Below are 55,134 nucleotides of genomic sequence, written 5' to 3'. Positions count from 1 at the left end.
TTCTCAATATCGCCGACGAGGTAACGGCCGGAGTGCTCGCGGAGCAGCGGCTCTCCTTCCAGGTCGCTGTGGCCGATCGGCTGCGCGGTCTCACGGAACCAACCGAAGTGAAAGCGGCCGCGACGGAGATGCTCGGCCGGTATCTCAAAGCGGACAGGGTGGGCTACGCCGAAGTCGATGAGGGCGCTGATCTTGTTCTGATCCGTCGTGACTGGGTCCGGCACCCGGATGTCGGTTCGCTGCAGGGTCGAACCGCAAAGCTTTCGGAGCTTCCATCCGAGGCGATCGAGTATTTGCGGACCGGTGAGGTCCTTGCGCTTCCCGACGTCCTCGATTTCGCGTCCGGCAGCAGCGCGGCGGACGCGAACCTCGGAGAGAAGCTCGCCGTGCGGGCCGTGATCACGGTGCCTTTGATTCGTCATGCGCAGATTAGAGCCATGCTGTTCGTGCACGGACGACAGCCTCGCGCCTGGACGCGCGCCGAAGCGGCGATGGCGCGCGACGTCGCGGAGCGCAGTTGGGCCGCGCTCGAGCGGTCGCAGGCCGAACGATCGCTGCGGGCAAGCGAAGAACATTATCGTCAGACGGTGGAACTCAACCCCCAGGTGACCTGGACATCGCTTCCCGACGGGCAGCTCAATCAGGTTTCGCAGCGTTGGCATGACTGGACTGGGACCAGCGGACTTGGCGACAGCTGGGCGAGTGGACTGCACCCGGACGATCGCGAGCCTACTTTCGAGGCCTGGGGCCGATCTGTTGGCACCGGCGAGCCCTACGACATCGAGCATCGAGTCAAGATGCTGTCCGGGGAATTCCGCTGGGCGCGCTCCCGTGCGTTTCCGCGCCGCGATGCAAGCGGGGCGATCACGCTTTGGTACGGCACCACCGAAGACATTCACGAGCGCAAGCTGGGCGAAGAGCGGCAGCGGCTGCTGGTTAACGAGCTCAATCACCGGGTCAAGAACACGCTGGCGACCGTGCAGGCCATCGCCTTCCAGACGTTGAAGGGCGATATGCCGCTGGCGGAGGCGCGGGCGCGGTTCGAGGCGCGGCTGCTCGCGCTCTCCCGTGCCCATAACCTGCTCACGGACTGTAACTGGGAGGGCGCGACCCTCGCCAAGGTCGTGGCCGATAGCCTGGCGCACCTTGCCGATCCGCAGCGTATCCGGGCCGAAGGTTCGCGCGTCTGGCTCGCCCCCAGAGCTGCGCTGGCGCTCGCACTTGCGCTTCACGAACTCAGCACCAATGCCGCAAAATATGGCGCACTCTCGGGTGAACGGGGCGGCGTGCTGATCCGCTGGGAGGAGCAGGGCGACCTCTTGCGCCTGATCTGGAAGGAGTCGGACGGCCCGTCAGTACCCGAACCGTCGGCCCGCGGCTTCGGCTCCCGCCTGATCGAGCGTGGGCTCGCAGCCGATCTCGGCGGAACGGCGCGGTTGTTGTTCGAACCGGACGGCGTTCGCTGCATCATCGAGGCCTCTCTGGACGCCGCCCGGCAGGCCGAACCCAGCCATGACTGACCGTCCCCTGCGCGTCCTGATTGTAGAGGACGAGATGCTGGTGGCGATGAACATCGAAGACATGCTGCTGGACCTGGGTCACGAAGTGGCCGGGCTGGCCGGGCGTCTCGCGCCCGCTTTGTCCCTGGCGAGTGAGGCGGAACTCGACCTTGCCATGCTCGACGTGAACCTCGCCGGCGAGCAAAGCTTCCCGGTCGCCGACATCCTGATCGGCCGCGGCATCCCGTTCCTGTTCGCCACCGGTTACGGGATCAAGGGCATTCCCGAGGCCTATCGCGACCGTCCGGTGTTGCAGAAGCCGTTCCGAGCGCAGGATCTCGGAGAAGCCCTGGCCCGGATCGCAGTCAGCCCATCCCCCTGAAACGTGCGAAGCCGGAGAGCGGCTCGCGCTCGGTCCTGAACCGGTTGATCGGGTGCTCCCGATCCGGGTAGCCAAGGGCGAGGCCGCAATAAAGGATGCGATCGGGCGGGAGTTCGAGAAACTCCGAAACGGTAGCGTGCGCCGCGGCCCAGCTTTCCTGAGCGCAGGTGCCAAGGCCGCGTTCCTCGGCAAGCAGCATGATGGTCTGGATGAACATCCCGAGATGAGCCCATTGTGGCCGGTCGAAGCCGCGGTCGATCGAGAAGAACAGGCCGACCGGAGCTCCGAACAGCTCGTAATTCCTCAGGAATTGCGACCAGCGCGCCGGCTTGTCCTCGCGTCCGACCCCGATCGCGGCATAGAGCGCCTCGCCTCCGGCGCGCCGGCGCGCAGCATGGGTTTCGTCGAGCTCGGGCGGATAGACGTGGAACTCCGTCTGATCGAGCCCCTGGCTGAGCCGATCGCGGACGCGTCGGCGAAGCTCCTCCAGCGCGTTGCCGGCCAGCACGTCCACATGCCAGGGCTGGAGGTTGCCGCCGGAAGGGGCGCGGGAAGCGATCTCCAGGATCGCTTCGATATCAGCGCGGCCGACCGGACGAGGTAAAAAGGCGCGGACGGAATGGCGCTGTCGCACCGCTTGGCTGACCGAGAGCATGGCCACATCCTAATCGGCCGCGCCAGCGGACGCACGGGCTTATCAGGCGCTGGCTGTCCGCACCGGCTGCCGTACCTGCGCGGGCGCGAGCAGGGCAGCGAGCATGTAGGCGATCATCAGGGGCGCGAGCGGGATGCCCTTCTGGTTGAGCGCGACCGTTGCGACCGGCACGACGAAAGCGAGCACCGCTCCGATCGGGCTCAGCGCCCAGCCTGCATCCGGCCGTGCCCGCTGCAGCAGGACCAGCGAGGCGATGCTGACCGCCGTCATGTCATAAGTAAAGGCGTAGGGCAGGACCAGGAAGGTGGCGCAGGCCGCGGCCAGTCCTGCTCGGCGCGGGTCGGCGGGCATGAAGAACAGGAGCGCGGCCGCGGCGGCGATCGCCGCGATGATCTGCACCGGCCAGACGATCGCCGCCGGCAGGCCGGCCAGGAACAGGGGAGGGGCCACGGTCGGCATCATGGACACGAAGAACTGGTTGACGTCGTCCACCATTGCAGCCTGCAGCCCGATTGTCTTGGTCAGGTAATTGACCCAGGGCTGCACCCCGAACAGGAGCAGCGACAGTGCAACCAGTCCTGCGACGGTGAGCGCTGCCGTCGCGAATGCCGTCCAGGCGCGGCGGCGGATCAGCAGCAGCGGCATCAGGATCGCGAGGTGCGGCTTCACTATCATAAGCCCAATCAGCAGCCCGGCTGTGCGCGGCCGGCTGTCAAGCAAGTGCCACGCGCCAAGCCACAGCGCGCCGATCAGGAATCCGTAATGGCCGGCCCAGACATTCATCAGCGCCGCTGGCGCCAGCAAGGCGAGCCACGCGGGAAGACCCGCTTCGCGCAGATAAGGACGCGCCGCGACCAGGAACGCGGCGCCGGTCAGGCCCGTCCAGAGCAGATAAGCGAGGAAATAGGGCAGCAGCCCGAACAGCCACACGTAGAGGAACGAGACGGGACCGTAGGAATAATTGTGCCCGCTCACCGCACCGTCGAACAAACTCACTTGATAGGCTTGGTAGGCCTGGAGATCGTAGATTGCCGACAGCCGACCGTCGAGGATGAGATGCCCGCCCGTGAACACGTTGGCGAAGTCGCGGCCGAGCACTGTCGATGGCGCAACGCTGAGATCGGAGTTCCGAAGCGCAGTCGACCAGTCGATCCCTAGGAAAATCATGGCCAAGTAGAGCGCGGCAATCCAGCCCAGCGCCACCAGCCGGTTGGCACGTGCATAAGCGAGCAACGCTGTAACCTGGGCGTCGAGAGCTTGAAGGCGCATCATGCCGGACTAGGGCAGATTGGTTAACGCCTGCTTTCTCGCTTTGCGCTCCGCCCTTGATTGTTCGCGCCGGGGGCGGGAGAGGCAGCGCATCCAACAAAGGCCGAACCGCTGCCGAAGACCGAGCCCGAACAGACCGAAGCGTCGCGCCCGTTCTGGGCGCATCCGGCGCTTCTGGCCGCCCTGGTCTTCGCGGCCGCGATCCCGTTGCTGTGGCCGGAGACGCCGCCGCTGATCGACTTGCCCGGGCATATCGGCCGCTACCGGATCCAGCTCGCGATCAGCGAATCCGAGTCGCTGGCCCGCTTCTACGGCTTCGATTGGGCGCTGATCGGCAATCTCGGCGTGGACATCCTGATCGAGCCGCTCGCGCGCATCTTCGGGCTCGAGCCGGCGGTGAAGCTGATCGTGACCGCGATCCCGATGCTGACAGTGGCGGGGCTGCTGCTGGTCGCCCGCGAAATCCATGGCCAGGTTCCGCCGACCGCGTTCTTCGCGCTGCCGCTCGCGTACAGCTATCCTTTTCAGTTCGGCTTCGTGAACTTCGCCCTGTCGATGGCGCTTGCCCTGCTCGCCTTCTATTGGTGGCTGCGGCTCGGGCGATCCGGCCGGATCGGCTTGCGCGCGGCGCTGTTCGTACCGCTCTCCTGCATGGTGTGGCTGTGCCATGTCTTCGGCTGGGGCCTGCTCGGGCTGCTGGCTTTTGCCGGCGAGGCGGCGGACGAGCGCGATCGGCGCGGTGCGGGCCGGCTGCTCGCTTTCTTCCGCGGCGCCCTGCATTGTTGGCCGCTCGCGCCGCCGTTCCTGCTGATGCTGCTCTGGCGCAGCGGCGACGTCGCGGGCGTTACGGCCGATTGGTTCAACTGGAACGTCAAAGGACAGTGGCTGATCGGCATCCTGCGCGAGCGCTGGATCAACTGGGACATGTTCGGCGCGGTCGTGCTGCTCGTGTTGCCCCTGCTCGCCATCCTGCAGGCCGGCTTCCGCATGCGCCGCCTGGCCGTGCTCGCGACCTTGTTCATGCTCGCCATCTTCGTGCTCATGCCTCGCATCCTGATCGGATCGGCCTATGCGGACATGCGCCTTGCCCCGTTCATGGTGGCGGTCGCGGTGATCGGGCTTCGTCCGAAGGGCTGGGTGGAGCGGCACCTGTCGCGCGCGCTGGCAGTCGCCGGCTTGCTCTTCTTCGCCGTGCGCCTCGGCGTGACGACGCACACCTTCGCCGCAATCGACCAAGTCTGGCGCGGCCAACTCGCCGCGCTCGAATACGTCGCGCCGGGCTCTCGCGTGCTCGTGCAGGCTGTCGTTCCTTGCTCTTTGAGCTGGCGCAGCGATCGAGTCGAACATCTTGGCGGCTTCGCGACCGCACGGCGGGACGCGTTCGCCAACGATCAGTGGGCCATGGCGGGCGCGCAGCTGGTTAGCGTCCGCTACCGCGCCGGCGCGCCGTTCGTGGCCGATCCGTCGCAGATGCTGCGGCCGTCGAAATGCCGCGATTTCGGCGAGACAACGCTGCCGCGGACGCTCGCCCGCCTGCCGGCCGGTGCCTTCGATTATCTCTGGTTCATCGAGCTGGAGCGCGCCCGCTGGCCCCGGGACCCGCGTCTTGTGCCGGTCTGGAACGGCGGCGAGCGCGGCATCCTCTACCGGTTGGCGGGCTCCGCCACGAGCGCGAGCGAGACGCCGAACGGGAGCGACGCGCGCCCGAGGAGATGACGTTCGGCGCCGAACAAGCCCCGCAACAGACGGTTCACGGGGCGAGGCGGAATGGCGTCGTCCCCACCTTCCCGCCGCAGCAGCCGCCCGGCGATCCGCGCCGCCGCGATCAGCGGGAACAGCACGGTGTTGAAATGGCTGCGGTAGCGTACCCGGAAGCCCGCCGCCTGGAATACGTCGGTCAGCGTCTTGGCGGTGTAGCGGCGCTGATGATGGTGGGCGAGATCGTGGGCGCTCCACATCCAAGGTGCGGCCGGCACCGTGACGATCAGCCGTCCGTCCGGCGCAAGCTTCGAGCGCAGCGCCGCCAGCGTCGCCTCGTCGTCCGGAATATGCTCGAGCACGTCGAGCAGCACGATCAGATCGTAGGCGCTGTCCTCCAGCTTGACGCCGTCGGGAAGCAGCCCGCCCTTGACGGGCACACCGCTCCGGGAGGTGGCGAGCGCGCGGGCGGGATCGTCCGGCTCGATCGCGTCGACATCGCCGTAGCGCTGCAGCAGAGCGAGGTTCGAGCCGGTCCCGCAGCCCACCTCCAGGATGCGCAGCCGCCGGCCGAGCTTGGCCTGGCGTTCGATCAGGCTGGCGATGATGTCGCGGCGGGCGGCGAACCACCAATGCTCGTTGTCGATCTCCGCCATGCGGTCGAATACGGCGCGGTCCATCAATCCTCCTCGGGCATGCCGATGCGGCAGCGGACAACATAGATGGGGCGCTGCTTGGCCTCGATCAGGATGCGGCCGATATATTCGCCGAGCACACCCAGCGAGATGAGCTGGACGCCGCCCAGGAACAGCACCGCGACCATCAGAGAGGGGTAGCCCGCGACATCGACGCCGAACAGCACGGTGTTGACCACCACGAATATGGCATAAACGAGCGAGACCAACGCGATCACCACGCCGACATAGCTCCAGATGCGCAAAGGGGCGGTGGAAGTGGAGGTGATCCCGTCCAGCGCCAGCGTCCACAGCTTCCAGTAATTGAACTTGGTCGTCCCGACTTCGCGTGGCACCCGATCATATTCCACCGCCGTCTGGCGAAAGCCGCCCCAGGCGAACATGCCCTTCATGAAGCGGTTGCGCTCAGGCATGCGGCGGATGGTGTCGACCACCTTGCGATCCAGCAGGCGGAAGTCGCCGGCATGTTCGGGAATTTTGTCTGAGGCGAGCCAATTGTGCGCGCGGTAGTAAAGATCGGCGGTAAGCCGCTTGGGCAGGCTGTCCGACTTGCGGTTGCGCCTGACCCCGTAGACCACCTCATGGCCGTCCCGCCACCGCTCCAGCATCTCGCCGATCACCTCGGGCGGGTCCTGAAGATCGACGTCGAGCGGCACCACCGCGGCCCCGCGCGCATGGTCGAGACCGGCCGAGAGCGCGGCTTCCTTGCCGAAATTGCGCGACAGCGACACGGCTTTCACGCGGGCGTCCCGGGCATGGGCGAACTGCACCGCAGCCAGGGTCGAATCGGTGCTGCCGTCGTCGACGAACAGGATTTCCCAGGTCGACTCCCGCCCGGGCGCGGGAAGCAGCCGGTCCAGCAAGGGCGCGAGCCGCTCCACCAAGGGCGCGATCCCGTCCTCCTCGTCCTTGACGGGCACGATCACGGACAGCACGGGCCGGGCGGCGTTCACGTCCGCATTCTCGCCACGACTTTGCAGGGGAAAGGCAGCCAATTCGTTCACTTGAACACCCATCGGCGATTGAGAGCGAAGACCACGAGCGGCGTCACGCCAAGCACGAGCGGGTAGGGCGCCCAGAGCGGCAGTTCCAGCTGGCGGACAAGCAACCATACCCAAAGCTGGTTGAGGCCGAAGCTGACCAGCGACACCACAACGAAGCGCCCCCCGGTCCGTGCGAAATTGTCGCGCCGGCCATGGCCGCGAAAGCTCCAGCGGCTGTGGACCACATATCCGACCAGCACGGCGGCGATGAAGCCAGCCGTCCAGGCGAGGTTCGGGTCCATGCCGCGCGCCGCTAGCACCCAGTAAACGCCGATGTTGACGATGCTGGCGAGCCCGCCGGTCAACGCATAGCGGACCAGCTGGCCCAGCAGCTCGGAATGACGATCGGCAAGAAGAGGCGGATTGAGAGGCAATGCTTAGCTTGTCCTTTAGGCCCAACCGACTAATGCCACAGAAAGGGGTTGAGAAGGGTTAACGCGTTGCGGGAAGAGGGGGCCGTCGCCAATCGGTTCGGGCAGCACTGGCGGCTGTTCGCGATCCTGTTCTGGGTCGCGGCGGCGATCCTGCTGCTGCGGGACAGGTGGAACCTGATCCAATGGTTCGGGCTCGGCGACACCGACGACAATCTGCGGATGTCGCAGGTCCGCGCATTACTTGCGGGCCAGGACTGGTTCGACCTTCGTCAGTACAAGCTGAACCCTCCTCAAGGCGCCAACGTCCACTGGTCGCGGATCGTCGATCTGCCGATCGCGGCGATCATGCTGGCGCTGAAGCCATTCATGAGCGGCGCGACGGCTGAGAAGGTGGCGGTGGCGTTGGCGCCGATGCTGCCGATGATGGTCGCCTTCTTCGCGGTCGGCGCGGTGATGCGCCGCTTGATCTCGCCCAATGCCTTTGCGCTCGCTATCGGCCTGCTGCTCTGCGCCCATTCGACGCGCGGCATGTGGTTTCCGCTCCGGATCGATCATCACGGCTGGCAACTCGCGGCGCTCAGTCTCGCCATGCTGTCCTTTGCGCTCCGATCACCCCGGCGCGGAGGCGTCCTGCTCGGAGCGGCCACCGCCCTGTCACTTTCGATCGGCCTCGAAATGCTGGTCTACCTTGCGGCAGCCGGCGCCGCCGTGGTGCTGATGTGGGTGCGCAATCGTGATGAAGCGCCCCGCCTGTTCAGCTACGGTGTCAGCCTCGCCGGCGGCTGCGCGCTGGGCTATCTGCTGTTCGCGTCCAATGACAATCGCATGCCCGTCTGCGACGCGCTGTCGCCGGTCTGGTTGTCGACTCTGGCCGGAGCCGGGGCCGTGGCGGTTGTGCTTTCGATGCTCAAGACGGAGCGTTGGACGGTGCGCCTCGGCGCCGCCGCGCTTGGGGGCGTGCTGATCGCAGGCTTCTACGCGCTCGCCTGGCCGCTTTGTACCAGTCGGCTGGAAGGCGTTTCGCCCGAACTCGACTATCTCTGGCTGAGCCGGGTCCGCGAAGCACTGCCGATCTACAAGCATGATCGCGGGGTGCTCGCGGCCGTACTCGCGCTGCCGGTGTCCGGCTTGATCGGCTACGGCGTCGCGCTGTGGCGGACGCGGCGCGATCCGGCGCAGCTCGTGCCCTGGGCGGCGCTCGGGGCGCTCAGCCTGCTCGCGACCGCCCTTTTGGCCTGGCAGACCCGCGCGGGCCCGGCCGCCCAGCTCCTCGCGATTCCCGGCGCCACCGCGCTCGCCTGGATCGCGATCGCGCGCGCCCAGCAGGAGCAAGCGATGCTCGTCCGCGTCGCCGCCACGGTGGTCGCGTTCTTCGTGATCTCCGGGCTTGCGGTGCAGAACATCGTCAATCTGCTCCCGAAAGAGGAGGAGAAGAAGAGCGACAAGAAGGTCGACCAGGCCAATAACCGATGCCCGACGCTCGCCGGGCTGAAGCCGATCGCGCTGCAGAAGCCCGGCTATGTCTTCACTCATGTCGATCTTGGGCCGCGGCTGATCACCGTCACCAACCACAAGGCCGTCGCCGGGCCCTATCACCGCAACCAGCAGGACATTGTCGATGTTATGAAGGGCTTCCGCGGCACGCCTGAATACGCGCACGACATTATCCAGCGCCGCGGCATCGACTATGTCCTGATCTGCCCGGGAATGTCGGAGACGACCATCTACTCGGCGGAGGCGCCGAAAGGCTTCTACGCACAGATCAATGCCGGAAAGGTGCCGGCCTGGCTGCAGCCGATCACGCTACCGAAGGACTCGCCCTACAAGATGTGGCGCGTGGTCAAGCGTTGATCTGGAAGCTGACGCTGATCCCGTCGATTACGAATTGTGCGGCGAGCGCCGCCAGGATCACGCCCAGAATGCGGGTAATCATCGCTTCCACCCGGTGGCCTAAAAAGCGCATCAGCGGCCCGGCCGCGAGCAGGGCGAGCAAGGTCAGCACCAGGATCGCCGCGAGTGCGCCGAGCACGACCAGCGACTGATCGAGCCCGTTGCTGCGCGCCATCAGCAGCATGATCGACGCGATCGATCCGGGTCCCGCGATCATCGGGATCGCCATCGGGAAAACCGAGATATCCTCATGCTCCGGCGTGGCAGCAACTTCGTCCGCGCGCTTCTCCCGCCGCTGCTGCCGCCGCTCGAACACCATCTCAAGCGCAATCAGGAACAGCATGATCCCACCCGCGATCCGGAAAGCGGCGAGGCTTACCCCAAGTGCGTCGAGCAGATCTTCCCCGAACAAGGCGAAGAAGAGCAGGATCCCCGACGCGATCGCGACCGACCGCAGCGCCATCGCCCGCCGATGCTTTGCGTCGGCACCGGCGGTGAGGCTGGCGAAAATGGGTGCGCAGCCGGGCGGGTCGATAACGACGAAGAAGGTGACGAAAGCAGAGGTGAACAGTTCGATCAAAGCCCCTCCGGCGCGGGTAGCCCCGCCCGCGCATGGGCGGCGACCAGCGTATTCCTCAGCAGCACGGCGATGGTCATCGGGCCGACGCCGCCCGGCACCGGCGTGATCGCGCCGGCGACCTCGGTGGCGCTGTCGAAATCGACGTCTCCGACCAGCCGGGTCCCGCCCTGGTTGTCGACGACAATGCGGTTGATGCCGACGTCGATTACGGTCGCGCCGGGCTTCAGCCATTCGCCGCGGATCATCTGCGGCCGGCCGATCGCGGCAACCACGATATCGCCGCGCCGGATCACCTCGGGCAGGTCGCGTGTGCGGCTGTGGGCGATGGTGACTGTGCAATTCTGCTGAAGCAACAATTGCGCCATCGGCTTGCCGACGATGTTGGAGCGGCCGACCACCACCGCTTCCAGGCCGCTCAGGTCTCCGAGCCGATGCTTGAGCAAAGCAAGGGCTCCGAACGGCGTGCAGGGGACTAGCGACTTCTCGCCGACCGCGAGCGCGCCGGCATTGGCAACGTGGAAACCATCCACGTCCTTGGCCGGGTCGATCACCGCGATCACGGCTTTCTCGTTGATCGGAGCGGGGAGGGGGAGCTGTACGAGGATACCGTCGACGCGCCCGTCCTCGTTCAGCCGCTCGACAAGGGCCACCAGGTCGCGCTGTGCCGTGGTTTCGGGAAGCTGGTGCTCGAAGCTCTCCAAGCCGGCTTCCAGCGTCGCCTTGACCTTCGCGCGGACATAGACCTTGCTCGCCGGATCGCCCCCGATCAGCACCACGGCGAGCCCCGGCTTGCGGCCTTTCGCCTCCACAAAAGCCGGCACGGCCTGGGCGACTTGCCCCCGCAGCGCGGCGGCGAACGCCTTGCCGTCGATGATCTCCGCGCTCATCCCGCCTCAGACAACAAGGTCGCGGGCAACGCCGGCGAGCAGAATTCGAGCGATGTAAATGAGCAGCAGCACGACGATCGGCGAGAAGTCGATCCCGCCGAAATCGGGAAGGATGCGGCGGATTGGCCGGTAGAGCGGCTCCGTAATCCGGTCGAGCGCCGCCAGGAAGGAGCGAACGAAGTCGTTGGTGGTGTTGATCACATTGAACGCGACGAGCCAGGATATGATCGCCTGCGCGATGATGATGTAGCTGAAGACGCGCAGCAGCAGATCGAGAACCTGGAAGATCGAAAACAGCATGCTCAGCTCCCGGCGGCAACGCCGGTCATGTAGGCGAGGGCAGGCGAGCGGGCAATGCGGATCGGCTCCAGGTAACCCGCAGCCTGTGAGGCCGTTTCCGCAAGTTTGCATAAGCGCCCGAAAAGCGTCATCCAACCGGCATGAGCGACGGTTCCTCACCCCCGGATGGCGACCTGGTCGCCCCCACGCCCAAAATCCCGGTGCCGGAAGAGGTCCGGCAGGCGGTTCGCACGCTGATCCGCTGGGCCGGCGATGATCCCGAGCGCGAAGGGCTGCTCGATACGCCTGACCGTGTGGCGCGCGCCTGGCGCGAATATGCGCTGGGTTATGAGCAGGATCCCTCGCACCATCTCAGCCGCACCTTCGACGAGGTGGGCGGCTACGACGAGATCGTGCTGCTGAAGGACATCCCGTTCCAGTCGCATTGCGAGCACCACATGGCGCCGATCATCGGCAAGGCGTCGATCGCCTACCTGCCGCAGGACCGGGTGGTCGGCATCTCCAAGCTTGCGCGGGTACTGCACGGCTTCGCCCGCCGCCTCCAGGTCCAGGAACGGCTGACCGCGCAGGTGGCCGATTGCATCTGGACGCATTTGGAGCCTCAGGGCGTCGCCGTCGTGATCGAGGCTAGTCACGCCTGCATGTCCGCGCGGGGCGTCAACACGCCCGGCGTGATGATGACCACCAGCCGCATGATGGGAGTATTCAAGCGCGACGAGCGCAGCCGCCGCGAGGTGCTCGCACTGATGGGCTATTGAGCGGAGGATTGCGGCTTAGGTGAGGTCCCGGCCGTAGATTCTGTCCAGCGCTTGCGCGACGGCAATCAGCTTTTCCACCTTCGGATCGAAGGGCTCCCCCGCAGCGAGGCGGCTCGCCCAGTCCGCGGCGGCGCGGCCGCCCCATTCGTCGGGAGGGGAGGCGAGCGGCTCGGACGCTGTCCCGCGGTAACGTTCGGCGGTGAAGTCGTAAAAGGAACCGCCGAGGTTACGGAGCGCCGCGCCTCCCTCCGTCCCGTAGAAAGCGGCGGAGATGATCGCATCGACGCCCGCCTGCAGTCGCCAGGAGCAGGCGAGCTGGACCGTGGTACCGCCCTCAAGCCCAAGCGTTGCGACGGCATAATCCTCGACCTTGCCGGGCTGATCGGAAAGCGGCGCGCCGCCGGCTAGAAGCTTGCCGGTCACGCTCTCAAGCTCCGGAAAGTCGAGCGCCCACAGCGCCAGGTCCACGAGATGGACGCCAAGGTCCACGACGCAGCCGCCGCCGGAGAGGGCGGGATCGTAGAACCAGGCCTTGTCGGGCCCGTAAGCATTGTGAAAGACGAGATCGACCGCGAACACCCGGCCGAGTTCGCCCGCGCCGATCAATTCGCGGATACGGCGCATGCCCTCGGTGAAACGATAGGACAAGTCGACCGCGAGCAGCCGGTTGGCACGGCGGGCAGCATCCACCACCGCCCGAACTTCGTCGGCGGTGCGGCCGAGCGGCTTCTGGCAGAACACCGCGACTCCGCGGTCCAACGCTTCGATCGATTGCTCCGCGTGCAGGGCGCTCGGCGTTGCGATCACGACCCCGTCGACGCCTTCGTCCAGCAACTCGGCGAGGTTCCGCACCTGACTAGCTCCGGGCGCCAGTTTGAGCGCCTCGATCGCCATCTCCGTCGAAGGATCGGCGATCGCGGCGACTTCGATCGCCCCCGTGCCGACCATCGCCTGCATTCGATGCCGGCCGATCCAGCCGACGCCGAGAAAGCCGAGGCGAGGCTTTGGTTTCACAGTGTGATCAGCGCCTTCAGAAAGCCGTCCGGCCGGTCGCGGGTGGCGTCCAGTGCTTCGTCCAGTTGATCCAGCCTGTAGCGGTGCGTGTAGAGTTCGCTCGGATCGAGCCTTCCGGACGCGACCGCCTCCACCGCCTGGCGAATGCCCTCGATATATGCTTTCGGGTCGCGTTCATGGGCGTTGATGACGTCGATCCCGCGCCAGTTCCACAGCCACATATTGACCTGGCGCGGTCCATCTTGATGGTAGCCCGCGACGATCAGCTTGCCGCGCTCGCCGGTCAGCTCGGCGGCGAGGTCGAGCGGCCATTGCTTGCCCACGGCCTCGATCACCCGCTCGCACAGTTTGTCGTCGGTGAGCGCCTTCACCCGCTCGATGATGCCGTTGTGATCTTCCATCGGAATCGTGTCCGCGGCGCCGAAGCGGCGGGCCACATCGAGCGAGAAGGGGCGGCGGGAGATCGCGATCACGCGCGCGCCGGCATCCGCGGCGAGGCGGGTCAGGATCGCGCCGAGAAAGCCGATGCCGACGATGGCGACGGTCTGTCCGGCGCGGATGTCGCTGCGGCGGAAGATGTTCATCGCGCAGCCGAGCGGCTCGCCTGGGAACGGCTTGCCTTCAAGCGAGGTGGGGAGGGGGACGACCGCGTCGGCTTCAGCGATGTCGTGCTCGGCATAGCTTTTGTAAGATAGCGCCGCGACACGGGTGCCGACCTTGAGGCCTCCCACCCCCTCGCCAAGCGCGTCGATCACGCCCCAGCCTTCATGGCCGAGCGAGCCAGGGTCGGTCGGGAACTGCATCCAGTCCGGACCTTCCCAAGGCGTCAGGTTGGAAGCGCAAACGCCGCAGCCCTCCAGCCGAACCCGGACTTGCCCCGGCCCCGGCTCGGGCAGGGCGACATCGTCCACCCGAATCCGGCCGGGCTCGGCCACCACCGCGGCGCGCATCATGTTCGTCTGCTGCAAAGGGAAGCTCCGCTGAAACTGCGGGGCGCTAAACAGCCGGGGCCGGCGTGCGTCAATGCCGAAGCGGGCCGTGAGCGGCTCCGAATCCACTTTCCCCTACATCTCAGATGCTTGCGTCGGCCCCGCATCGCGTACCTGACAGGGCGTTCAACTGCAGCATTCGTCGCCCGCCGTGTCGCTTTCGTCACGACCGGCTTCCGTTCACGCTCGCGAGCTGACCTTGTTTCAACATGGGCTACGAGACGGCCATCAGTGCGGGTGACAGCCTCGCCGTGTTGCGGCAGGATAGGGGCTGGGTATCCCGGGGATTCAATCTCATCATGCCGTCGGTTCGCAAGCAGGCGCGCTGGCTCGAGGCGATCATCATCACGGTCGCCTTGTGGCTGTTCGTCACGCTGATCTTCCTTCCGCTGATCGTGAAGCGGCACGAAGGCGAGGGTTGGAGCAGCGTGGCGCTCGATGTCGCCACCATTCCGATTTCGATCCTGTTCGCCTTTCCGATGTTCGCTGTCTTCCGCAAGACGCTCGACTGGGCGCAGGAGAAGCGAGCGGTGGTCCTGGTCGGCACCGTCATCCTGACGGCGATCGGCAACATCATGTTCGACCTGGTTTTCCAGGCCTGGGTCGCCAACCACCTCGACACCGCCTGGGCGACGTTGGGTACCGATCTCGCCCGCGTCTATCCCTCCTTCTTCAATTACATCCTGGTGTTCGGGATCAACATGGCGCTGTTCCAGGTGAGCTTCTCCCGGCGTGCCGCGCTGCGGCAGGAGCTGCAGCTCTCCCACGCCCGGTCGGCCGCCCAGCAGGCGCAACTCGCAGCGCTTCGCTACCAGCTGAATCCCCACTTCCTGTTCAACGCGTTGAACAGCATCTCCGCCTTGATCGTGACCAACCGCAATCAGGACGCCGAGCGGATGACGGACAAATTATCCAATTTCCTCCGCTCCTCGCTCAACGCCGATCCGTCCGAACTCGTCATGCTGGACGAGGAGTTGGCGATCACCGAGGAATATCTCGACATCGAGAGCGTCCGCTTCGGCGACCGGCTCAACGTCACCGTCGATTGCGCGCCGGAGGCTTGCGAAGCGCTGGTGCCCAGCTTCCTCGTCCAACCCCTGGTCGAAAATGCGATCAAGCACGGCGTCAGCCCATCGCGTCAGGCGGTGGATATCGACATCCAGGCGGAAGTCTCGAACGGCGACCTGTGCATCACGGTAGCCAATTGCATCAGCGAGGATGCCGCTGACGAACAGGCCAGGAGCGGCCAGTCATTCGGTCGCAAAGGCGTCGGCCTCGTCAACGTCAAGCGCCGCCTGGAGGCGGTCTACGGGCCTTCCGCGACGCTCTCGGCCGAGACCAAGGAAGGGCGCTACGTCGCTACCATCTGTATCCCCAAAATTCAGCAGGGTCGTTGACACGCCGCCCACGCTCGTCCGAAAGCAAGCCGACTGCGGGTTTGCGAAGGGAATGGACGGGAGATGCGCGTGCTGCTGGTCGACGATGAGGCCCTGGCACTTGATCGCCTGCGCACTTTCTTCGCCGACATCGATGGGGTCGAGGTGGTCGGCCAGGCGCAGGATGGCGATCAGGCACTGGAGCGGATCGCCGAGCTGAAGCCCGACCTGGTCATCATGGACGTGCAGATGCCAGGCCGAAACGGGCTTCGGGCCGCCGCCGATATCGCCGTCGACCCCAAGCCCGAAATCGTGTTCGTGACTGCTCACGAGCATTATGCCCCCGATGCGTTCGACGTGGACGCTGCCGATTACCTGCTGAAGCCGGTCCGCTTCGATCGCCTGCGCCAGGCGGTCGATCGCGCCCGCCGGCGCCGGGCGGTCCGCGAGCAGGCCGAGCGGGCCGGTGAGCTGCAGCAGGAAGTCGAGGCGTTGCGCTCGGCCAAGCCGCCGGTGCGCGACGATGCCGGCTTCTGGATCCCGGAGCGAGACGGTCATCGCCGCGTGCCGATCGAGGCGATCGACTGGGTCGAGGCTGCTCGCGATTATGTGCTGCTGCACACCAGCATGCGAAGTCACCTGCTGCGCACCACCATGTCCGCGCTGGAAGAGAAGCTTGCCGGCTCACCGCTGCTTCGTGTCCATCGCTCGGCATTCGTCCGCCCGGATAAGGTCGTGGAAGTCAAGCGGGTCAACCGCTCCTTGTGCCTGGTGCTGGCCGACGGCGCGACCGTGCAGGTCGGGCCCAATTATGCCGCTGCCGTGAAGGCGGCGCTGTCGCTCGAATAGTCCGTCAGGGCATCATCGGCGTTGTGAGGAGCGCGGTGACGAGCAGAGTACCGACGAACAGCGCCGCGACACAGGTCGATACGAGTCGGAACATCTCTGAGGTCATGGCGTCAGTCCTTTGCCCGGTTGGCAGGGTCCGCTTAGGTCCCATGCGAAGGCTGAGTCCCAGGGCGAGCGACGGTTAACACGCCGACTGCGACAAGCGCTCCCGCACACGACGAAAACGTCCTGAGCGACGACAAACGCGCTGTCGCGCTGCGGTTTCGTCGCGACCGCACGTCCGACGCAGGCTGACCGCCGCCCGTCTTTCAACGCTCCCCATTCTCCCCGCTTGGCGACAGGGGAGCGGGGCTGAACCGTGGCAGGAATAACACGGCCCTGATCTTCAACCTCGCTGGTTCGGGAGCAAACCGCGCGTTCGGCGCGTTCTGCCGGGCAAGTGTTTTGGTAAGGACGAGTAAATCATGTCCCTGTTACGGTTTTCGCGTGCCGCCGGTCTGATGCTGGCGCCGCTTCTGGTCACGGCCTGGACCCCCGCTGCGGCCATTTCTCCCGGCCAGATCGAGACCGCGTTGCGCGCCGAATCGAACTCAGAGCTGGAGGCTTTCTATCGCATCGGTCAGCACCGTCCGCTCTGGACGGCTGGCGATGCACTCCGTCCGGAAGCGCTTCAGCTTGTCGACATTTTGCGCAAATCCGGCCTTGACGGCTTCACCGAAGGGGCGGAGCGCGCCGAGCGGCTTCAACGCGGGATCGAGCGGGCGCAGGCCGGCCGTCCACATGACCTTGCTCAAGCCGAAGTCCTCCTGTCGTTAGCCTGGATCGACTATGTCCAGGCGCTTCGCCGCCCTGCTGACGTCGGCATCACCTACATCGATCCGAGCCTGTCGCCGATCGCACCAACCGGCCGGGCGATCCTGAACGCCGCCGCGGCGGCGCCCTCATTGTCGCGGCATCTGGACGAGGTGTCGGCGCTGAACCCGGTCTATGCCCGGCTGAGGCAGGGCTATGACGAGTGGAAGGCGCGCTGGGGCGATTTGCCCCGGGTACACATCCCAGAGGGACCCGCGCTCGCTTCGGGCAGTGCCGGGGAGCGAGTGCAGCTGCTGCGCGAGCGCCTCGGGTTGAGCTCTGAGGGGAGTTTCGACGCGGAACTGGCATCGAAGCTCAAGGCCTTCAAGGCCGCTCATGGCCTTGAAGCGACCCCGGTTGCGGACGAGGCCGCGATCGAAGCCTTGAACCAGGATATGGCGGTGGTCGAACGCCGTCTCCGGCTCAACCTCGATCGAGCGCGGGCCTTGCCGGCAGGCGATCGCGGGCGTTTCGTCCTCGTCGATGCGGCGAGCGCTCGACTCTACCTCTACGAAAACGGCGAGGTGCGGGACAGCATGAAGGTCATCGTCGGAAAGCCCGGCGAGCAGACTCCGATGATCGCCGGGCTGATCCGCACAACCGTGCTGAACCCTTATTGGAACGTCCCGCCCGATCTCGTACAACGGCGGATCGCGCCGAGCGTCCTGAAGGAAGGTGCCGGCTACCTCAAGGCCAAGCGCTACGAGATCCTGTCGGACTGGTCGGAAGAGGCCAAGCCTGTCGATCCTGCAACAGTCGATTGGGCGGCGGTAGCCGCCGGCGAAACCGAGCTTCGGGTGCGCCAGCTTCCCGGGGCGGAGAACAGCATGGGCGCCATGAAGTTCATGTTCCCCAATCAGTTCGGAGTCTATCTGCACGATACGCCGGAAAAGGCGTTGTTCGCGGACGCGAATCGGACTTTGAGTTCGGGCTGCGTGCGGGTCGAGAACGCGGCGCGCCTGGCGACTTGGCTGTTTGGGAAAGCGCCGCGCCCAAGCACGACGGCCCCAGAACAGGCGGTCGCGCTTCCCGAGCCGGTGCCGGTCTTCATCAACTATTTCACCGCGGGCTGGAGTGGGGATCGTTTCGCGTTGCGCCAGGACCCGTACGGGCGTGACAACCGCATTCAGACCGCCTCGAGCGCGCAACTGGCGGCGCGCTGATGCTTCTTCCACTTATTAACCACTTGCTTGTTGCGGGCGAGTTCACAAACGGTTTAAACAGTGCGGAACCTGGCACGGTAGCAGCCGTTCAGGCACGCGGCATGACAGGGAGAATGCTGAAGTGACAAGTTTCAAGAAAACCGCGGTAGCCTGCGCCGCCGCTCTGGTGTGCGCGATGGCTCCGCTGAGCGCGGCTGCGGCCCAAGGGGGGCCGAATGGCTCTGAAATCATTGGACATTCGATCCAGGTCGAAGCCAATGGTACCATGAACACCGTTTATTTCGATCCAGGCGGGAGCGCACGCATCCTGTCAGCTGGCGGGACCGAAGTTCCGGGCCGCTGGTCGGTTGCGAATCAGCAGCTCTGCCTCAGCGTTTCGAACCTGCGCGAATGCTGGCCGTACCAGACGGCCTTTCAGGCCGGTCAGCCGGTCACGCTGACCAGCGATTGCGCTGTGACGTCCCGCTGGACTCCGGTCTCGACCGCACCTTCGGCTCCGCCGACCCGTCGCGGTGAACGCGGCTAAACCAAGCTTGCCGAATATTCGGCTCCGATCGGACCTGATGAAGGGGATTTCCAATGTTTCTCGCTAAAGTCGGCTCAACGGTGACGAAGGGGATGGCCGTAGCGGCCGTGCTCCTCGGCTCGACCGCCGCCACGGCCAACACGGCCTGCCAACCGGGCACCGGCTGCGTGCTGCCGATCACGGACCAGCAGACGCCTCCGCCGCCCGCTCCTATCGGTGAAGTTCCGCCGCCCGCTCCTGTCGAGGCTGCTCCGGTGGTGGCCGCTGGCGGTGGCGGTTTGGGCCTGTTCGCGATCCTCGCCGGTCTTGCGGCGCTTGGCCTGCTCGCCTTCCTCGTGTTCGACGACGATGGCGATGGGGCCAGCCCCGGCTAATCGCCAAGCTGCTGCCAGCTTAGTTCTTTTGATGGGCGAGAGCGGCCGAGGGCCTCTCTCGCCTTTCGACATTGGAGCCTTTGCTGGTCCGAGCTTGAGGTGCGAAAGACTCGCCCGCCCTATCTCGCATCGGGGAGCGCGACGGAGCAGTGACGCTCGCGTGGGGGAGAAGGTCTCACCAGCTCCGAAGACTCTTGGTTCAAGACCTACGCCAGAGGGCCGACATCCCGGTCCCCGCGTGAGGCGAATGGATTATCGGAGCGCGAGGGGCGCTCCCGTAATCTCTCCAACAGCCCATCATCTGGAGGCCTCGTGCATTCGCTCTTAGACGGCGGTGTGCTCGATCCCAACGCTATCCGGCTGCTCCAGCGTCGGGTCTAGGCTGAGGGGCAGTAAGCCTACCCGCAGGTACCTCACTGCGCAAGCACCCTCAGGGGCTGCCCGCAAAACGGAAACCCGCCAGCCTGATGGCTGATCAGATTTCTGTCTGGTTTCAAAGGGAAGGTGGTGGACGCACTAGGGCTCGAACCTAGGACCCGCTGATTAAGAGCGCGAACAAAGCAAGTCCGAGGACGTCCCAGCATCTTTTCTTCTCAATAGCTTGCGAGCTATTCTTTCCAACAGTTTCCCAAGGCGTTCCGGGCAGTCGCTACCTAGGTAGCAGCCCGCAGGACCCGCTGATTGGAGGCCGAAAAGATGGTTTCCCAGGTAGCACCTACCCCTGCGATTGTGTTGACGGACGCGAAGATACGAGGGCTTCAAGCGCCGTCATCCGGGCAGATCGAAGTCAAGGACAAGCTGGTGCCGGGGCTCAGAATCCGCCTGGGCTCGGCCGGCACCCGAACCTTCCTGCTCCGAAAGCGCATCGCTGGAAAATACAGGAACGTCACGCTCGGTAGATATTCCGACCGCTTCGGCCTCGCAGAGGCTCGCAAGAAAGCTCGGCAGATACTTTCGGACATCGAGTTCAAAGCCGATCCAGTGAGCGTGCTGCCGAACCCTGCGAGGCGATCCCCGACGGGCCTAACCGTCCGGGCCCTCTGGCCTGAGTACCGAAAAGCCAAGTCTCATCTGCGCTCGGTTACTGAGATAGAACGCGTGTTTAACAGGCACATCCTCCGCGAGTTCGGCGACCGGGCGGCGGATACGATCACGCGAAGCGAGATCACGCGCTTTATCGACGGCATCGCGCGAACGGCGCCAGTGATGGCGCGCAACACACTTGGATATCTGTCGGCGTTCTACACCTGGGCACTTCCCCGGCTCGATCAGATGCCTGCCAATCCGTGCCGCGACGCCGGCCGGCCGCCGGCGCCGAAGGCGAGAGATCGCGTGCTCAGCGAAGAGGAGATCGGCGCGCTTTGGCACGTGCTCGACGGGGAGGGGAAGCCGTTCGGACCGGCCATCAAGCTGCTCCTCCTGACCGGGCAGCGGCGGAACGAGGTGTTCGATGCCGACCGGAGGGAGTTCGATCTGGCGGCGAAGCTCTGGACCATCGCAGGGGACAGGGCGAAGAACGGTGCCACTCACCTCGTTCCGCTGACTCCCGCAGCGCTCGCGATCGTCCAGGACCTGCTCAAGGACAAGCGAAGCGAGAAGCTGCTTCCGGCCCGCGGCAACTGGGACATGAGCCCGAGCGGGTTCAGCAAGGCGATGCGGCGGATCAGGGAAGCGCTGGAAGAGAAGCTGGGACACCCTGTGCCGCACTGGACGCTGCATGATCTTCGGCGGACGCTCGCAACCGGATTGCAGCGGCTCGGAGTGCGGCTCGAGGTGACTGAGGCCGTCCTAAATCACCTTTCGGGCTCCCGGTCGGGCATCGTCGGGGTCTACCAGCGCCACAATTATTTCCATGAGAAGAGAGCGGCTCTGATCGCGTGGGAACGGGAGCTGAAGCGCCTCGCCCGGCTCCATAGGACGAAAGCCGGAACAATGCCTCGCGCGCTGGCGGCCTGAGCGACCGAAGGTGGCTGTGAGCGGACGGGCATTTTACGCCAGCAAGGAGCGGAAAGCCGCCACAAAGGCCACGTCCACCGCCTGCCCATTGCTTTCCCCTGGATCAGCGCGTGAGCACGACGATCTTCCCGCCAGCCTGATTGGCTTCCATCAACCGATGCGCCTCGACGACCCGATCAATGTAGAAGACGCTGCCGATTTTGACCGGGAGCGTGCCAGCGGCGACGTCGTCCACCAGTTGCTGCAGCGGCATGGCGAGAAAGTCTCCGACTCCGCCCGAATAGGTCGTGAGCGACACCGCTGTGGGAATTGAGTCCATCGGCGCGAAGTCGGCTAACGACCATCGGTTGCCGACCATCCCGGCCATGCACACTATGCCCGGCTCACGGACCGACTGAAGCGAGTCCTGGAGCGTCGTGGTCCCTACCAGCTCGAGCACCTTGTCGGCGCCGCCGTCCCATTCCTGCCGCACCCTCTCGGCAATTGCACCGTCGTCCAGGATAAAGCGATCCGCCCCGGCCGATCGGATCAGCGCCTCGCTGCCTTCGTGCCGCGATGTCGCCGCGACCTTTGCGCCATGGGCCTTTGCGATCGCCGCTGCGGCGAGCCCGACTGAAGTGGTGCCGCCCCGAATCAGAAGTCGTTCCCCCCGCTGCAGGCGCAAACCCCGAAAGAGCGCGCCCCACGCCGTCTGCAGCATCTCCGGAACGGCCCCGAGTTTCTCCCACGGCAGGTTGGTGTCGATTGTTCGGACCTGGGCTCCCGGCACCAAGACGTATTCTGCATAGCCGCCGTCAAAAGCCCGCCCCATCCCGCCCATGACGGTTGCAACCGTTGCCCCTTGCGCGAACTCCCCGCCCGGCGCCGCGGCGACCGTGCCGACCGCCTCGATGCCCAGGATGCGCGGGAACGCCACTCCCGGCGAATGTCCCTGCCGGGTGAATAGCTCGGACCTGTTGAGCCCGAAAGCTTCGACGCGAATGAGCACTTCACCGGACTGCGCCCGTGGAACCGGCCGCTGCTCGATCTTGAGCGCATCTGGCCCCCCCGGTGCGTAGAGGACCACCGCCTTCATCGTGTCGGGCATCGACTCAGAGCACCTGGCCGGGCTGCCCGTCCCGCTTGATCGGCTTGCACATGCGGTCGCCTTTCGCTGCCGCCCGGTCAGCGGGTGAAGCCGTCGAACGGGCTCAGGTAGATCGCGCCGAAGGTGTCCAGCTTCTTGCGAATCTCAGGCGTCGGATCGCCATAGACATAGAGCTTCTCGATCATCGCCAGAGAGAGGAATTCCTCGGCGTGCGGCGAAAAGGTCTGCTCGACGTGCGGCAGCAAGCCAACCATCCGGTAGCGCTCCAGGATGTGGGCGGTGGTGCGGTCCTCATTGACGAGCCACTGATAGGTGAGCGTGTCGGGCTCGCCACGCGAGCTCTCGACGATCTTCGCCGCGAGCGCCCTGAAGGCCTCGAAGTTGGCCGGATCGATGGTCAGGTGGTAGATGGTGTAGAGTTCGCCTTGCATTGCGATTTCCTTTCTAGTGAGCTTGTGCCGAAGTGGGAGGCGCCTTGGTCGTGTATTTCTTCGGCCTGGCGCGCGGCTCGTTGAGGTGCTGTTTCCGAGCGTTCAGCCCAGCAGGCGGGCAAATGGCAGATCAGGCCCAACCGGCACGATGCCGTTCGGATTGAGGCTCCTCATCGAATAATAGCCACGCTTGATGTGATCGATGTTCACCGTCCCGCCGACGCCGGGGAGCGCCAGCATCCGCTCCAGATGAGCGCTCAGGTTGGAATAATCGGCAAGACGCCGCAGGTTGCACTTGAAGAGGCCGTGGTAGGCCGCGTCGAAGCGGGCCGTCGTGACGAATAGCCGAACATCGGTCTCGGTGACGCGTTTCCCCAAGAGGAAGGTACGGCCTTCCAGCATCTGCTCGAGCTCGCCCAGCGTGGCGAAGACCTCCCGGAACGCCTCCTCATACGCCTCCTGCGTCGTCGCGAAGCCGGTGCGGTAGACGCCGTTGTTGAGGCGTGGATAAATCCGGTCGTTCAGCGCGTCGACATCGGGTCGTAGCGCCTCCGGGTAGAGGTCGTAGGTGTCGTCCGCCAAGCGTCCGAAGCCCGAGTTCAGCATCCGGACAATATCGGAAGACTCGTTACTGACGATGGTTTGACGCTGCTTGTCCCACAGCACTGGCACCGTCGCGCGCCCCGTGATCGTCGGATCGGCCTTGGAGTAGATTTCATGGAGGTAATTGGCGCCGTTAAGCTCGTCCCGATCTGAGCCGGGATAATCGCCGAATTGCCAGCCTTGGTCTCCAAGATACGGCTCGACGACGGAGACCGAGATCGCATCCTCCAGTCGCTTGAGCTTACGGGCGATCAGCGTGCGCGACGCCCAGGGGCAGATCAGCGCGACGTAAAGATGATAGCGGCCCGGCTCGGCATGGAAGCCTCCTTCGCCGGTCGGTCCCGGGCTCCCATCGGGAGTGACCCAGTTGCGAAAGGTCGAAAGCTGACGGACGAAGCCGCCTTTCTCGTCCTTCGCCTGCACGGGCTGCCAGTCGGCAGACCATTTTCCGTTCACCAGCATGCTTCTCTCCCGGCTCCTGATTGCATTAGGCCACCGGCTCGGCGGCGAGGCTCGCCCGGAGGAACTCACCGGCCAGCATTGCGGCTTCTGGAATGATGGTGTGGCCGACGTCCGGAAACACTCGGCTCTCCACGGCGACGCCCGACGCTTCTAGGACGGTTCGCGCCTGTTCGAGTTCCTCGACAGGGACGACCGTGTCCGCTGCTCCGTGAAGCAGCAGCAGCCTGGTCCCTCGAGCCGGATCGTGTGGAGGAGGGGTGCCGAGACGACCAGCAAAGGCCACGCCTACAGCGACCGGAAGCCGTCCCGTCGCTACCACGTCGAGGAGCATCATCGAGCCTTGGGAAAAGCCGACCAGGGCGACCCGGTCCACACGGTCGGCGAAGCCATGCTTCTCGATCTCGCCCCGGACCACCCGGTCAAAAGCGGGCCGAGCCGCGGCAATACGTTCAGCGCGGTTCTGCTCCGTCACTCCGGAAATGCTGAACCACTGTCGCCCCGCGCCCTGGTCGAATGCGAAAGGCGCATCAGGCGCGACGAAGGCGCTGTCCGGCAGCGTCTCGCGCCAGGCGTGGGCGAGGGCCATCATGTTCTGGCCGTTGCTGCCGACGCCGTGCAGCAGGATGATGAGGCTGTCGGCCTCGTTTTCACGGTTCATCTGGATTGCTACTTTCTCAACTGCCGCGTTCCCCCTGCCGATCGACACGGCAGCAGCGGAATCACGGCTATTTCACCATGCCGAACGGGTCGGGCACTTTGTGCTGGTTCGCGTTGTTCCAGAAATTCTGGAGGACGAACCCGTACTCCGGGAGGTTCTGGATGAAGGGCTCGAGCATCGCGTTGGCGGAGGGGAGTTTCCAGTCGGCCTGCAGCTCGCAGGCGAGCGCGAAGGTCGTGACGAGCTCCGCGCCCGCTCCGGCCATCCGCGACATCGCCGCGTCCGCTTCGTAGCGATTCCAGGCGCCGCATGCGTCGACGGCCGGAAAAACCTTGTAGCCGTCGTTGAGCATCGAGAGCGTCGGCATGGCGCAGCAGGTGCCGATCGTGACCCCGGCGATGATGACGTGCGTGCGACCGGTCTTCGCGACCAGTTCCTCGAAAGCCGCTCGAAAGGTCGGATCCTCATAGGCGTTGATGATGCCGGTGCGGCGATAGATGGGCTCGTCCGGGAAGAGGTCCTTGAGCTCCGGGAGCGTGTCCCCGTTCTGCCATTGCGCGTTCGATGAGCTGATGAGGACCGGGATGCCGAGCGCCTTCGCCGTCCGTCCCAGGCCGATCACGTTGCTTTTGAGCTCCGCGAGCGACGAGACGTCGCGAGCGCCTGCCATCAGGCCGATCTGGTGATCGATTAGGAGTACAATGCTGTTCCCCGGCGTCGGTTTGTCATGTCCGAACCGGCCGGCGGAGATTGCCTCGGCGGCAGGCGTCTTGTTGGGAAGGACGGAGTCGGTGATCGGGCTGACGATGTCCGCCGGCCGGGCGCCTGAGCTGTCATTGGTCATCGGATTTCTCCTGGTTCGCGAGCTTAGGGGGCACGCAAGGTGATCGACGTTCCCCACGGGTCGCGCAGCGACATGCTCGCGGAGTTTCGAGCGGCTGGCGAAAGGGCCGGGAGCCGTGAGCGCACCGCCTCGAGGACGCTCGGCTCAGCAAGGATCTCGACATCTGCAAGACCCGTCGCGCCGTCTGAACGCACGGGGGCCCCTTGGCTGTTCCACACGTTGGTCGCCAGTTGATGGTGGTAGCCGCCCGAGCCGTAGAAGCTGCCGCCAGGGTAGCGGCAGGTGATGTCGAGCCCGAGCAGATCCGCGTAGAAAGATTCTGCGGCCTTGATCTCGCCCACCTGGAGGTGGACATGACCGACGACCCCGCCGCTCGGGAAGCCGAACCAGGTACGGCCAGCACCGGCGTCGACGACATCCCGCAGGTCAAGCCGCTCGCTCGGCATGTCGATCATCCCATCTGAACGCGGCCAGTCGGCGCTCGGCCGATCGGTGTAGATTTCGATGCCGTTCCCCTCCGGGTCCGTCAGGTAGACCGCCTCGCTGACAAGATGGTCGGAGGCGCCGAGCAGCCGGAGCCGCTGCTGCGCCGCATAGGCCACCCATGCGCCAAGATCCGCCCGCTCGGGGAGGAGAAAGGCGGTGTGAAACAGGCCGGCCTCGCGCGGGGAGCGAGCGCGTGCGTCCGGATCATGCCTGAGCTCCAGGAGCGCTGCCGCCTCGGTGCCGAAGAGGGCGCTACGGCGATCCTGCTCGATTAGCTTCAGCCCCAGCGCCTGCTGGTAGAAGCGCGACATGGAGGCGAGGTCTCGCACCGTGAGAGCTACCCTGCCGATCTTGAGCGGCGCGTTGGCAAGCACCGGATCGACCCTCGCAGCGGGCTGAACCTTCGGATCGGCAAGACTAGCTGAGGTGGAGGTCGACATTGGATTTCCCCGGACAGGTTTTCGCGGCGCCGCCCAAAGCAGTTACGCTTCGGGCGGCACTAGACCGCGGTTAGTGGATGAGCCTGAAGCCGCTGTTCGGGCCGTAGCCCTGGAAGAAGCCGAGCTTGATGTTGAGTAAGGCGAACGGCTCGAGCAGCCGCGCCGCGGCCAGCGCACCGGCGTCGACCGGGTCGAAGCCGAGCTGCTTGACGAGGGTCAGGACCAGGGCCTTGGCGTCCGCGTCATCGGCGGCAACGAGACCGGCGAGCTGCTCGTCGTTGATCCGGCCACCGTTCATCGCGCTGGCGAACGCGGTGTTGAACGCCTTCACCACCTTGCTCTGGGGCAGCTTCTTCTGAAGCTCCTCGGCTCCGCTCGTGCTGAACCCGAGGGCGAGCTCATAGTCTGGCGTGAGGGCATTGGTGGCGTCGACGACGACCTTGCCCGACACGGAGTCGCCGAGCTCGTTAACAGTATTGTCGATCTCGCCGAACGGAACGGCCAGGATCACGATCTCCGCGAACTCGCCTGCGTCACGGACAGCGCCCGGTTCGCGGCCGACGGTACGGACCTCATGGCCGTTTCGGGAGAGGCCGGCTTCGAGCGCGGAGCCGACATTGCCTTTGCCGATGATTGCGATCTTCATTGTATGTCTCCTGAGAGAGGGGGTGGATGCTGGTTCAGGCGCGGCTTCGGCCGTCGAGGCTGAGACGCCCCGCGCCGAAGGCGATCGCCTGGAGAAGGCCGCCTGCGATGGCGACGTTCTTGAAGAAGTGAATGAACTGGTTCTGGTCGCCGAGCGCCGAGTGGAAGAAGATGGCGGTGGCCAGGCTGAACAGGGCGAGCGCGCCGGCGGCGAGCTTGGTCCGATAGCCAAACACGAGCAGGAGTCCGCCGAGCAGCTCCACAGCGATTGCGACCGCCCACAGCGACGCTCGCGAACGGCAGCCCGGCGGACTGGATGTAGCCGGCGGTGCCGACCGGATCGGCAAGCTTTGAGGCGCCGCTCAGCAGGAAGATGCCTGCGAGGAGCACTCGTCCCCCCGTGGCGGCGAAATCGGCACCGGTCGAAACAGACCTGGGTGCATGTGCGGCGATGGAATTCATGGTCGTGACCTCCTGTTTCCGAACGTTGCCGGGTTGCAGGAGCGAGATAGGGCGTCGGCACGTTCTGGTTTAGACGACAAATCCCATTTGAAATGTTCGACATTGTAGAACGGAACAGATAGAATCGGAACATGCCGACGGTAGGCGCCCCAACTCTCGATCAGCTCCAAACCTTCCTTGCGGTGGTCGACGAAGGCAGCTTCGTCGGGGCCGCGCGGAGGCTGAACCGGGCGGTGTCCGCGATCAGCTATGCGGTCTCCAATCTGGAGGCTCAGCTCGGTCTGGTGCTGCTCGATCGCGAAGGCTCGCGCAAACCGGTGCTCACCGAGGCCGGCCATGCGCTTTTGGCGGATGCACGGCTGATCGCCGCGGATCTTCAGGCGCTCAGGGCCCGGGCACTGGCGCTTCACAGCGGCCTCGAGCCGGAAGTGTCGCTGGCGCTCGACGTCATGATCCCGCTGGATCGAGTCGCCGGATTGCTCCGTGAGTTTCAGGAGGTGTTCCCCACCGTCACGCTCCGGCTACACGTCGAGGCACTTGGCGGCGTCGCAGCGCTTCTTCTGGACGGGCGTGCACATCTTGGCATCAGCGGCCCCGCCGTGAGCGAGCATCCCGACCTGGAGCGCTCCGACGCCGGCTCGTTGAAGCTGGTGCCGGTCGCTTCGCCCGATCATCCTCTCGCCCGTGCCAGGACCCTCGCGCCCGGCGCCGCCCGCGGCCATCTTCAGCTCGTCCTGACCGACCGCTCCAATCTGACCGAAGGGCGCGATTTCACGGTTGCGAGTCCGAGAACATGGCGGCTGGCCGACCTCGGGGCCAAGCTGGAGCTGCTGCGCGAGGGGATAGGCTGGGGGAACATGCCCGTCGGCATGATTGAGGAGGACCTGGCTCAGGGACGTCTGGTCGAGCTGCCGATGGGGGACATGAGCGCTCCTTACCCCTTGTCGGCTCTATGGCGTCGCGACCGGCCGCCTGGCAAAGCGACCAATTGGCTCCTCCGCGCCCTGGTCCGAACGCTAAAAGCCGATCCGGAGTCGTGACTGCCGCGTAGCGGGTGCACCGGACTCCCGCATGCGGCGGGCCTGACTCCCCGCGTCGGCGCGTGCGGCCCGGGCGGAGCCTGCGCCCGAGGAGGCATGTCTCGTCCCCACCGTAACGGCGCGGCCAACACCACAGGACGAACCAGCCCTTGACTCATATATCAGTAATTGCTAAATTAGACTTCGATCATGGAGAATGTCGTGCAGGTGAACTTCCTCGCGGATTTCGGACGACAGGCCGGGGAGGCTGTGGCCTTGCTCAAGGCAATGGCCAACGAAGCTCGCCTTCTGGTGCTCTGCCACTTGGCGGAGAGTGGAGAGCTGTCCGTCGGTGCGCTGGTCGATCGAGTGGGACTGAGCCAGTCGGCGCTCTCGCAGCATCTCGCGAAGCTGCGGGAAGAGGGCCTCGTCACGACCCGCAAGGAAGCGCAGACGGTCTATTACAGCGTCTGCGACCCGAAGGCGGCTCAGCTGCTCGCGCTTCTCCACGATCTCTTCTGCCCGGAGCTCGGGCGGGAGGAAACGACCGAGACGAGCAGGAGCTGATGATGAACATCGATACGAACCTCTCCCGGGCCGCCGGACAGGTGCAGGCCGTGCTGCGCGGCGAAATTCGCGCGCCGCACGTGAAAGCCTTCTTCGACGAGCCCACGTTCACCGCGAGCTACGTGGTGCACGATCCGGCGACCAGAGTGGCCGCGATCATCGACAGCGTGCTCGACTTCGACCACGCCTCGGGCCGCACCAGCTTCGAATCCGCGGACAAGATCATCGCCATCGTAGAGCAGGAGCGACTCACGGTCGAATGGGTGCTCGAGACCCACGCCCATGCCGATCACCTTTCGGCCGCGCCCTACCTTCAGGAAAAGCTGGGAGGTAAGCTGGTGATCGGCGCCGGGATTGCCACCGTGCAGGACGTGTTCGGCAAGATTTTCAACGAGGGCACGCGCTTCGCCCGCGACGGGTCGCAGTTCGACGAGCTGCTAATCGATGGCGACACTTTGATGATCGGCGGTATCCCGCTGATCGCGCTTCACGTTCCGGGCCACACGCCGGCGGACATGGCCTATGTCATCGGCGACGCGGTGTTCACCGGCGACACGATGTTCATGCCCGACTATGGCTCCGCCCGCGCCGACTTCCCCGGAGGCGATGCACGCCAGCTCTACCGCTCGGTCCGCCGGCTCATGAGGCTCCCCGACGAGAGCCGCGTCTTCCTGTGCCACGACTACAAGGCGCCGAACCGTGAGGACTATGTCTGGGAGACCACCATGCTCGCTGAGCGCACCGGCAACGTCCATGTGCACGAAGGCGTCAGCGAGGACGATTTCGTCGACATGCGCACCCAGCGCGATGCGACGCTCGCGATGCCGAAGCTCATCCTGCCGTCGATCCAGGTCAACATGCGGGGCGGGCGGATGCCCGAACCCGAAGAAAATGGGGTGAGCTACCTGAAGCTCCCCTTGAACCAGCTCTAAGCGAGAGGACAAAGATGGACCCCTTGACGCCATTCGTGGCGATCGCCGGCGGCTTGCTCATCGGCAGCGCCGCCGGCCTCTTCCTGCTGCTGACCGGACGCATTGCCGGCGTGAGCGGAATGACCGCAATCGCCACCCGTATTGGATCGGGCGGGACGCCGCGCTCGCAAGCCGCAGCGTTCCTGATCGGCCTGCCGCTCGGGACTGCGCTCGTCGCTTTGTTTGTCCGCCAGCCCGAGGTCGCCGTCACCTCGTCGGTGCCGCTGCTGATCATTGCCGGCCTGCTCGTCGGCTTCGGCACCAGGCTCGGCAACGGCTGTACCAGCGGCCACGGCGTCTGCGGCATCGCTCGTCTCTCGCCGCGATCGCTCGCGGCGACCGCCATCTTCATGGCGAGTGCCGCCGCGACCGTTTTCCTCGCCCGGCACGTGATCGGAGGATAAGATGCGCAACATCGTTCCCGGCCTGGTCGCCGGCCTTATCTTCGGCGCGGGCCTTGCTCTGTCCGACATGACCAATCCGGCGCGTGTCCAGGCATTCCTCGACATCGCTGGTGCCTGGGATCCCACGCTCCTGTTCGTGCTCGCGGCCGCGATCCTGCCGTCGTCCGTCGCCTACCTCGTCCGTGGCCGATTGGATCGCCCGCTGCTCGAGAGCCGCTTCTCGATCCCGGAAGCCCGGTCGCTCGACGGCCCGCTGGTGGCCGGCGCTGCCCTGTTCGGCATCGGCTGGGGACTTGTCGGTCTGTGCCCGGGCCCGGCCCTCGCAGGACTCGTCCTCGGCGCCTGGCAGCCGTGGCTCTTCGTCGCTGCGATGCTGGGCGGAATGGCCCTGCACAATCTCACGCTCTCACCTTTCACCCGCTGACCATCGGAGACGATCATGGACCTCAACCATCTCAGCCCTACCTTTGCGACCGCGCCGCAGCTTCAGCCGGCCGATATCGGCCAACTCGCCGCGGCCGGATTCAAGGGCATCATCAACAACCGGCCCGACGAGGAAGGGCCGGACCAGCCCCGTTCCGAGGAGCTCGAGGCCGAAGCGAAGCGTCATGGCCTCGTTTACCGGCACATTCCGGTGGTTCCGGGCCAGGCGACCGATGCCGACGCGCGCGCCTTTGCCGCCGCCCTCGCGGGGGCCGGCGGTCCGGTCGTCGCCTTCTGCAGGACCGGGAACCGTGCGGCGTCCCTCTGGAAGGCTGCGCAGCAGGCTTCCTGACGCCTCCTCACGGTTCCGCTCGGAGATCATCATGCTCGACACCATCCAATATCTGCTTGGCGCCGGCTCCGGCGTCCTTGTCGGCTTCGTGCTCGGCCTCGTCGGCGGCGGCGGCTCGATCCTCGCAGTGCCGCTGATGGTGTACCTGGTTGGCGTGCCGAACCCGCATGTCGCGATCGGCACCAGCGCGCTCGCGGTCGCGGTAAATGCCGCGACCGGTCTCGCCAATCATGCCCGCGGTGGGACGGTGAAATGGCGTTGCGCGCTGATGTTCGCCGGGGCCGGCGTGGGCGGCGCCTTTGCCGGGTCGACGGCCGGTAAATCCTTCGACGGGCAGCGGCTGCTTTTCCTGTTCGCGATCGTCATGGTCGTCGTAGGGATCATGATGCTGCGGGGTCGCGGCAAGGCGGGCAACCCCGATGCCGCGTGCCATCGCGAGAATGCGCCCAAGGTCCTCGGCTACGGCATCGGCACAGGAGCCTTTTCCGGGTTCTTCGGGATCGGCGGCGGCTTTCTCATCGTGCCCGGCTTGGTCGCCTCGACCGGCATGCCGATGATCAATGCGATCGGATCGTCTCTCGTTGCGGTCACCGCCTTCGGCCTTACGACGGCTGCGAACTATGCGCTGGACGGCCTGGTCGACTGGCCGCTCGCGTTCGTCTTCATCGGCGGCGGTGTCGCCGGCGGCTTCCTCGGGGCCCGCCTGGCCGCGCGTCTGTCGGAGACACGCGGTCGCCTCACGATCATCTTTGCCGGCCTGATCTTCGTGGTCGCCGCTTACATGCTCTGGAAGAGCTATGCGGCAACCTTCTGACGAGCGGTTGCCGGTGAGTTTCAGCTAGTGGACGTCCGCTTCCCGGATGGATGACACCGGCCAAGGACGTCAGCTTCTGGCAAATTGCGATGGTAAGCAGGCGGGGGCGTCGTAGCTGGACGCGGGTCCATCACTATTCTGGATGATCGCTCGCGCTGTAGAACATGGGATTTCTCAGCCATAAGTTGACGGCGGATTCCCGCCAGCCGGCGCATCGGGCAGCGATGCGAACCTGCTTCGGGAAAGTCCCGTCGCCGATCTTCCTGTAGAGTGTCGATCGGCTAAGGCCGGTGCGCTCTAGAACGGTCTTGAGGCGGATGATGCGCTCTTCTCTGTTCGCCATGTCCTGCTCCTGGGTCCGGGAAGCTTTCGGACTGCAGGAGCCTTTCTGCGATGTCGCAGCGCAAGGGGGGGACATTCGGGATTCCTTTAGGACGTAGTCTAGTGCGTCGGGCGGGCCTGTTCGCTGCGCCCCCCCCCCCGACGGCCCGGAGGCGGAGTTCAACGCAATGGGGAGGGGCTCCCTCGCGCTTCGGACGCGAGTCGCGGCTGGCCCCGTCGTCCGCGAGGGCTCGGCGCCTGCCCTGGCGGCTCGTCGAAGCCGTGCTAGTTTACGGCCATGCCGGGCAGTCCGACCTCAGAAGTGGAAGCCGCCATACGGAACACGATCGCAGCGGCCCGCGCCGCGGAGCGGGAAGGGGGCTGGATCACCTACCTCGCGCGGGATCCCCGGCGGGTAGACCTGAAAGGAAATCCCGGTTGGCCATTCTATGTCGGCCAGTCGAAGGAATACGGGAAGCGCGTTCGAAACCATCTCCGCACGTCTGAGAAGCTGGCGCAGGCGCACGACTCTGTCAGGAAACGGATCAGGCAGATCCTTCACGATGGGCACGTGCCGATCTTCGAGGTGCTCGAGCGCCAGCCGACCCGGCTTCTGTCGCTTGTCTCCGAAACCAACTTCGCGAGGGCGTGCCGCAGGCGCGGCTATGACATCGCCAATCTCCGGCGCCTTCAGAACGAAGCCGGGCCGTCCATTACCAGGCACGACATACCCACGGACTGGCTTTGGGAATTCAGCCTCGAGGAGGCGATGGCTGACGGGATCGGGATCCGCCTCGCCTGTACGGCTTGCGGAGAGGTCCTCATGATCGACGCCGTCCGCTTCCGGCAGCTGGACGCCGCGCCGAAGGATCTCCGGGAGATCAAGAACGATCCTTTGTGGCTCGCCGAACCCTGCACCTCCTGCGGGCGGCGCGGCAGCCGGTTCGTCGACTTGGAGGTGCCCTGAGTTCGGCCGGGTGCGCGACTAAGCGGCGCCTGGAGGAGAGGAGGCGGTCACCGGACGAGCGACGGGTGCGGAGAGGCCGCACCGGCTCTTAACTTCCTGTAGAGCGTCGAGCGGCTGAGCCCTGTGCGCTCCAGGACAGCGCTGATCCGAAGGATCCGCTCCGGTTTGCCACTCGACATCGCCAGCTCCTGAAACGAGGTGCCACGTCCTGGGCACGCTCCTAACAGGCGCGGCCACTGCCGCTGCGCAAGGGTGCCGGGTGCGGGATTCCGCCGAGGTGAAGGTTCGTGCGCCGAAGAGGGAACAGCGGGGGAAGGCGCCTCGCGTTGGGTCCAGGATCTACCTTGCGGTCCGTGCTGCTGACATGTTCGACCCCCGACTCGCCTGTTGTTCCCGAGCGGGCGGCAGATCAGGCGAGTAGAACAGCTCCGGCGGTCCCGCCGATCGCCAGCACCAGCGGAGTGCGGAGCTTGCTCTTCCAGCTGTAGAGGATGACCAGCGCCACCGCGAAGATGGCTGCGCCGACGAGCAGGTTGGGAGTACGCTCGGCCGTGGTCCGGCCGAGATCGAGCAGGGCGACGGCGATCAGCCCCACCACCCCGGCCGCAACGCCGGCGAGGAACGTGTGCAGCCGCTCGTGCTCGGCGACCGCTTCGAGCCGCTCGTAGAAAGTCAAGGAGAAGGCGAATGCCGGCAGGAACATGCCTGCCGTGATGGCGAGCGCACCTGCCGGTCCGCCGCATATCCAGCCGACGAAGGTCGAGAAGATGACCAGCGGCGCCGGCAGGATGCCCGAGAGCCCGAGACCGTCGAGGAACTGGCCGTCGCTCATCCAGCCTCTGCCGACGGTATCGTTGCGGATGAACGGAATGGCCGTGTACGCGCCGCCGAAGGTCAGCAATCCGCCCTTCAGTCCCGCCCAGAACAGCATTCCCGCTGGGGGCAGCTTCGCGCGTCACGCGGAGCGTTTCCGGACCGATTCCCGAACGCATCAGCATGAACGTCGCCACGAGCGCCGCCGCGACCACGATCGAAGCCAGGACATAGCTTGTCCGGGCGAGCACCGCATAGGCTGCTCCGGCCGTGGGCAGGACGATCCAGAAGCTCACGCCAATGAGGGATGCCGCGGCGGCGGCGGCGGCGATCGCCCATAGCCAAGGCTCGAGCAGGATATGCTCGCCGATCCGGTGCACGGCCCCGCAGGATGATAGCGAGAGAACCGCCACCTGGACGCCGAGGAACATCGCGCCGAGGATCGTCCCTTGGATGGGGAGGCGCGTGTACAGCCACGCCAGGGCGAGCATCAGGATGAAGCCGGGCAGCATGAAGCCCAGCCCCGCAAGCAGGCCGCCGATGCGACCCTTGGCACGGACGCCGAGATGGACGCACAGCTCGTGCGCCTCCGGCCCCGGCAGCACCTGCATGACGGCCAGCAGCTTGTTGAATCGGTCGCTGGAAATCCACCGCTCGTCATCGACGAGCTCGCGGCGGATCATCGCGATCTGCGCCACGGGTCCGCCGAACGCCATCGCTCCGAAGCGCAGGAAGCGCAGGAACAATCCCGCGTAGCTGAGCTCCGGGGGCTCAGGATCACTCCGATCGGGTAACGTAGATGCCATGGCGGTGCACAAATCACGAAGCCGGCTTGAGGTCCACCGACGAGCGGACGGCGGCCGCAAAAGCCCCAGCATGGCCGTCAGGGACCGCGACCCGGATTGATAAAGGATGGCGACCGGTCTACCCAAGCTTGGTGCACCTCGTCCGTCGGCCATGGCATGCGCTTCTCGGCGCTCTCCTCGCGATATTCATCGCGGCGCCCGCAACGGCGTGGGACATGCATGCGCTCGCGCACATCTCCGCTCCCGTCGCTGCGGACGAGCACCACCACCACGATGAAGACGGCGCAGTCGACGCGCACCACGCGCCGGCTGACCAGCCGGACGAAGATCAGGACGGCAGCGCCGGCCACGACCATATGCCGAGCCTCACCGCCGCCTGGACGGGAGTAACTTCCGAAGGTCCCGTGCTGGCGGCGCCATCGGCTGCGCTGATACCGCATGTCGCAAGCGTTGGCCGGCCGCCTCCAGACGCCGGTTCAGACCCGCAGATCCGACCCCCGCGCTCCGCCTGATCGGCCGCGGACGGCTGCCTCCGAACGAGGCGTCCGTCCTTCGTCGTCCAGCAGGAGCTTGTCATGCCCCCGTCACATCGAGGCCGCGCGTGCGGCCGAACGTTCATCATCCTTGCAGCGCTCGCGAGCGCCGGGCCGCTCGCCGCTGAGCCGCTGACCGAGTCCCAGGCGATCGAGCGCGCGCTGACGCAGCCCGAGCTTGGCGCTCTGGGCGATGCGAATCGCGCCGAGGCGGAGGCGCGGGTCTCCGGCGTTCGCCGGTTCGACAATCCAGAGGTCGAGGTCAGTCGGGAGAGCGTGTCCGGCGACGGCCGCGACGAGACGGAATGGCGGCTGGGGGTCGTCCAGCCGATCGACATCTCGGGCAGGCGGTCGCGGTTGCGCGCCGCGGCGCGCGCCGAGCTGGGCGCCGTAGAATATGATAGCGCGCGGCGCCGGCAGGAGCGGATTGGGCAGGTTCGGCGAGCCTATGCCTCCTGCGCCGCCGCGATTGAGAAGGTGCGGATCACCGCCGGGTTCGTCGAGCGGCTGCGGGAGGCCGAGCGAATCGTATCGGCGCGCGCCGGCACCGGTGACGCTGCGGTCTACGATCTGAGGCGGCTGCGCGTCGAGGCACGCACCGCGGAAGCGCGCACCGCGATTCAGGAGGGCGAGGTCCGGGCTGCCTGTGCGACACTTGCCGCGCTGACCGGAGACGCGGAAGCCCGTCCGACTGCATCGCTCGCATTGCTGGCCGCGAGCCTCCGGCCCGTTGCCTCGGCCGCGAATCGTCCTGACCTTGCGGCGCGGGAGCAGCGCCTGACGGCCGCGAGCGAGCAGGTGCGGGCAGCTGAGCGGGCGCGGCTCCCCGATTTGGCGGTCGGCGTTGGCCTCCTGCATGTCCAGTCCAGCGGGGGCTCCGCAACCGGGCCGGCGGTATCGCTTGGGATGCGGGTGCCGCTGTTCGACGGCGGCGGCCCGGCCATCGCCGAGGCGCGGGCGCGCCTTCGGGCGCGGGAGGCGGAACTTGGCCTTGCGAGGCGCGAGGTGGATGCTGCGGTAGCCGCGGCGGAAGCGAGAAGCAGGGCTGCCCTGGAAGCTGCCGAGCGGGCCCAGTCGGCAGCGGAGGATGCCCGCCGACTGGGACCTATTGCGGACGCTGCCTATCGTGGCGGCGAAGGCGGGGTGGTGGAGCTGGTCGATGCCTTCCGGGCGGCCAGAGACGCCGAACTGGAGATCGTCGATCATCTCGAGCGGGCGCTTCTTGCGCGCGTCGAGCTTGACCTTGCGCGAGGGGCGAACTGATGCGGAACATGATATCGAGCGCGATGGTCGCGCTGCTCCTGCTGGGGGGCTGTGGCTCAGGCGGCAGCGAGGTGAACGAGCAGGAAGAGGGCAAGGCGCCGGCGGTCGATGAGACTCGCGGCGCCGCGGTCGCAGTCACCCATTACAGCCCCACAAACGAGCTGTTCGTAGAATATCGTCCTCTGGTCGTCGGGGTGGCGACATCATTCGCGGCCCACATGTCATGGCTGCCCGATTATCGCGCCGTCAATGAGGGGGAGTTCAGCGTGGAGCTGGTTCGGCCGAACGGGACCGTCGAGCGGGTGACGACGGGCGTCTCCGACACGCCGGGCATCTTTCGGCCGGAGCTTACCCCGCGCGCGCCGGGCCCAGCGCGCCTGGTGCTGAGGCTCAACGCACGCGGACGCGTAAGCGTCCACGATCTGGGGCCGGTTCGTATCTTCGCGGCGCGGGGACAGGCGTTGGCGGCCAATCCCGAGCATGAGGATCCGCCGGGGCGGATCCCTTTCACGAAGGAGGCGCAGTGGCGGATCCCGTTTGCGGCGGCGCCTGCCGAGGTGCGGGCGCTGGAGGCGACGGTGCCGGTCACCGTTGACGTGCGCCTCGCGCCGGACGCCGAGGCTGTCGTGGCGGCCCCCGTCGCCGGCATATTGCGCATCGGCGGAAACGTGCCCGGGCCCGGCACGAGCGTGCGAGCGGGCCAGGTGCTGGCGACCATCTCGGCTCAGCTCGGCATCGGGGAGGACGTGGCGTCGCTGGATCTCGCCATCGCGCGCGCCCGGATCGACGTGCAGGCGGCGCAGCGCGAGGTATCGCGCATGAGCAGCCTTTTTCGTGCCGAAGCGGTGCCGCAGCGACGGCTCCAGGAAGCCCAGACAACGCTGCGGCTAGCCCAGGCAGAGCTTGGCGCCGCCACCCGCCGTCGCGGGGCGCTGGCAGGCGGCGGGGCAGGGGTCCCGCTGCTGGCGCCGATCTCCGGCCAGATACTCTCCTCCACTTTGATCCGAGGCGGCTCGGTCGCGGCAGGGACCGAGCTGATGCGCATCGGCAACGTCAACAGCCTTTGGCTGGTGGCGCATGTCCCCGAGGCCCAGGCCGGCGCTATCTCGGTGCCGTCGGGGCTCAGTCTCAACCGGGCCGGGGGCGTCGTGACTCTGGTCAACGGGCAGGACATCCGGCTCGTGCAGGGGCGCGGCGTGGTGGACCCGCGCACGCGGATGATGGACGTGATCTTCGCGTCCGGCGGCAGGGGACTGACGCCCGGACAGCGGATGCAAGGCCAACTGCGAACCGGCGTCGGACGCAACGTGCTCAGCGTTCCCGTCACCGCCGTGGTCAACGAAGGCGGGCAGAATGTCGTCTACGTCCAGGTGGAGGGCGAGTCGTTCGAGCGCCGGCTGGTCCAGACCGGCTTTCGAGGCGGCGACTTCGTCGAGATCACCGGGGACGTGCGCCAGGGCGAGCGCGTGGTGACCGTCGGCGCCGCATCGATCCGGGCCGCCGCGGCCTCACCCGCCAGCTTCGGCGAAGGCCACGCGCACTAGGAGCCGATCGATGGTTGAACGCCTTGTCCGCTGGTCCCTCGACAACAGGGTCGTGGTCTACGCCTTGTCGCTGCTGCTGACTTTGTTCGGCACGTTCGTGGCTTTCCGCATGCCCGTTGACGTCGTGCCGGATCTCACCGCGCCGACCGTGGTCGTGGTGGTCGACGCGGGCGGCTATACGCCGACCGAAGCCGAGCAACTCGTCACGATCCCGCTCGAGACGGCGCTAAACGGGGCACCGGGCCTCAGGCGTATCCGCTCCAATTCGGCAACCGGTCTCTCGGTCGTGACGCTCGAGTTCGACTGGCAGACGCAGCCCGCGGAGGCGCGCCGGATCGTGTCGGAACGGCTGATCTCCGCGGCCGGAACCCTGCCGGATGACCTGCCGCCGCCGGTGATGACGCCGGCTTCCTCGGTGATGGGCGAGATCATGTTCGTCGCGCTGCGATCGAACACTGCGTCGCCGACCGACCTCAAAAGCATGGCCGACTGGACGATCCGCCGGCGCCTGCTGGCGGTGCCGGGCATCGCCGAGGTGATGACGATCGGCGGCGACGAGCGGCAAGTGCAGCTGCTGCTCGATCCGGCGCGAATGAGCGCGCGGGGCGTCGGTGTGAATGACGTGATCGGCGCGGTGAGGCAGGCGAGTGCCAACCGCTCGTCGGGAGTGGTCGTCGAAGGCGGCCAGGAAGTCCTCGTCGAAGGCGTGGGGCGGGCGACAAACCCGGCGGAGTTCGGGGAAGTCGTCGTCGGGGAGCAGGGCGGGCTTCCGGTCCTTGCCCGCGACGTCGCGGACATCCGCGTCGGCGAAGGCCTCAAGCGCGGCACCGGCTCGTTCAACGGGCGGCCCGCGGTGATCCTGGCGATCCAGAAGCAGCCGAACGCCAACACGCTGGAGCTGACCGAGCAGCTCGACACCGTGTTCGCCGACATTCAGCGCACGCTGCCGCGGGGAATGGTCCTGGAGACGCACGTCTTCCGGCAGTCTGATTTCATCGAACGGGCGGTCGACAATGTCACGCGCGCCCTCGTCGAGGGCCTCATCCTAGTCTCGATCATCGTGCTCGTCTTCCTCGCCTCATGGCGGGCTACTTTGGTGACGCTCGCCGCAATACCGGTATCGGTCGTCTGCGCGCTGCTGGCGGTGAACCTGGTCGGTGGGACCATCAACACGATGACGCTCGGCGGCATCGCCATCGCGCTCGGCGTGCTTGTCGACGACGCGATCATCGTGGTCGAGAATATCGTCCGGCGCCTGCGGATGGAGCGCGCCAAGCCGGAGGGCGAACGAGCGGCCTATATCCGCATCGTCGGCAATGCGACCGTCGAAGTGCAGGGATCGATCGTGTTCGCCACGCTCATCATCCTGCTGGTCTTCCTGCCGCTGTTTGGCCTCACCGGGATCGAGGGGAGGCTGCTCCAGCCGCTGGCGCTCGCTTACGGCGTCGCCTTGCTCGCCTCGCTCGCGGTGGCCCTGACGCTTACCCCGGCGCTCGGCGCCGACGTTCTGTCGCGCAGCGAGCGTGCTTTGGCGCGGGAGCCCAGGTGGGTGCATGGAATGAAGTCGCGCTACGCGCGGCTGCTCACCAGGCTCCTCCCGCGCTGGAAAATGCTCGCTGCCGGGTCGGCGGTGCTAGTCCTGCTTGCCGGGCTTGGCCTTGCGCTCTCCGGGCGGGCCTTCCTGCCCGAGTTCAACGAGGGCAGCCTCACCATCAACGTGACCACCTTGCCCGGAACCTCGCTCGAGGCGTCGGATCGAACTGCGGCCGAGGTCGAGAGGATCATCCTGGCACAGCCGGAGGTGGCGACCACAGCCCGCCGGACCGGACGCGCGCCCGGCGATCCGCATGCCCAGGAGGTGTTCGCTTCGGAGATGGAGGTCACGCTGCGGCCGGGCGGCCGCGAGCGTGAGCAGCTGCTTGCGGACCTGCGCGAGGCGGTCGCGCGGGTTCCCGGCATCCAGACCATCTACGGACAGCCGATTTCGCACCGCATCGACCACATATTGTCCGGCGCCCGCGCCAATATCGCCATCAAGGTGTTCGCGCAGGATCCGCAGGCGCTGAGACGGCTTTCGGCCGAGGTCCAGCGGCGGGTGACGGCAGTGCCCGGAGCGGTCGACGTTCAGACGGACACGCAGGCGCAGGTGCCCTATCTAAGGCTGCGGTTCCGGCGTGCCGAGCTGGCCCAGGCCGGGCTGACCACCGAGCAGGCGGCCGAAGCGGTCGGTGCTGCGATCGGAGGGGCGACGGTCGGGACCCTGATCGAACGGCCGGTCATCACCGACGTGGTGGTGCGCTACGATCCCGCGCTGGTCGGCGACGGGTCCACGCTCGACACCATGCTCCTCTCGACGCGCGACGGGCGGCTGGTCCCGCTCGGCTCGGTTGCCGACATCGTGCGCGACCTGGGCCCAAATACCATCTCGCGGGAGAGCGTCGAGCGGGTCCAGCTGGTGCTTGCCAACGTTTCCGGCCGGGACCTCGGTGCGGTCGTAGCCGACATTCGGGAGGCGGTGGCGCCTATTGCCTTGCCGCAAGGCGCCCGCATCGAGCTCGGCGGCCAGTTCGAGAGCGCCGCGTCGGCCACGCGAACGCTCCTCGCGCTCGGCGGTGTGGTCCTGATCGGCATGTTCCTGCTGCTCCGGCAGGCGTTCCGATCGAGCCGCGACGCCGGCATTGTCATGCTGAACCTGCCGCTCGCCCTGGTGGGTGGAGTGATCGGGCTTTGGGTCACCGGCGGCGTGCTGTCGGTGGCGACGATCATCGGCTTCATCACCCTCTTCGGCATCGCTACCCGCAACGGCGTCATGCTGATCTCCCACGTTCGCCACCTTCGCGAGATCGAAGGAATTGCCGATCTGGAGACCGCAGTGCGTCAGGCCGCCGAAGAGCGGCTGGTGCCCATCCTGATGACCGCGCTTGCGGCCGGCTTCGCGCTCGTGCCGCTCGCTCTCGCGATCGGCGAGCCGGGCAGCGAGATCCAGGCACCGATGGCGATCGTCATCCTGTGCGGCCTTGCCAGCTCGACCGCGCTCAACATGCTGGTGCTTCCAGCGATCTACCTGCGCCTCGCCACCGGCGGGTTCCGCTTCCGTCGGAGTGAGCGGAAAACACCGGTAATTTCGGAAACATAGGAGGCGGGATGCTCTACCTTTTCATCAAGGCCGCGCTATCGGGAATCATCGTAGCCGCCGTATCGGAGATCGCGCGGCGGAACGCGGGGCTGGGCGGGCTGCTCGCATCGCTGCCGTTGGTGTCCGTGCTTGGGATGATCTGGCTCTGGCGGGACACGGGCGATCCGGTGCGGATGGCTGCGCATGCGGAAGCCACCTTCTGGTACGTCCTGCCGTCACTCCCGATGTTCCTGCTGATACCGCTGCTGCTTCGACACTCATTCTCCTTCTGGAGCGCGCTGGCGATCGGCTGCCTCGTCACCATGGCGCTTTATGCCGGGATGATCACGTTCGGCGCGCGGCTTGGGCTGCGCCTATGACCGGAAGGCACCTGAAACCCCCGCTGCGTGAGCGCCTCGATCTAGAGGCGCTTCACCCCTCTACGTTAGCGAGCAGCTCACTACGGTCGAGATCGCCGAACGCGGGGGCTCCACCGGGATCCGTGCGCAAGCTCATCCTGGCCTGCGACATTCCGATGCGCACGGGAGGCGACAAGCCATGACACGCGTGTCTCCAGGCCTGCCGCGAAGCTACGCTCGGCGGGTGCGCCCGTCGCAACCTCAGATCCACTTCAACCGGGAAAAGATATGCAAGGACCAATGATCGCGCACGTGCCCGCGGCTCGCCCGCCTGGCCAGTCGTGGAGAACGGCATTGTTGGTCATAGCCGCGGTCGCGGTGACGCTCCTCGCCGAGGCGGCCGCACTGGCGCACGGCGTGGAGGAAGGCGACCAGGGCTACATCCAGGAGATCAGCGGAGTTCATCTGCTGCCGTTCCTGTACCTTGGCGCCAAGCATATGGTGACGGGCTACGACCATATCCTGTTCCTGTTCGGGGTGATCTTCTTCCTGTTCAGGCTGAAGGATATCGCCCTTTACGTCAGCCTGTTCGCGATCGGCCACTCCGCCACGATGCTGCTCGGCGTCTATTTCAACTTCGGAATCAACAGCTACATCATCGACGCGATCATTGGCCTCTCCGTCGTTTACAAGTCGCTCGACAATCTTGGCGCGTTCCAGCGCTGGCTGGGCTTTCAGCCGAACACCCGCGCGGCGACGCTGATCTTCGGTCTTTTCCACGGCTTCGGCCTGTCGACGAAGATCCTCGACTACCAGATCGATCCGGACGGGCTCCTGCCCAACCTGCTGGCCTTCAATGTTGGCGTGGAGATCGGCCAGCTTCTCGCCCTCACGGCTATCCTCATCGCCATGGGCTATTGGCGGCGGACGCAAAGCTTCTGGCGTCATGCCTACACCGCGAACGTGGTGACCATGACGGCAGGCTTCATCCTGGTGGGCTACCAATTGGCCGGCCTCGCGGTCGCCTGAGCATCAAGGAAAAGACAATGCACAACTCGAATATACCAACGCATGTCGAGCTGCCGTCCTCGAAGCAGCTTGTCCGCTCGACCCTAATCGCCGCCGCGGCGGCGGGTGCCATCCTCGTCGCGGTGGTCCTGCCGGCCGAATATGGCGTCGACCCCACCGGCGCCGGCACGGTGCTTGGCCTCACTGAGATGGGCCGGATCAAGATGCAGCTTGCGGCCGAGGCGGAGGCCGACGGGGCTGCGGCCACGCCGGCCGCACCCGCTGCACCCGCTGCACCGCCGGCAAGTGCCGGGTCGGCTGCGCAGAGCGCGCCGGCGCCGGCTCCCGCGGTCCCCGCAGGGACACGTTCGGATCAAATGACGGTCACGCTCCAGCCCGGCGAGGGCGCCGAAGTGAAGCTGACGATGGTCGAGGGCGCGCGGGCGAACTTCAGCTGGACCGTCACCGGCGGCGTCGTCAACTTTGACCTCCACGGAGACGGTGGAGGGCGCTCGGCCCGCTACGAACAAGGCCGCGGCGTGCCGCGTGCCGAAGGCGTGCTCGAAGCGCGTTTCGATGGAAATCACGGCTGGTACTGGCGCAACCGGGGGCAAGCTCCCGTCACCGTTACGCTCCAAACGAACGGCGCGTATAGCGCGATCAGGCGCCTGATCTGACGGGAAGCGGATAGGACGGTCCCATACGCCTCTTGATTGAAGCGGGGCCGACATGGCGGTGAGCAGATCGCCGAGGGTGAGAACATGCTTATGACAGACGCGCTCGTTTACGCGGGCTTGTTCGCGGCCGCCTTCCTCGCGGCCACGATCCTCCCCGCCCAGTCCGAAGCCTTGCTCATAGGCCTGCTCCTCGCCGGGGAGCAGCCTGCTTTGCTGCTGTTAGCGACGGCCAGCCTCGGCAATGTGCTCGGCTCTGTCGCCAATTGGCTGCTCGGGCGCGGAATCGAGGGCTTCGCAAACCGGCGGTGGTTCCCGGTGAAGGCAGCCGCAATGGAGCAGGCGAAGCACTGGTATCGCCGCTGGGGCAGATGGTCGTTGCTGCTGAGCTGGGCGCCGATCGTGGGAGACCCGATTACAGTCGCGGCGGGGGTGCTTCGCGAGCCGCTCCCGATATTCCTGTTGCTGGTGACCGTGGCGAAGGTTGGCCGCTACCTCGTCGTGGCCGGCATCACCTTGCACTGGATGTAGTGGAACGGTGCTGTCGGACGCCCGACAGGTCCCGAACGTGAGCGTTCGGAGGGCTGATCGTCGCGGCGGGAATTCTGGTGCTGAGGCTGCACGAAGAGGAGAGAAAGCAGTCGCCTGATGAGCGACGGGTGCGGAGAGGCCGCACCGGCTCTCATCGGAGACTACCCATGATCAGAACAATCCCGCTCAACAAGCTGATGCCCAGTCCGCGCAACGTGCGGCGCTCGTCGGACGAGCAGGCGGACATGCAACTGAAGGCGGACATTGAGGCGCGGGGGCTGTTGCAGAACCTCGTCGTCGCGCCGGCGCGCAAGCCGAAGGGCCGGTTCACCGTCGAGGCTGGCGGGCGTCGTTTCCGCGCTCTCGCTTCCCTTGCCGAGGAGGGGAAGCTCCCCGCCACGCATGAGGTTTGCTGCCTCGTGATCGACAGCGACCCGGCTGCGGCTCAGGAAGCCGGCCTCGCGGAGAACTTCCAGCGGCTCGCCATGAACCCGGCCGATGAATGTCTCGCCTTTGGGCAGCTGATCGAGCAGGGCGCGGACGTCGAAGGCGTCGCTCGCCGGTTCGGGCTCACCGTGCGGTTCGTGGAGGGGCGGCTGCGACTCGCCGGCCTCGCGCCGGTGGTGTTCGAGGCCCTCGGCGCCGGCGAGATCACGCTCGACGTCGCCAAGGCCTATGCGGCAACCCCGGACCGGGAGCGGCAGACGTTCGTGTTCGAGCAGGTCAGCCGCAGCTACATGGCGAGCCACCCGGACAGCATCCGCAGGATGATGACGCAGGCGACGGTGAGTGCCAGCGACCGCCGTGCCCGCTTGGTTGGCGAGGAGGCCTATATCGCCGCCGGCGGGAGGATCGAGCGGGACCTGTTCTCGGACGAAGACGGCGCCCGCTGGCTGGACATCGCGCTGCTGGAGAGGCTCGCCACCGAGAAGATGGAGGCGCTCGCCGCCGACATGGCAGCTTCATCCGGACTGGCCTTCGTCCGGCCGACGCTGGAGAGCTGGGCAGGCTACGACCTGACAGCGGGGCTGCAGCGCGTTCGGCTGGAGACTCCTCCTCTCAACGACGAAGAGACTGCCGAAGTCGAGGCCCTGGAGTCCGAGGCCGAAGAGTTGGTCGCGCAACTCGAGGATGAGCAGACCGGCGACGAAGCTCGCGAGGAGGCCGAGGCGCGCGTCCGCGAGATCGGCGCTCGCATCGAGGCGATCACGGAGAAGGCGCCGGACATACCTGACGACGTTAAGCCCCGCATCGGGACGTTTCTGATCCTCGACGAAGCCGGGCAGCCACGGCTCGAAACCAGCTATTTTGTCGAGCCTTCGGACGAGCCTGAGGAGGTGGAAGCGTCGGACCAGCAGGCCACCGGCGATGCGCGGGAGCCATCGCCTGAAGCGCCGGAGCCTGCGGCGAAGTCGGCCTCGCTCTCGCAAGCGCTCGCAGACGAGCTGGCGATCCAGCGCCGGGACATCCTCGCCGTCCACGTCGCCGCCGATCCGGGGCTGGCTTTGGACCTCGCCATCTTCCTGATGATCGACCGGGAGGCTGGCTATTCCTCGGAGAAGAGCGGCTCCTCCCTGGTCGCGCTGCCCCCGTCCGACCCAGTGTTCGGGTTCAGGACGCCCGACGCCGCGGCGACGCGGAGCCGGAAGGAGGCCTCCGAGGCTCTCGATCGCAGCTGGACCGAAGCCGACACGCGCGCCGGCCGGTTCGACGCCTTCCGTGCGCTGCCGGACGAGGCCCGGGCTGCTTGGCTCGCTCACGCGGTCGCTTGCACCCTCGAGGCCAGCCTCAACCTCCCCGGTGGCCGTGTCTGCGCATTCCACGACCATCTCGGGCAGCTGCTCGGCATCGACGTTGCGAAATGGTGGCGGCCGACCGGCGCCAACTATTTCGACCGTGTGCCGAAGACCACGATCTTGGAAGCGATGGAGGAGGTCGGCGGGCCGGCATTCGCGTCCCGCTACTCCAAGGGAAAGAAGGCGGAGCTGTCCCAGTCGGCGGAGCGGATCTTCGCGGGTGACTTCATCGGGGAAATCGAGGTGAAGGAGAGGGCGCTTACGTGGGTCCCCGATGCGATGCGGTTCGCATCGCTGGCTGTGGACGAAGCCTCTGCAGACACGCCGCCCTGGGAAGACGACCCCACACAGCCATCGATCGCAGCCGATGCCAACCGGGCGGATAGAGCGGCCGCCGATCAGGACGGCGGGCCCTGTCCGGTCGACCGGCCGTGCGATGGCTCGCCATCGGAACTCGAGCAGGAGAGGGGAGACGGCACGCAAGATGCGCCTCCGGCCGAGCAGGAGGAGGTCGAGGAAGCGGCCTGACGTCTCCGGGCGCTTGCTTCAGGGGCGGTCCTTCGGGACCGCCCCGCCACCTCGTCACCGGCTGGGGACGGCCACCGGACTTTGTGAAAACTGGCCAGAGGGCTTGCCCAAGAGGGATATGCAGGCACGCCCTACTTTCCGCCGCGATCGACCCGAACCATTGCGCCCAGCTGAGGAGCCTCACTGAGCCGGCCCACACAGCCCGTCCGGACGGGCAGTGGACATGCTCACAGGAGATTGGCGACGACGGCGCCGGGATCGAACGGATCGCCGCCCGGTGTCCCTGCCGTCCCCAACCTGTGGCGAGACTTGCCCGCCTACGGGCAGGCTTCACCGAGCCGCATTGCGAAGAGATGCTACTGCGGTCCCTGCCGGTCGCGGCGCCTCCTGCGTCGCCACGCATTGTAGCCGAGGCGACTGGGAAAGAGGACGATGCCCGCCACGATCATGACCAGCGCCAGCGCCGTCGAGACGATCAGGAGCGGTGTGTTGAAATCCTCATGATTCTTGAAATCCATGATGTGAAGCGACCAGAGGAAGTCGAAGACCCGCCACAGCGTTGACCGCCGCGCAGTAACCACGCCGGTGTCCTGCGCCACGTAAAGCGCCCGGTTGGCTCCGTCGTCGAACTCGATCCTCCAGGCTGGGAGTGCGGCCCGGTACTCGGGCGATGCCTCCGTCACCAGGCTGACGCGCGCCGCTTGAAGATTCCCCACATGGTCCGCCTCGGCGATCTCGACGGCCAAGGCCGAGGGTACAGGCGAAATCTGGCGCCCGCTCCCGAGATCGTAGAGTCGAGGCCTTCCTTCCCGCGGCGAGACCAGGGCCACCGGCCGGGCCAGCATTGTCCGGATCTCGATGCGTTCGCCCGGGGCCGCACCCGCGATCCGCTGCAGGCCGGCGGCTGCAACGGCGATCGATATGGGAGCGGGTGGCGCCGCGGCCTTCATGTGCTCCGAGCGGACCTGCTCGATCGGAGCAATGGCAAAGAAGAGGCCGCTGACGAACCAGAACAGGATCTGGATCGCCATCAGGAGAGCAAGCCACTTGTGAACCTTACCCGCAACGCGCGCTGTCGCCGACATCCTCCGTGCCTCCCTGTTGTTCTTACGCAGACGCCCGAGCTCTTCGCGCGATGCCGCTACTTCTGCAGCCGAGGCGCGGCTTCAGATTATCCGCGGCCTCGGCTGTCCGTACCACGTATCAGCAGTGACCCGCCGCGCGATGCTCCGGTGCGCATGCGGGCGCTGGCGTCGGAGAAGGCGCCGGTGGAGTGGCTTCGCGCCGCGGCGCAGGCGGTCGAGCTGGAGCCGCTTTCGGCGCCGCCCGCGGTTCGCGAGCGGTCTCTGCCGGGGCAGGACGCGCACGCTCCCGGGGTTCGGCAGCAGGCGTCGGAGTCGCCGCTGGAGCGGCAGAACGGGCCGGTGCGGCCGTGGCGGCCATGGGCTCGCCACGCAGCATCGCTTCCAGATGCGAGATGGAGCGGCGCTGGTCCTCGGCCGTCCGGCGGGCCAACGCCACGACTTGCGGATTACCGCCCTGCCGGATCAGAACCTCCGACATATCGATGGCGCCCTGGTGGTGCGCGATCATCTTGCGCGCCCACGTCTCCGAAAGGTTGCCGCCGGTCGCGACCATCATCTGCTGGTGCATGCTCTGCTCGACCTGCCCGAACGGGTTCGCCTCGCCCGATCCGCCAGCGAGGCCGCCGGCCAGCATCCGCTCCAGCTCGCCGATTTCACGCTGCTGCTTCTCAGCATCCGCGCGCGCCATCTGTACGTAGGCGGGATCGCCGCCCGCATCGATCAGGACCTGAGACATAGCGACAGCGCCGCGATGATGCTCGATCATCTTCCGCACCCAGGTCTCCGATGCGTTGGCGCCGGTGGCAGCCATCATCTGCTCGTGCATCTGCATTTCGGCCTGCGAGTACGGCCCAGTCGGCATCGCTTCCGCACTGCCGTTGCCCGCCGTCTCCTGCGCATTCGTCGCGGCGGACTGGTTGTCGGTGGTCGAGCCGCCACCGCATGCCGCGGCCAGTGCGAGGAGGGAGACGGCGAGAAGCGATCTCCCCAGTTTAATCTGCTTGGTCATTCTCATTCCTTCTTCGTTGGAGCTGCCCCGCTCGAATTCGTGATCAGAACATCATGTGCTCCATGCCGTGCGTGACCGAGGCTCCCAGGAACCCCTGCACGAGCAGCAGAGCGACAATCAGGCCGAGCGCCGCCACCATGCGGCCGCTGTGCACGGAAGCGCGCCGGCGCCAGGCCCACCATGCGACGGCGCCGCCGATGAACGCCAGAACAGTGCCAACCCATCGATGAAGCATGAGCACCGTGTCGGCGTCGTTGATCGTGAGGCCGCCATTGAGCCAGCCGAGAGCCGCGGCGATCACGCTCGCCGCACCGGCGACGACTATCAGCGCCCTGATCAGCTCGACCGTCTCTCCGCGCCGCCGTGCGAGAACCAGCGCCACCAGCGCCACCGGAAACAGGGCGATCGGGAAATGCACCGCGAAAGGATGCATTCGGCCGAACCAGCTCACCAGCCGTTCTGGAACGGTTCTCGGCTGCTGGGCCTCCATCGCGTCCATATGCTCCTCCATCTGCTCCTGCATCGCAGACGGCGGGACGCCCGGAGCGCGGGCTTCGATCGGCCGCGCGCGCTCCTTCGCCGCGCTCTGATGCTTCTCATGCGCATGCGCTTGAGGGCCGAGGCCGGCCGCCAACCCGCCAGCGATCAGGATGAGCAGCAGGAGGGTGCGGATCAGAACCATGTCCGGACCCCCAGCAGCACGCTCCAGCCGCCGACGTCTTCGCCAGCAGTGCGTCTGAAGTCGGCCGTGCCGCCGAAGGCGCGCTCATATTGGACGCCGACATAAGGTGCGACGACGGCGGTGCCGCTGCGCGGGAAGAATTCGTAACGAAGGCGCGCACCGAGCTCCGCCGTCGTGAGCCCGCTGCCGAGCCCCAGCTCCGCCACGTCCTGAAGCGAGAAATCCATCTCCCCGCGCGGTTGGAGGATCAGGTTCTGCGTCAGGCGCAGGTCATATTCCACCTCTGCGCGCGCCGTAACCTCGCCCCGGTTCGACAGGAAGACGGCGCCTTCAACCTCGAACCAATAGGGGGCAAGCCCCTGCACGCCCGCGACGAGGTGGGTGCGGTCCGGTCCCTGTCGCAGATCCTGGCGGACACCGAACTGGAGATCGAACCAGGGATCGATCGCGCGGCTCCACAAGGCCTGCACTTCGACACCCTCGAACTCGCCGCCGAACTCGCCCTCGCCCTCGGTCTTCAGCCAAAGCTTGTTGATGTCTCCCCCGTACCAGAATTGCGCATCCCACGTGTATGTCTCGCGGCCGTCCTGGAAGCCCACCTCGAGCTGATCGATCAGGAACCTGGACGCCTCCATGCCGCCATGCTCCTGCGCGAGCGCGGCGCGCGACTGCGCCATCGCCGCCGGGTCGAACACGGTGTCCGCTGCGTGGGCTGGGCCGCTCAACGCTTCGGGGGGCGGGGGCGCCACCGCGGGCACGGGAGCGCCGCCTGCTGCCGCGCCATGGCCGGCGTGCGGGTCGCCTGTCTGCTCGGGTGCTGGCATCCGATGTCCGGCATGAGGATCGGCCGCGGTCGGCGGCGCTGCCTGCGTGGGGATTGTGCAATGCCCCATGGCCGCATGCTCGGGGGTGCAGGTCTGAGCCGGTGCCGGTGCCGGAGTAGGTGCCGCAGCTGGAGCTGGAGCTGGAGCGGGCATGCGGCAATGCCCCATCGCGGCGTGCTCCGGGGTGCACGTCTGAGCTGGCGTCGGAGCTGGGGCAGGCATCCTGCAGTGTCCCATGGCTGCATGCTCGGGCGTGCATGCGGCTGCGGGCGCCGGTGCAGGGACCGGGGCGGACACTGGCGCCGGCTGTGCGGCCGGCGGGTTCGCCGTCTGCCCATGGCCGGCATGCTGCGCCAGAGCCGGACTTGCGAGCCCGGTGGCGAGGAGGAGGGGGATCAGGCGCTTCATGCTGCGTCTCCGTCGAGCGGGCGGACAGTGACGACACGCATCATGCCTGCATGCATGTGGTAGAGAAGGTGGCAGTGGAACGCCCAGTCGCCCGGAGCATCCGCTGTCAGGTCGAGGTCAACGAACCCGCCTGGCAGCACCTTGACCGTGTGCTTCATCGGCTGGTTGGCGCCATGGCCGTTCACGATCTCGAAGAAGTGCCCGTGAAGGTGCATCGGGTGAGTCATCATCGTGTCGTTGATCAGCCGGAGCCGGACGCGCTCGTTGCGCGCGAAGCGATAAGGCTCCGGATTCTCGCTTAGCTGCTCCCCGCCCATAGACCACATGAAGCGCTCCATGTTGCCGGTGAGGTGGATGTCGATCCGCCGTGTTGGGGTGCGGGTGTCGCGGTTCGGAGCGAGAGAAACGAGATCCCGGTAGGTGAGCACGCGGTGACCGACATTCTCCAGGCCTAAGCCGGGGTCGCCGGTGCGATCGACGGGATCGGGGGCGATCATGTCGACGCCAACGCCGACCCGGAAATCGACCTGCGACTCATCCCGCATGTCCATGTTCGAATGGTCCATCCCGGCGGCGCCCGGGGCTGCTGTGGTGCCCGGCGCATTGCCCTGCTGGGCCCCTCCCGATCCGGGGTTCATGCCGCCATGTCCCATGCTGCTATGGTCCATGCCGCCCATGCCCATGTCGCGCATGTTGAGCGTCGGCCGCTCCCGGAGCGGCGGGACAGGCGCGGTCATCCCCATTCGCGGCGCGAGCGTTGCGCGAGCCATTGCCGAGCGGTCGATGCTCTCCGCGACCACGGTGTAGGCGCGGTCCTGCGGCTCGACGATGAAGTCGTAGGTTTCCGCGTTTCCGATCTGGAACTCGTCGATGGCGACCTGGCGCATGTTGATGCCGTCGGTGGCGACCAGCGTCATCGGCAGGCCGGGAATGCGGAAGTTGAAGGTGGTCTGCGCCGCGGCGTTGATGATCCGGAGGCGCACCCGCTCGCCCGGCCTGAAGAGACCGGTCCAGTTCTCGCCGGGGCTGTGACCGTTGATCAGCAACGTATAGGCGGCCTCGGTCACGTCAGAGATGTCGCTCGGATCCATCCGCATGCGCGCGAACATCTGCCGGTCTTCCCGGCTCAGCTGCTCGCTGCGCTGCCCGAGCAATGTCTCCCTCTGCCGGTTGAAGAATCCGCCTTCCTGCTTCAGCCGCGAGAAGATCTGGTGCGGGTGCATGAAGCTCCAGTCGCTGAGCACGATCACATGCTCGCGGTCGTAAGCGGCCGGTTCGGCGCCGGCCGGATCGATGATCATCGGCCCGTAATGGCCGACCTGCTCCTGGAGCCCGGAATGGCTGTGATACCAATAGGTGCCCGACTGTCGGAGCGGGAATTCGTAGGTGAAGGTCGAGCGCGCCCGAATGCCGGGGAAGCTGATGCCTGGAACGCCGTCCATCTGGAACGGCACGATCAGCCCGTGCCAGTGGATCGACGTATCCTCGTCCAGCTGATTGTCGACGATCAGCCGGACATTCTGTCCCTCGCGAAGGCGGATCAGCGGCGCCGGGATCGTGCCGTTGATGGTGATCGCATGCCCGGCGCGCCCATCGACGTTGAACATGCTCTCGGCAACGGTGAGTCTGATCTCCTCGCCTGAAAGCGTCGCCATGGTCTTGGCGGCCATGCCGTGGCTTCCGGTTTGGGCCCAGGCCGGAAACAGGCCGGTCATACCGAGGCCGACGCCGCTTAGCGCGGCTCCGCGCAGGAGCGTGCGCCGGTCGAGAATAAGCTTGTCGTTCATATGATTTTCCCGGGGCCGCAGGCGCGGCCCTTCATTCGTCGGTGCTTCCGGGCGGCGGCACAGGCCGCCGCCCGTCAGCGGCCGATCAGTGGTTCTGGTGAGTCTGCGGCTGGGCCGGCTGCTGCTGGCCCGGCTGTGCGCGCCGCTCCTGGCAGCAATTGCCGCCGCTTCCCGACGCCATGCCCTCGCAGCAATCCATCCGGCCGTTGCCGTTCCGATCGGCGCAGCAATCGCCGTTCATGGCGTGGCCCTGATGCTGGTCGTGCTGCCCGCTTTGGCCCTGCGGCATATGGTGCCCGGCATGGCCGGCCTGACCCGTTGGCGCGGCAGTTCCGTGCTGCCGATGCTGGCTATGGTCCTGGTGCTGCGGCGCGGCAGGCGCGGTCTGAGCCGCAGCCGGTATGGCGAACGCAAGCGCGATCGCACCGATAAGAATCTTCATCTCAAAATCTCCTGAGCCGTTCGAAAACGAAATCCGATCGAAGCTCAGGCGGTTCGAGGAGGAGGGTCGTCCGATTCAGGATGGAGGCCGGCGATGCGGCTGACCAGCGGGAGCGGCTGGGCCAGCGCCGGCGGCAGGGTGTGGTCCGCAACGATGTTGGCAAGGGGAGGGATGGCCGAGCACGCAATGGCGCAGTCGATCAGGCAGTCGCCTGAGCGAGAGTCTTGATCCTCAGTCTGGGTCTGGCCGGCCATCTCGGCGCAGTGGGCCGACTGGCCGGCGGCCTGCTCGTGGTGCGCGGAAGCCGTCGGCGCCGGCATAGCCATGGCCGCATGTTCGCTCACCATGCTCAGTGGCGCTAGAAGCAGCGCCAGCATGGTCAGGATCCGAACGAGGCGCCTGGCAACCATCGTATGCAGATAGTTCTCGGCGGGGCGGGTTACAATCATCGAGCCTGCTCCGGTTCGCCAGTGCCGCCCTCGAGCTCGCCAAGGATTGGACAATCAGGGCGGCTGTCGCCGTGGCAGTTCGCAGCCAGATGTTCGAGCGCCCTCCGCATCTCGTCCAACGCCCGCGCTTTCCGCTTCAACTCCGCGGCGCGACTCGTGGCGAGCGCCTTGACCTCGGCGCTTGCCCGGCCGCGATCATGCCAGAGCGCCAGCAGCTTCGAGATCTCCTCGGTTGGAAAGCCGAGGTCCCGCGCGCGCCGGATAAAGCGGAGCGCGTTGACTTCTCGTTCGTCATAGTCGCGATAACCTGAGTCCCGCCGGGACGCCTTCGGCACAAGCCCGATCTTCTCATAATGGCGGATCATCCGCTGACTGACACCGGATGCCTGCGAGGCCTCACCGATCTTCATGGGGTCGACCTCCTGAATGGAAGAACAGCGCAAGAATCCACAGCGCCACGGGTGCGAGGAGCAACCAGCGGAAGTCGGAACCGATCGCGAAATTGACCCCGCTCATCAGCACCGCAGTGGCGACTGCGGCCGACGCTAGGAAGAAGGTCTCCGCGGGGGGTGCTGCGATGCCGTACCTTTCGCGCCGGGCTGCGAGAAGCACCAGGATCCCGACGCCGGTCATCTGTCCGCCCATCACGGCGAACACCCACTGCAGCCACGCCTCGATGCCCGGTGCCGCTGCGCGGATCGCGGCAGCCGAGCCTCTCATGAAGCGCACGTCTTCAGGAAGAAAGCTCGGCCGGCACAGAATGAAATAGAGTCCCAGTGCGATCTGATAGATCCCGCAGGCGGTAAGCAGCCCAAGCGCGATCTTCCGCCTGACTGCTCGCCGGTCCGTCACAGCCGGACCGTTCTCAGCCGAAGCGAATTGCCGATCACGGCCACTGAGCTGAACGCCATGGCCGCGCCGGCGATCATCGGGCTCAGCAGCAGGCCGAACAAAGGATAGAAGACGCCGGCCGCGATCGGCACCCCGGCCGCGTTGAAGACGAACGAGAAGAACAGGTTCTGGCGGATGTTGCGCATCACGGCGCGGCTGAGGCGCCGCGCCCGTACGATGCCGGTGAGATCGCCCTTCACGAGCGTCACGGCCGCGCTTTCCATGGCCACGTCGGTGCCGGTGCCCATGGCGATGCCGACGTCGGCCGCGGCAAGGGCGGGGGCGTCGTTGATACCGTCGCCCGCCATCGCGACCCGGCGCCCCTCCCGCTTCAGCCGCTCGACCACCGCCTGCTTCTGGTCGGGCAGCACGTCGGCCATCACCTCGTCGATCCCGCCGATCCGCCGGGCCACGGCTTCGGCCGTGCGCTGGTTGTCTCCGGTTAGCATCACTACTCGGATTCCCTCGCGACGAAGCGCCGCCACGGCTTCGCCGGCATTCTCCTTGACGGGGTCCGCTACCGCGATGAGCCCGGCAAGCTGCCCATCGATAGCGGTAAACATGACGCCCTGGCCGTCGGACCGCATCTCGTCCGCGCGTCCGAGAAGCGGGGATACGTCGATGTCTTGATCGACCAGCAGCGCGCGGTTGCCGAGCGCGACCTGACGCCCTTCCACCGTTCCGCTGACGCCCTTGCCGGTGTGCGATGCGAAGTCGGTGGAGGAGGAGAGGGTGAGCCCGCGCTCTTGCGCGCCTTCGACAATCGCGGCTGCAAGCGGATGCTCGCTGCCTTTCTCGAGCGCGGCGGCAAGTCGAAGCACTTCGGCTTCCTCGAAGCCTCCTGCAGGGACGACTGCGACGAGCTTGGGCTTTCCGAGCGTCAGAGTGCCGGTCTTGTCCACGACGAGGGTGTCGATCTTCTCCATCAGCTCCAGCGCCTCGGCATTCTTGACCAGCACGCCGGCGGTCGCGCCGCGGCCGGTGCCGACCATGATCGACATCGGCGTCGCGAGACCGAGCGCACATGGACAGGCGATGATGAGGACAGCCACCGCGTTGACGAGCGCGTGGCTCATCGCCGGCTCCGGGCCGATCAGGGCCCAGGTGGCGAACGAGAGAACCGCAACCAGCATCACCGCAGGGACGAACCATCCGGACACTTTGTCGGCGAGGCCCTGGATCGGAGCGCGGGAGCGCTGGGCTTCAGCGACCATCCGCACGATCTGCGAAAGGGTCGTGTCCTTGCCGACGCGCTCGGCGCGCATAAGCAGGCTGCCGGTGCCGTTGACGGTCGCGCCGGTCAGCTTAGCACCGGCCGTCTTCTCGACCGGCACCGGCTCGCCGCTGATCATGGACTCATCGACGGAGGAGTGACCCTCCACCACGACGCCGTCTACCGGGACCTTCTCGCCGGGGCGAACCCGAAGCAGATTGCCTAGGTGAACATGCTCGATCGGTATGTCCTCTTCGCTGCCGTCGGGCTGGACGACACGCGCCGTCTT

The 55,134-nt window shown here is 66.4% G+C and carries 58 protein-coding genes and 3 pseudogenes (1 of these 61 only partly in view); 28 read left to right on the top strand and 33 right to left on the bottom strand.

Annotation, left to right across the window (positions count from 1 at the left end):
* Together VF631_RS14395 and VF631_RS14390 are read left to right on the top strand one after the other, a co-directional pair.
* A protein-coding gene (locus VF631_RS14395) for an HWE histidine kinase domain-containing protein (protein WP_431851011.1) crosses the window boundary here: on the top strand, positions 1–1,520 show its 3' portion. 445 nt of this gene lie to the left of the window's left edge; only the last 1,520 of its 1,965 coding nucleotides appear in the window; the start codon falls outside the window, past its left edge; the stop codon is at positions 1,518–1,520.
* Positions 1,513–1,881 (top strand): response regulator, encoded by a 369-nt coding sequence (locus tag VF631_RS14390; protein ID WP_431851010.1) that lies wholly within the window; start codon positions 1,513–1,515, stop codon positions 1,879–1,881. Before VF631_RS14395 ends, VF631_RS14390 begins: the two co-directional genes overlap by 8 nt.
* On the opposite strand, the gene VF631_RS14385 is transcribed toward VF631_RS14390, so the two are convergent.
* Both VF631_RS14385 and VF631_RS14380 read right to left on the bottom strand, forming a co-directional pair.
* Positions 1,865–2,536, bottom strand: a complete 672-nt coding sequence (locus tag VF631_RS14385; protein WP_431851009.1) for a nitroreductase — start codon at positions 2,534–2,536, stop codon at positions 1,865–1,867. The two genes, VF631_RS14390 and VF631_RS14385, sit on opposite strands and share 17 nt — an antisense overlap.
* 42 nt (positions 2,537–2,578) lie before the next feature.
* Positions 2,579–3,808, bottom strand: coding sequence for a glycosyltransferase family 87 protein (locus tag VF631_RS14380; RefSeq protein ID WP_431851008.1), 1,230 nt, complete (start codon positions 3,806–3,808; stop codon positions 2,579–2,581).
* A 57-nt stretch (positions 3,809–3,865) separates the two neighbouring features.
* Here VF631_RS14380 and VF631_RS14375 point away from each other — a divergent pair, with 57 nt between their 5' ends.
* Positions 3,866–5,521 carry a hypothetical protein gene (locus tag VF631_RS14375; RefSeq protein ID WP_431851007.1) on the top strand — a complete coding sequence of 552 codons (1,656 nt, stop codon included), beginning with the start codon at positions 3,866–3,868 and terminating at the stop codon, positions 5,519–5,521.
* On the opposite strand, the gene VF631_RS14370 is transcribed toward VF631_RS14375, so the two are convergent.
* The 3 genes from VF631_RS14370 to VF631_RS14360 are packed head-to-tail and all read right to left on the bottom strand — an operon-like array spanning position 5,449 to position 7,615.
* Positions 5,449–6,183, bottom strand: a complete 735-nt coding sequence (locus VF631_RS14370; RefSeq protein WP_431851006.1) for a class I SAM-dependent methyltransferase — start codon at positions 6,181–6,183, stop codon at positions 5,449–5,451. The genes VF631_RS14375 and VF631_RS14370 overlap by 73 nt on opposite strands.
* Positions 6,183–7,202: a glycosyltransferase family 2 protein gene (locus VF631_RS14365; RefSeq protein ID WP_431851005.1), complete on the bottom strand. Its 1,020-nt coding sequence runs from the start codon at positions 7,200–7,202 to the stop codon at positions 6,183–6,185. Before VF631_RS14365 ends, VF631_RS14370 begins: the two co-directional genes overlap by 1 nt.
* The gene (locus VF631_RS14360; protein ID WP_431851004.1) at positions 7,199–7,615 is read right to left on the bottom strand and encodes a GtrA family protein; all 417 of its coding nucleotides are present in this window, start codon (positions 7,613–7,615) and stop codon (positions 7,199–7,201) included. The genes VF631_RS14365 and VF631_RS14360 overlap by 4 nt, the downstream gene beginning before the upstream one ends.
* Positions 7,616–7,681: 66 nt before the next feature.
* Here VF631_RS14360 and VF631_RS14355 point away from each other — a divergent pair, with 66 nt between their 5' ends.
* Positions 7,682–9,466, top strand: a complete 1,785-nt coding sequence (locus VF631_RS14355; RefSeq protein WP_431851003.1) for an AcrB/AcrD/AcrF family protein — start codon at positions 7,682–7,684, stop codon at positions 9,464–9,466.
* On the opposite strand, the gene VF631_RS14350 is transcribed toward VF631_RS14355, so the two are convergent.
* From VF631_RS14350 to VF631_RS14340, 3 genes are read right to left on the bottom strand one after another with little or no spacing between them, the layout of a single operon-like run.
* Complete coding sequence (locus VF631_RS14350) at positions 9,456–10,085, bottom strand: MarC family protein (protein WP_431851002.1); 630 nt, start codon at positions 10,083–10,085, stop codon at positions 9,456–9,458. The genes VF631_RS14355 and VF631_RS14350 overlap by 11 nt on opposite strands.
* A complete protein-coding gene (folD, locus tag VF631_RS14345; protein ID WP_431851001.1) occupies positions 10,082–10,972 on the bottom strand; it encodes a bifunctional methylenetetrahydrofolate dehydrogenase/methenyltetrahydrofolate cyclohydrolase FolD in 891 nt (296 codons plus the stop codon). Before folD ends, VF631_RS14350 begins: the two co-directional genes overlap by 4 nt.
* A 6-nt stretch (positions 10,973–10,978) precedes the next feature.
* The gene (locus VF631_RS14340) at positions 10,979–11,272 is read right to left on the bottom strand and encodes a YggT family protein (RefSeq protein WP_431851000.1); all 294 of its coding nucleotides are present in this window, start codon (positions 11,270–11,272) and stop codon (positions 10,979–10,981) included.
* Positions 11,273–11,412: 140 nt separating this feature from the next.
* Between VF631_RS14340 and folE the strand changes: the two genes are divergently transcribed.
* A complete protein-coding gene (folE, locus tag VF631_RS14335; protein WP_431850999.1) occupies positions 11,413–12,030 on the top strand; it encodes a GTP cyclohydrolase I FolE in 618 nt (205 codons plus the stop codon).
* A gap of 15 nt (positions 12,031–12,045) precedes the next feature.
* Here the strand turns inward: folE and VF631_RS14330 are convergent, their stop codons facing one another.
* Positions 12,046–13,044, bottom strand: coding sequence for a Gfo/Idh/MocA family protein (locus VF631_RS14330; protein ID WP_431850998.1), 999 nt, complete (start codon positions 13,042–13,044; stop codon positions 12,046–12,048).
* Entirely contained in the window at positions 13,041–13,997 is a 957-nt protein-coding gene (locus tag VF631_RS14325) for an MDR/zinc-dependent alcohol dehydrogenase-like family protein (RefSeq protein ID WP_431850997.1), read from the bottom strand. Before VF631_RS14325 ends, VF631_RS14330 begins: the two co-directional genes overlap by 4 nt.
* Before the next feature lie 245 nt (positions 13,998–14,242).
* On the opposite strand from VF631_RS14325, the gene VF631_RS14320 reads away from it, so the two are divergent.
* From VF631_RS14320 to VF631_RS14290, 7 genes and pseudogenes are all read left to right on the top strand, one after another.
* Positions 14,243–15,430 carry a sensor histidine kinase gene (locus VF631_RS14320; protein ID WP_431850996.1) on the top strand — a complete coding sequence of 396 codons (1,188 nt, stop codon included), beginning with the start codon at positions 14,243–14,245 and terminating at the stop codon, positions 15,428–15,430.
* Between the two features lie 63 nt (positions 15,431–15,493).
* Positions 15,494–16,258, top strand: coding sequence for a LytR/AlgR family response regulator transcription factor (locus tag VF631_RS14315; protein WP_431850995.1), 765 nt, complete (start codon positions 15,494–15,496; stop codon positions 16,256–16,258).
* A 464-nt stretch (positions 16,259–16,722) separates the two neighbouring features.
* Positions 16,723–18,273: a L,D-transpeptidase family protein gene (locus VF631_RS14310; protein WP_431850994.1), complete on the top strand. Its 1,551-nt coding sequence runs from the start codon at positions 16,723–16,725 to the stop codon at positions 18,271–18,273.
* Positions 18,274–18,394: 121 nt separating this feature from the next.
* Positions 18,395–18,799: a hypothetical protein gene (locus VF631_RS14305; RefSeq protein WP_431850993.1), complete on the top strand. Its 405-nt coding sequence runs from the start codon at positions 18,395–18,397 to the stop codon at positions 18,797–18,799.
* Between the two features lie 53 nt (positions 18,800–18,852).
* Entirely contained in the window at positions 18,853–19,173 is a 321-nt protein-coding gene (locus VF631_RS14300) for a hypothetical protein (protein WP_431850992.1), read from the top strand.
* A 696-nt stretch (positions 19,174–19,869) separates the two neighbouring features.
* Positions 19,870–20,145: pseudogene (locus tag VF631_RS14295) on the top strand (Arm DNA-binding domain-containing protein); the annotation flags it as partial.
* Positions 20,146–20,271: 126 nt separating this feature from the next.
* Complete coding sequence (locus VF631_RS14290) at positions 20,272–21,129, top strand: tyrosine-type recombinase/integrase (protein ID WP_431851018.1); 858 nt, start codon at positions 20,272–20,274, stop codon at positions 21,127–21,129.
* Positions 21,130–21,232: 103 nt separating this feature from the next.
* Here VF631_RS14290 and VF631_RS14285 read toward each other — a convergent pair whose 3' ends face one another.
* From VF631_RS14285 to VF631_RS14245, 9 genes and pseudogenes are all read right to left on the bottom strand, one after another.
* A complete protein-coding gene (locus VF631_RS14285; RefSeq protein ID WP_431850991.1) occupies positions 21,233–22,216 on the bottom strand; it encodes a zinc-binding alcohol dehydrogenase family protein in 984 nt (327 codons plus the stop codon).
* Positions 22,217–22,293: 77 nt separating this feature from the next.
* Positions 22,294–22,647, bottom strand: a complete 354-nt coding sequence (locus VF631_RS14280; protein WP_431850990.1) for a putative quinol monooxygenase — start codon at positions 22,645–22,647, stop codon at positions 22,294–22,296.
* Positions 22,648–22,749: 102 nt separating this feature from the next.
* A complete protein-coding gene (locus VF631_RS14275) occupies positions 22,750–23,712 on the bottom strand; it encodes a glutathione S-transferase family protein (protein ID WP_431850989.1) in 963 nt (320 codons plus the stop codon).
* A gap of 25 nt (positions 23,713–23,737) precedes the next feature.
* Positions 23,738–24,370 (bottom strand): alpha/beta hydrolase, encoded by a 633-nt coding sequence (locus VF631_RS14270; protein ID WP_431850988.1) that lies wholly within the window; start codon positions 24,368–24,370, stop codon positions 23,738–23,740.
* A gap of 67 nt (positions 24,371–24,437) precedes the next feature.
* Positions 24,438–25,214 carry an isochorismatase family protein gene (locus VF631_RS14265; protein ID WP_431850987.1) on the bottom strand — a complete coding sequence of 259 codons (777 nt, stop codon included), beginning with the start codon at positions 25,212–25,214 and terminating at the stop codon, positions 24,438–24,440.
* Between the two features lie 23 nt (positions 25,215–25,237).
* Positions 25,238–26,140, bottom strand: a complete 903-nt coding sequence (locus VF631_RS14260) for a VOC family protein (protein WP_431850986.1) — start codon at positions 26,138–26,140, stop codon at positions 25,238–25,240.
* A 70-nt stretch (positions 26,141–26,210) separates the two neighbouring features.
* A complete protein-coding gene (locus VF631_RS14255) occupies positions 26,211–26,786 on the bottom strand; it encodes an NADPH-dependent F420 reductase (RefSeq protein ID WP_431850985.1) in 576 nt (191 codons plus the stop codon).
* Between the two features lie 34 nt (positions 26,787–26,820).
* On the bottom strand, positions 26,821–27,021 hold the full coding sequence (locus VF631_RS14250) for a hypothetical protein (RefSeq protein ID WP_431850984.1): 201 nt from the start codon (positions 27,019–27,021) through the stop codon (positions 26,821–26,823).
* 106 nt (positions 27,022–27,127) lie between these two features.
* Positions 27,128–27,247, bottom strand: a pseudogene (locus tag VF631_RS14245) (hypothetical protein); the annotation flags it as partial.
* Positions 27,248–27,378: 131 nt separating this feature from the next.
* Here VF631_RS14245 and VF631_RS14240 point away from each other — a divergent pair.
* From VF631_RS14240 to VF631_RS14210, 7 genes are all read left to right on the top strand, one after another.
* Positions 27,379–28,287 (top strand): LysR family transcriptional regulator, encoded by a 909-nt coding sequence (locus VF631_RS14240; RefSeq protein ID WP_431850983.1) that lies wholly within the window; start codon positions 27,379–27,381, stop codon positions 28,285–28,287.
* Positions 28,288–28,476: 189 nt separating this feature from the next.
* The gene (locus VF631_RS14235; protein WP_431850982.1) at positions 28,477–28,833 is read left to right on the top strand and encodes an ArsR/SmtB family transcription factor; all 357 of its coding nucleotides are present in this window, start codon (positions 28,477–28,479) and stop codon (positions 28,831–28,833) included.
* Entirely contained in the window at positions 28,833–29,765 is a 933-nt protein-coding gene (locus VF631_RS14230; RefSeq protein ID WP_431850981.1) for an MBL fold metallo-hydrolase, read from the top strand. The genes VF631_RS14235 and VF631_RS14230 overlap by 1 nt, the downstream gene beginning before the upstream one ends.
* A 14-nt stretch (positions 29,766–29,779) precedes the next feature.
* On the top strand, positions 29,780–30,208 hold the full coding sequence (locus VF631_RS14225) for a YeeE/YedE family protein (protein ID WP_431850980.1): 429 nt from the start codon (positions 29,780–29,782) through the stop codon (positions 30,206–30,208).
* Between the two features lies 1 nt (position 30,209).
* Complete coding sequence (locus tag VF631_RS14220; protein ID WP_431850979.1) at positions 30,210–30,632, top strand: DUF6691 family protein; 423 nt, start codon at positions 30,210–30,212, stop codon at positions 30,630–30,632.
* A 15-nt stretch (positions 30,633–30,647) separates the two neighbouring features.
* Entirely contained in the window at positions 30,648–30,983 is a 336-nt protein-coding gene (locus VF631_RS14215) for a TIGR01244 family sulfur transferase (RefSeq protein ID WP_431850978.1), read from the top strand.
* A 31-nt stretch (positions 30,984–31,014) separates the two neighbouring features.
* Positions 31,015–31,797: a sulfite exporter TauE/SafE family protein gene (locus VF631_RS14210; protein WP_431850977.1), complete on the top strand. Its 783-nt coding sequence runs from the start codon at positions 31,015–31,017 to the stop codon at positions 31,795–31,797.
* A 133-nt stretch (positions 31,798–31,930) separates the two neighbouring features.
* Here the strand turns inward: VF631_RS14210 and VF631_RS14205 are convergent, their stop codons facing one another.
* Positions 31,931–32,140 carry a helix-turn-helix transcriptional regulator gene (locus VF631_RS14205; protein WP_431850976.1) on the bottom strand — a complete coding sequence of 70 codons (210 nt, stop codon included), beginning with the start codon at positions 32,138–32,140 and terminating at the stop codon, positions 31,931–31,933.
* 300 nt (positions 32,141–32,440) lie between these two features.
* Here VF631_RS14205 and VF631_RS14200 point away from each other — a divergent pair, with 300 nt between their 5' ends.
* A complete protein-coding gene (locus tag VF631_RS14200) occupies positions 32,441–33,085 on the top strand; it encodes a hypothetical protein (protein WP_431850975.1) in 645 nt (214 codons plus the stop codon).
* Between the two features lie 409 nt (positions 33,086–33,494).
* Here the strand turns inward: VF631_RS14200 and VF631_RS14195 are convergent, their stop codons facing one another.
* The 3 genes and pseudogenes from VF631_RS14195 to VF631_RS14185 form a co-directional block, all read right to left on the bottom strand.
* A complete protein-coding gene (locus VF631_RS14195; RefSeq protein ID WP_431850974.1) occupies positions 33,495–34,016 on the bottom strand; it encodes a chromate transporter in 522 nt (173 codons plus the stop codon).
* 202 nt (positions 34,017–34,218) lie between these two features.
* Positions 34,219–34,614, bottom strand: a pseudogene (locus VF631_RS14190) (chromate transporter); the annotation flags it as partial.
* A gap of 167 nt (positions 34,615–34,781) precedes the next feature.
* A complete protein-coding gene (locus VF631_RS14185; protein ID WP_431850973.1) occupies positions 34,782–35,060 on the bottom strand; it encodes a hypothetical protein in 279 nt (92 codons plus the stop codon).
* A 219-nt stretch (positions 35,061–35,279) separates the two neighbouring features.
* Between VF631_RS14185 and VF631_RS14180 the strand changes: the two genes are divergently transcribed.
* From VF631_RS14180 to VF631_RS14145, 8 genes are all read left to right on the top strand, one after another.
* Positions 35,280–36,500 (top strand): TolC family protein, encoded by a 1,221-nt coding sequence (locus VF631_RS14180; RefSeq protein WP_431850972.1) that lies wholly within the window; start codon positions 35,280–35,282, stop codon positions 36,498–36,500.
* On the top strand, positions 36,500–38,044 hold the full coding sequence (locus VF631_RS14175) for an efflux RND transporter periplasmic adaptor subunit (RefSeq protein WP_431850971.1): 1,545 nt from the start codon (positions 36,500–36,502) through the stop codon (positions 38,042–38,044). The genes VF631_RS14180 and VF631_RS14175 overlap by 1 nt, the downstream gene beginning before the upstream one ends.
* Before the next feature lie 10 nt (positions 38,045–38,054).
* Positions 38,055–41,180 (top strand): efflux RND transporter permease subunit, encoded by a 3,126-nt coding sequence (locus VF631_RS14170; RefSeq protein WP_431850970.1) that lies wholly within the window; start codon positions 38,055–38,057, stop codon positions 41,178–41,180.
* Between the two features lie 8 nt (positions 41,181–41,188).
* The gene (locus tag VF631_RS14165) at positions 41,189–41,539 is read left to right on the top strand and encodes a DUF3147 family protein (protein WP_431850969.1); all 351 of its coding nucleotides are present in this window, start codon (positions 41,189–41,191) and stop codon (positions 41,537–41,539) included.
* Positions 41,540–41,875: 336 nt separating this feature from the next.
* Positions 41,876–42,547, top strand: a complete 672-nt coding sequence (locus VF631_RS14160) for a HupE/UreJ family protein (protein ID WP_431850968.1) — start codon at positions 41,876–41,878, stop codon at positions 42,545–42,547.
* A gap of 17 nt (positions 42,548–42,564) precedes the next feature.
* Positions 42,565–43,203, top strand: a complete 639-nt coding sequence (locus VF631_RS14155) for a transmembrane anchor protein (protein ID WP_431850967.1) — start codon at positions 42,565–42,567, stop codon at positions 43,201–43,203.
* A gap of 84 nt (positions 43,204–43,287) precedes the next feature.
* A complete protein-coding gene (locus tag VF631_RS14150; protein ID WP_431850966.1) occupies positions 43,288–43,731 on the top strand; it encodes a YqaA family protein in 444 nt (147 codons plus the stop codon).
* A gap of 167 nt (positions 43,732–43,898) precedes the next feature.
* Positions 43,899–46,055, top strand: a complete 2,157-nt coding sequence (locus VF631_RS14145; RefSeq protein WP_431850965.1) for a ParB N-terminal domain-containing protein — start codon at positions 43,899–43,901, stop codon at positions 46,053–46,055.
* A gap of 356 nt (positions 46,056–46,411) precedes the next feature.
* Here the strand turns inward: VF631_RS14145 and VF631_RS14140 are convergent, their stop codons facing one another.
* From VF631_RS14140 to VF631_RS14095, 10 genes are all read right to left on the bottom strand, one after another.
* On the bottom strand, positions 46,412–47,140 hold the full coding sequence (locus VF631_RS14140; protein WP_431850964.1) for a PepSY domain-containing protein: 729 nt from the start codon (positions 47,138–47,140) through the stop codon (positions 46,412–46,414).
* 118 nt (positions 47,141–47,258) lie between these two features.
* Positions 47,259–48,149, bottom strand: coding sequence for a DUF305 domain-containing protein (locus VF631_RS14135; RefSeq protein ID WP_431850963.1), 891 nt, complete (start codon positions 48,147–48,149; stop codon positions 47,259–47,261).
* A gap of 43 nt (positions 48,150–48,192) precedes the next feature.
* Positions 48,193–48,831 carry a DUF2231 domain-containing protein gene (locus VF631_RS14130; RefSeq protein ID WP_431850962.1) on the bottom strand — a complete coding sequence of 213 codons (639 nt, stop codon included), beginning with the start codon at positions 48,829–48,831 and terminating at the stop codon, positions 48,193–48,195.
* A complete protein-coding gene (locus VF631_RS14125) occupies positions 48,822–49,655 on the bottom strand; it encodes a copper resistance protein B (RefSeq protein ID WP_431850961.1) in 834 nt (277 codons plus the stop codon). The genes VF631_RS14130 and VF631_RS14125 overlap by 10 nt, the downstream gene beginning before the upstream one ends.
* Positions 49,656–50,059: 404 nt before the next feature.
* Positions 50,060–51,850: a copper resistance system multicopper oxidase gene (locus VF631_RS14120; protein WP_431850960.1), complete on the bottom strand. Its 1,791-nt coding sequence runs from the start codon at positions 51,848–51,850 to the stop codon at positions 50,060–50,062.
* Between the two features lie 85 nt (positions 51,851–51,935).
* Complete coding sequence (locus VF631_RS14115; protein WP_431850959.1) at positions 51,936–52,292, bottom strand: hypothetical protein; 357 nt, start codon at positions 52,290–52,292, stop codon at positions 51,936–51,938.
* A gap of 44 nt (positions 52,293–52,336) precedes the next feature.
* Positions 52,337–52,741: a hypothetical protein gene (locus VF631_RS14110; protein WP_431850958.1), complete on the bottom strand. Its 405-nt coding sequence runs from the start codon at positions 52,739–52,741 to the stop codon at positions 52,337–52,339.
* Entirely contained in the window at positions 52,738–53,151 is a 414-nt protein-coding gene (gene cueR / locus VF631_RS14105) for a Cu(I)-responsive transcriptional regulator (protein WP_431850957.1), read from the bottom strand. The genes VF631_RS14110 and cueR overlap by 4 nt, the downstream gene beginning before the upstream one ends.
* The gene (locus VF631_RS14100; protein ID WP_431850956.1) at positions 53,138–53,470 is read right to left on the bottom strand and encodes a hypothetical protein; all 333 of its coding nucleotides are present in this window, start codon (positions 53,468–53,470) and stop codon (positions 53,138–53,140) included. The genes cueR and VF631_RS14100 overlap by 14 nt, the downstream gene beginning before the upstream one ends.
* Positions 53,471–53,589: 119 nt before the next feature.
* A partial coding sequence (locus tag VF631_RS14095; RefSeq protein ID WP_431850955.1) for a copper-translocating P-type ATPase occupies positions 53,590–55,134 on the bottom strand: 1,545 nt, incomplete at its 5' end.

The sequence above is a fragment of the Allosphingosinicella sp. genome (genome assembly GCF_036387615.1).
Taxonomy (GTDB): domain Bacteria; phylum Pseudomonadota; class Alphaproteobacteria; order Sphingomonadales; family Sphingomonadaceae; genus Allosphingosinicella.
This window is presented reverse-complemented; position numbering and strand designations above follow the sequence as displayed.

Bases quoted from the DNA above. Each gene is read 5' to 3' on its own strand.
- VF631_RS14390 (WP_431851010.1), top strand. From the start codon at position 1,513: ATGACTGACCGTCCCCTGCGCGTCCTGATTGTAGAGGACGAGATGCTG.
- VF631_RS14385 (WP_431851009.1), bottom strand. From the start codon at position 2,536: ATGCTCTCGGTCAGCCAAGCGGTGCGACAGCGCCATTCCGTCCGCGCC.
- VF631_RS14380 (WP_431851008.1), bottom strand. From the start codon at position 3,808: ATGATGCGCCTTCAAGCTCTCGACGCCCAGGTTACAGCGTTGCTCGCT.
- VF631_RS14370 (WP_431851006.1), bottom strand. From the start codon at position 6,183: ATGGACCGCGCCGTATTCGACCGCATGGCGGAGATCGACAACGAGCAT.
- folD (WP_431851001.1), bottom strand. From the start codon at position 10,972: ATGAGCGCGGAGATCATCGACGGCAAGGCGTTCGCCGCCGCGCTGCGG.
- VF631_RS14340 (WP_431851000.1), bottom strand. From the start codon at position 11,272: ATGCTGTTTTCGATCTTCCAGGTTCTCGATCTGCTGCTGCGCGTCTTC.
- folE (WP_431850999.1), top strand. From the start codon at position 11,413: ATGAGCGACGGTTCCTCACCCCCGGATGGCGACCTGGTCGCCCCCACG.
- VF631_RS14325 (WP_431850997.1), bottom strand. From the start codon at position 13,997: ATGATGCGCGCCGCGGTGGTGGCCGAGCCCGGCCGGATTCGGGTGGAC.
- VF631_RS14320 (WP_431850996.1), top strand. From the start codon at position 14,243: ATGGGCTACGAGACGGCCATCAGTGCGGGTGACAGCCTCGCCGTGTTG.
- VF631_RS14315 (WP_431850995.1), top strand. From the start codon at position 15,494: ATGCGCGTGCTGCTGGTCGACGATGAGGCCCTGGCACTTGATCGCCTG.
- VF631_RS14310 (WP_431850994.1), top strand. From the start codon at position 16,723: ATGTCCCTGTTACGGTTTTCGCGTGCCGCCGGTCTGATGCTGGCGCCG.
- VF631_RS14300 (WP_431850992.1), top strand. From the start codon at position 18,853: ATGTTTCTCGCTAAAGTCGGCTCAACGGTGACGAAGGGGATGGCCGTA.
- VF631_RS14285 (WP_431850991.1), bottom strand. From the start codon at position 22,216: ATGCCCGACACGATGAAGGCGGTGGTCCTCTACGCACCGGGGGGGCCA.
- VF631_RS14280 (WP_431850990.1), bottom strand. From the start codon at position 22,647: ATGCAAGGCGAACTCTACACCATCTACCACCTGACCATCGATCCGGCC.
- VF631_RS14275 (WP_431850989.1), bottom strand. From the start codon at position 23,712: ATGCTGGTGAACGGAAAATGGTCTGCCGACTGGCAGCCCGTGCAGGCG.
- VF631_RS14270 (WP_431850988.1), bottom strand. From the start codon at position 24,370: ATGAACCGTGAAAACGAGGCCGACAGCCTCATCATCCTGCTGCACGGC.
- VF631_RS14265 (WP_431850987.1), bottom strand. From the start codon at position 25,214: ATGACCAATGACAGCTCAGGCGCCCGGCCGGCGGACATCGTCAGCCCG.
- VF631_RS14260 (WP_431850986.1), bottom strand. From the start codon at position 26,140: ATGTCGACCTCCACCTCAGCTAGTCTTGCCGATCCGAAGGTTCAGCCC.
- VF631_RS14255 (WP_431850985.1), bottom strand. From the start codon at position 26,786: ATGAAGATCGCAATCATCGGCAAAGGCAATGTCGGCTCCGCGCTCGAA.
- VF631_RS14240 (WP_431850983.1), top strand. From the start codon at position 27,379: ATGCCGACGGTAGGCGCCCCAACTCTCGATCAGCTCCAAACCTTCCTT.
- VF631_RS14235 (WP_431850982.1), top strand. From the start codon at position 28,477: ATGGAGAATGTCGTGCAGGTGAACTTCCTCGCGGATTTCGGACGACAG.
- VF631_RS14230 (WP_431850981.1), top strand. From the start codon at position 28,833: ATGATGAACATCGATACGAACCTCTCCCGGGCCGCCGGACAGGTGCAG.
- VF631_RS14225 (WP_431850980.1), top strand. From the start codon at position 29,780: ATGGACCCCTTGACGCCATTCGTGGCGATCGCCGGCGGCTTGCTCATC.
- VF631_RS14220 (WP_431850979.1), top strand. From the start codon at position 30,210: ATGCGCAACATCGTTCCCGGCCTGGTCGCCGGCCTTATCTTCGGCGCG.
- VF631_RS14215 (WP_431850978.1), top strand. From the start codon at position 30,648: ATGGACCTCAACCATCTCAGCCCTACCTTTGCGACCGCGCCGCAGCTT.
- VF631_RS14210 (WP_431850977.1), top strand. From the start codon at position 31,015: ATGCTCGACACCATCCAATATCTGCTTGGCGCCGGCTCCGGCGTCCTT.
- VF631_RS14205 (WP_431850976.1), bottom strand. From the start codon at position 32,140: ATGGCGAACAGAGAAGAGCGCATCATCCGCCTCAAGACCGTTCTAGAG.
- VF631_RS14195 (WP_431850974.1), bottom strand. From the start codon at position 34,016: ATGCTGTTCTGGGCGGGACTGAAGGGCGGATTGCTGACCTTCGGCGGC.
- VF631_RS14185 (WP_431850973.1), bottom strand. From the start codon at position 35,060: ATGGTCGTGGCCGGCGCTGCCGTCCTGATCTTCGTCCGGCTGGTCAGC.
- VF631_RS14180 (WP_431850972.1), top strand. From the start codon at position 35,280: ATGCCCCCGTCACATCGAGGCCGCGCGTGCGGCCGAACGTTCATCATC.
- VF631_RS14175 (WP_431850971.1), top strand. From the start codon at position 36,500: ATGCGGAACATGATATCGAGCGCGATGGTCGCGCTGCTCCTGCTGGGG.
- VF631_RS14170 (WP_431850970.1), top strand. From the start codon at position 38,055: ATGGTTGAACGCCTTGTCCGCTGGTCCCTCGACAACAGGGTCGTGGTC.
- VF631_RS14165 (WP_431850969.1), top strand. From the start codon at position 41,189: ATGCTCTACCTTTTCATCAAGGCCGCGCTATCGGGAATCATCGTAGCC.
- VF631_RS14155 (WP_431850967.1), top strand. From the start codon at position 42,565: ATGCACAACTCGAATATACCAACGCATGTCGAGCTGCCGTCCTCGAAG.
- VF631_RS14150 (WP_431850966.1), top strand. From the start codon at position 43,288: ATGCTTATGACAGACGCGCTCGTTTACGCGGGCTTGTTCGCGGCCGCC.
- VF631_RS14145 (WP_431850965.1), top strand. From the start codon at position 43,899: ATGATCAGAACAATCCCGCTCAACAAGCTGATGCCCAGTCCGCGCAAC.
- VF631_RS14140 (WP_431850964.1), bottom strand. From the start codon at position 47,140: ATGTCGGCGACAGCGCGCGTTGCGGGTAAGGTTCACAAGTGGCTTGCT.
- VF631_RS14135 (WP_431850963.1), bottom strand. From the start codon at position 48,149: ATGACCAAGCAGATTAAACTGGGGAGATCGCTTCTCGCCGTCTCCCTC.
- VF631_RS14130 (WP_431850962.1), bottom strand. From the start codon at position 48,831: ATGGTTCTGATCCGCACCCTCCTGCTGCTCATCCTGATCGCTGGCGGG.
- VF631_RS14125 (WP_431850961.1), bottom strand. From the start codon at position 49,655: ATGCCAGCACCCGAGCAGACAGGCGACCCGCACGCCGGCCATGGCGCG.
- VF631_RS14120 (WP_431850960.1), bottom strand. From the start codon at position 51,850: ATGAACGACAAGCTTATTCTCGACCGGCGCACGCTCCTGCGCGGAGCC.
- VF631_RS14115 (WP_431850959.1), bottom strand. From the start codon at position 52,292: ATGAAGATTCTTATCGGTGCGATCGCGCTTGCGTTCGCCATACCGGCT.
- VF631_RS14110 (WP_431850958.1), bottom strand. From the start codon at position 52,741: ATGATTGTAACCCGCCCCGCCGAGAACTATCTGCATACGATGGTTGCC.
- cueR (WP_431850957.1), bottom strand. From the start codon at position 53,151: ATGAAGATCGGTGAGGCCTCGCAGGCATCCGGTGTCAGTCAGCGGATG.